At 50.2% G+C, this 57,671-nt stretch carries 46 protein-coding genes (1 of these 46 running past the window's edge); 23 read left to right on the top strand and 23 right to left on the bottom strand.

Features of this window, described 5'->3' with window-relative positions:
• Both ACYQ2M_RS16010 and ACYQ2M_RS16005 read left to right on the top strand, forming a co-directional pair.
• Positions 1-473: the 3' portion of an HAD-IIA family hydrolase gene (locus ACYQ2M_RS16010; RefSeq protein WP_459917370.1), read on the top strand. 394 nt of this gene lie to the left of the window's left edge; the window shows 473 of its 867 coding nt (coding positions 395-867); the start codon falls outside the window, past its left edge; the stop codon is at positions 471-473.
• 351 nt (positions 474-824) lie between these two features.
• Positions 825-1,517, top strand: coding sequence for a glycerophosphodiester phosphodiesterase (locus ACYQ2M_RS16005; RefSeq protein ID WP_459917369.1), 693 nt, complete (start codon positions 825-827; stop codon positions 1,515-1,517).
• A gap of 320 nt (positions 1,518-1,837) precedes the next feature.
• On the opposite strand, the gene ACYQ2M_RS16000 is transcribed toward ACYQ2M_RS16005, so the two are convergent.
• Entirely contained in the window at positions 1,838-3,409 is a 1,572-nt protein-coding gene (locus ACYQ2M_RS16000; RefSeq protein ID WP_459917368.1) for an SDR family NAD(P)-dependent oxidoreductase, read from the bottom strand.
• 194 nt (positions 3,410-3,603) lie between these two features.
• On the opposite strand from ACYQ2M_RS16000, the gene ACYQ2M_RS15995 reads away from it, so the two are divergent.
• From ACYQ2M_RS15995 to ACYQ2M_RS15915, 17 genes are all read left to right on the top strand, one after another.
• Positions 3,604-4,971 carry a sigma-54-dependent transcriptional regulator gene (locus ACYQ2M_RS15995; RefSeq protein WP_459917367.1) on the top strand — a complete coding sequence of 456 codons (1,368 nt, stop codon included), beginning with the start codon at positions 3,604-3,606 and terminating at the stop codon, positions 4,969-4,971.
• Positions 4,972-5,261: 290 nt separating this feature from the next.
• Positions 5,262-5,708, top strand: a complete 447-nt coding sequence (locus ACYQ2M_RS15990; protein WP_459917366.1) for an adenine nucleotide alpha hydrolase family protein — start codon at positions 5,262-5,264, stop codon at positions 5,706-5,708.
• Positions 5,709-5,793: 85 nt separating this feature from the next.
• Positions 5,794-7,614 carry an SLC13 family permease gene (locus tag ACYQ2M_RS15985; RefSeq protein ID WP_459917365.1) on the top strand — a complete coding sequence of 607 codons (1,821 nt, stop codon included), beginning with the start codon at positions 5,794-5,796 and terminating at the stop codon, positions 7,612-7,614.
• A gap of 18 nt (positions 7,615-7,632) precedes the next feature.
• Complete coding sequence (locus ACYQ2M_RS15980; protein ID WP_459917364.1) at positions 7,633-8,445, top strand: cytidylate kinase-like family protein; 813 nt, start codon at positions 7,633-7,635, stop codon at positions 8,443-8,445.
• Positions 8,446-8,497: 52 nt separating this feature from the next.
• A complete protein-coding gene (locus ACYQ2M_RS15975; protein ID WP_459917363.1) occupies positions 8,498-9,280 on the top strand; it encodes a cytidylate kinase-like family protein in 783 nt (260 codons plus the stop codon).
• Between the two features lie 75 nt (positions 9,281-9,355).
• The gene (locus ACYQ2M_RS15970; protein WP_459917362.1) at positions 9,356-9,760 is read left to right on the top strand and encodes a response regulator; all 405 of its coding nucleotides are present in this window, start codon (positions 9,356-9,358) and stop codon (positions 9,758-9,760) included.
• A 16-nt stretch (positions 9,761-9,776) separates the two neighbouring features.
• The gene (locus ACYQ2M_RS15965) at positions 9,777-11,354 is read left to right on the top strand and encodes a sensor histidine kinase (protein WP_459917361.1); all 1,578 of its coding nucleotides are present in this window, start codon (positions 9,777-9,779) and stop codon (positions 11,352-11,354) included.
• Between the two features lie 369 nt (positions 11,355-11,723).
• The gene (locus ACYQ2M_RS15960) at positions 11,724-13,433 is read left to right on the top strand and encodes a TrkH family potassium uptake protein (RefSeq protein WP_459917360.1); all 1,710 of its coding nucleotides are present in this window, start codon (positions 11,724-11,726) and stop codon (positions 13,431-13,433) included.
• 12 nt (positions 13,434-13,445) lie between these two features.
• The gene (locus ACYQ2M_RS15955) at positions 13,446-14,105 is read left to right on the top strand and encodes a potassium channel family protein (protein ID WP_459917359.1); all 660 of its coding nucleotides are present in this window, start codon (positions 13,446-13,448) and stop codon (positions 14,103-14,105) included.
• 2 nt (positions 14,106-14,107) lie between these two features.
• A complete protein-coding gene (locus tag ACYQ2M_RS15950) occupies positions 14,108-14,800 on the top strand; it encodes a hypothetical protein (protein WP_459917358.1) in 693 nt (230 codons plus the stop codon).
• A gap of 427 nt (positions 14,801-15,227) precedes the next feature.
• Complete coding sequence (locus tag ACYQ2M_RS15945; protein ID WP_459917357.1) at positions 15,228-15,671, top strand: CGGC domain-containing protein; 444 nt, start codon at positions 15,228-15,230, stop codon at positions 15,669-15,671.
• A 196-nt stretch (positions 15,672-15,867) separates the two neighbouring features.
• The gene (locus ACYQ2M_RS15940) at positions 15,868-16,644 is read left to right on the top strand and encodes a Rossmann-like domain-containing protein (RefSeq protein WP_459917356.1); all 777 of its coding nucleotides are present in this window, start codon (positions 15,868-15,870) and stop codon (positions 16,642-16,644) included.
• Between the two features lie 555 nt (positions 16,645-17,199).
• Positions 17,200-18,072, top strand: a complete 873-nt coding sequence (locus ACYQ2M_RS15935) for an STAS domain-containing protein (RefSeq protein ID WP_459917355.1) — start codon at positions 17,200-17,202, stop codon at positions 18,070-18,072.
• A gap of 302 nt (positions 18,073-18,374) precedes the next feature.
• On the top strand, positions 18,375-18,734 hold the full coding sequence (locus tag ACYQ2M_RS15930; protein WP_459917354.1) for an STAS domain-containing protein: 360 nt from the start codon (positions 18,375-18,377) through the stop codon (positions 18,732-18,734).
• Between the two features lie 16 nt (positions 18,735-18,750).
• Positions 18,751-19,158, top strand: coding sequence for an anti-sigma regulatory factor (locus tag ACYQ2M_RS15925; RefSeq protein ID WP_459917353.1), 408 nt, complete (start codon positions 18,751-18,753; stop codon positions 19,156-19,158).
• Complete coding sequence (locus tag ACYQ2M_RS15920) at positions 19,155-20,174, top strand: ATP-binding SpoIIE family protein phosphatase (RefSeq protein ID WP_459917352.1); 1,020 nt, start codon at positions 19,155-19,157, stop codon at positions 20,172-20,174. The genes ACYQ2M_RS15925 and ACYQ2M_RS15920 overlap by 4 nt, the downstream gene beginning before the upstream one ends.
• A gap of 13 nt (positions 20,175-20,187) precedes the next feature.
• Positions 20,188-22,206, top strand: a complete 2,019-nt coding sequence (locus ACYQ2M_RS15915; RefSeq protein WP_459917351.1) for a hybrid sensor histidine kinase/response regulator — start codon at positions 20,188-20,190, stop codon at positions 22,204-22,206.
• 13 nt (positions 22,207-22,219) lie between these two features.
• Here ACYQ2M_RS15915 and ACYQ2M_RS15910 read toward each other — a convergent pair whose 3' ends face one another.
• From ACYQ2M_RS15910 to ACYQ2M_RS15885, 6 genes are read right to left on the bottom strand one after another with little or no spacing between them, the layout of a single operon-like run.
• On the bottom strand, positions 22,220-23,785 hold the full coding sequence (locus tag ACYQ2M_RS15910) for a WecB/TagA/CpsF family glycosyltransferase (protein WP_459917350.1): 1,566 nt from the start codon (positions 23,783-23,785) through the stop codon (positions 22,220-22,222).
• Positions 23,786-23,791: 6 nt separating this feature from the next.
• Complete coding sequence (locus ACYQ2M_RS15905; protein WP_459917349.1) at positions 23,792-24,673, bottom strand: sulfotransferase family protein; 882 nt, start codon at positions 24,671-24,673, stop codon at positions 23,792-23,794.
• Positions 24,674-24,721: 48 nt separating this feature from the next.
• On the bottom strand, positions 24,722-25,720 hold the full coding sequence (locus ACYQ2M_RS15900; protein WP_459917348.1) for a glycosyltransferase family 2 protein: 999 nt from the start codon (positions 25,718-25,720) through the stop codon (positions 24,722-24,724).
• A 13-nt stretch (positions 25,721-25,733) separates the two neighbouring features.
• On the bottom strand, positions 25,734-26,696 hold the full coding sequence (locus ACYQ2M_RS15895; RefSeq protein WP_459917347.1) for a protein kinase family protein: 963 nt from the start codon (positions 26,694-26,696) through the stop codon (positions 25,734-25,736).
• Positions 26,671-28,392, bottom strand: a complete 1,722-nt coding sequence (locus tag ACYQ2M_RS15890) for a bifunctional sulfate adenylyltransferase/adenylylsulfate kinase (RefSeq protein WP_459917346.1) — start codon at positions 28,390-28,392, stop codon at positions 26,671-26,673. The genes ACYQ2M_RS15895 and ACYQ2M_RS15890 overlap by 26 nt, the downstream gene beginning before the upstream one ends.
• Before the next feature lie 55 nt (positions 28,393-28,447).
• Positions 28,448-29,386, bottom strand: a complete 939-nt coding sequence (locus ACYQ2M_RS15885; protein WP_459917345.1) for a sulfotransferase family protein — start codon at positions 29,384-29,386, stop codon at positions 28,448-28,450.
• A gap of 299 nt (positions 29,387-29,685) precedes the next feature.
• Here ACYQ2M_RS15885 and ACYQ2M_RS15880 point away from each other — a divergent pair, with 299 nt between their 5' ends.
• Complete coding sequence (locus ACYQ2M_RS15880; protein ID WP_459917344.1) at positions 29,686-31,089, top strand: MBL fold metallo-hydrolase; 1,404 nt, start codon at positions 29,686-29,688, stop codon at positions 31,087-31,089.
• Positions 31,090-31,448: 359 nt separating this feature from the next.
• Here the strand turns inward: ACYQ2M_RS15880 and ACYQ2M_RS15875 are convergent, their stop codons facing one another.
• Positions 31,449-32,357 (bottom strand): MBL fold metallo-hydrolase, encoded by a 909-nt coding sequence (locus tag ACYQ2M_RS15875; protein ID WP_459917343.1) that lies wholly within the window; start codon positions 32,355-32,357, stop codon positions 31,449-31,451.
• Between the two features lie 138 nt (positions 32,358-32,495).
• On the opposite strand from ACYQ2M_RS15875, the gene ACYQ2M_RS15870 reads away from it, so the two are divergent.
• Both ACYQ2M_RS15870 and ACYQ2M_RS15865 read left to right on the top strand, forming a co-directional pair.
• Positions 32,496-33,344, top strand: a complete 849-nt coding sequence (locus tag ACYQ2M_RS15870) for an ion transporter (protein ID WP_459917342.1) — start codon at positions 32,496-32,498, stop codon at positions 33,342-33,344.
• A gap of 13 nt (positions 33,345-33,357) precedes the next feature.
• Positions 33,358-34,260 (top strand): 4Fe-4S binding protein, encoded by a 903-nt coding sequence (locus ACYQ2M_RS15865; protein WP_459917341.1) that lies wholly within the window; start codon positions 33,358-33,360, stop codon positions 34,258-34,260.
• Positions 34,261-34,348: 88 nt separating this feature from the next.
• On the opposite strand, the gene ACYQ2M_RS15860 is transcribed toward ACYQ2M_RS15865, so the two are convergent.
• From ACYQ2M_RS15860 to ACYQ2M_RS15845, 4 genes are read right to left on the bottom strand one after another with little or no spacing between them, the layout of a single operon-like run.
• On the bottom strand, positions 34,349-35,704 hold the full coding sequence (locus ACYQ2M_RS15860) for a TolC family protein (protein WP_459917340.1): 1,356 nt from the start codon (positions 35,702-35,704) through the stop codon (positions 34,349-34,351).
• 14 nt (positions 35,705-35,718) lie between these two features.
• Positions 35,719-38,754: an efflux RND transporter permease subunit gene (locus ACYQ2M_RS15855; protein WP_459917339.1), complete on the bottom strand. Its 3,036-nt coding sequence runs from the start codon at positions 38,752-38,754 to the stop codon at positions 35,719-35,721.
• Entirely contained in the window at positions 38,751-39,944 is a 1,194-nt protein-coding gene (locus tag ACYQ2M_RS15850) for an efflux RND transporter periplasmic adaptor subunit (RefSeq protein ID WP_459917338.1), read from the bottom strand. The genes ACYQ2M_RS15855 and ACYQ2M_RS15850 overlap by 4 nt, the downstream gene beginning before the upstream one ends.
• A gap of 26 nt (positions 39,945-39,970) precedes the next feature.
• Positions 39,971-40,645, bottom strand: a complete 675-nt coding sequence (locus ACYQ2M_RS15845) for a TetR/AcrR family transcriptional regulator (RefSeq protein WP_459917337.1) — start codon at positions 40,643-40,645, stop codon at positions 39,971-39,973.
• Between the two features lie 433 nt (positions 40,646-41,078).
• On the opposite strand from ACYQ2M_RS15845, the gene ACYQ2M_RS15840 reads away from it, so the two are divergent.
• On the top strand, positions 41,079-41,837 hold the full coding sequence (locus ACYQ2M_RS15840) for a Rossmann-like domain-containing protein (RefSeq protein WP_459917336.1): 759 nt from the start codon (positions 41,079-41,081) through the stop codon (positions 41,835-41,837).
• A 73-nt stretch (positions 41,838-41,910) separates the two neighbouring features.
• Here the strand turns inward: ACYQ2M_RS15840 and mprF are convergent, their stop codons facing one another.
• The 11 genes from mprF to ACYQ2M_RS15785 form a co-directional block, all read right to left on the bottom strand.
• A complete protein-coding gene (mprF, locus tag ACYQ2M_RS15835; protein WP_459917335.1) occupies positions 41,911-44,460 on the bottom strand; it encodes a bifunctional lysylphosphatidylglycerol flippase/synthetase MprF in 2,550 nt (849 codons plus the stop codon).
• 15 nt (positions 44,461-44,475) lie between these two features.
• Positions 44,476-45,348 carry an alpha/beta fold hydrolase gene (locus ACYQ2M_RS15830; protein WP_459917334.1) on the bottom strand — a complete coding sequence of 291 codons (873 nt, stop codon included), beginning with the start codon at positions 45,346-45,348 and terminating at the stop codon, positions 44,476-44,478.
• 136 nt (positions 45,349-45,484) lie between these two features.
• Positions 45,485-46,285, bottom strand: a complete 801-nt coding sequence (gene cysQ / locus ACYQ2M_RS15825) for a 3'(2'),5'-bisphosphate nucleotidase CysQ (RefSeq protein ID WP_459917333.1) — start codon at positions 46,283-46,285, stop codon at positions 45,485-45,487.
• A 127-nt stretch (positions 46,286-46,412) separates the two neighbouring features.
• Positions 46,413-47,753, bottom strand: a complete 1,341-nt coding sequence (locus tag ACYQ2M_RS15820; protein WP_459917332.1) for a glycosyltransferase family 4 protein — start codon at positions 47,751-47,753, stop codon at positions 46,413-46,415.
• Positions 47,743-48,258, bottom strand: coding sequence for a VanZ family protein (locus ACYQ2M_RS15815; protein WP_459917331.1), 516 nt, complete (start codon positions 48,256-48,258; stop codon positions 47,743-47,745). Before ACYQ2M_RS15815 ends, ACYQ2M_RS15820 begins: the two co-directional genes overlap by 11 nt.
• Positions 48,233-49,837, bottom strand: a complete 1,605-nt coding sequence (locus ACYQ2M_RS15810; protein ID WP_459917330.1) for a hypothetical protein — start codon at positions 49,835-49,837, stop codon at positions 48,233-48,235. The genes ACYQ2M_RS15815 and ACYQ2M_RS15810 overlap by 26 nt, the downstream gene beginning before the upstream one ends.
• A gap of 8 nt (positions 49,838-49,845) precedes the next feature.
• Positions 49,846-52,011 (bottom strand): GumC family protein, encoded by a 2,166-nt coding sequence (locus tag ACYQ2M_RS15805; RefSeq protein WP_459917329.1) that lies wholly within the window; start codon positions 52,009-52,011, stop codon positions 49,846-49,848.
• Positions 52,012-52,020: 9 nt separating this feature from the next.
• Positions 52,021-53,811 (bottom strand): lipopolysaccharide biosynthesis protein, encoded by a 1,791-nt coding sequence (locus ACYQ2M_RS15800; RefSeq protein ID WP_459917328.1) that lies wholly within the window; start codon positions 53,809-53,811, stop codon positions 52,021-52,023.
• Between the two features lie 3 nt (positions 53,812-53,814).
• Positions 53,815-54,939: an SLBB domain-containing protein gene (locus ACYQ2M_RS15795; RefSeq protein WP_459917327.1), complete on the bottom strand. Its 1,125-nt coding sequence runs from the start codon at positions 54,937-54,939 to the stop codon at positions 53,815-53,817.
• Positions 54,940-55,025: 86 nt separating this feature from the next.
• The gene (locus ACYQ2M_RS15790; RefSeq protein WP_459917326.1) at positions 55,026-56,231 is read right to left on the bottom strand and encodes a glycosyltransferase family 2 protein; all 1,206 of its coding nucleotides are present in this window, start codon (positions 56,229-56,231) and stop codon (positions 55,026-55,028) included.
• A complete protein-coding gene (locus tag ACYQ2M_RS15785; protein WP_459917325.1) occupies positions 56,228-57,436 on the bottom strand; it encodes a glycosyltransferase in 1,209 nt (402 codons plus the stop codon). The genes ACYQ2M_RS15790 and ACYQ2M_RS15785 overlap by 4 nt, the downstream gene beginning before the upstream one ends.
• Between the last annotated feature and the right edge of the window lie 235 nt (positions 57,437-57,671).

Below are 57,671 nucleotides of genomic sequence, written 5' to 3'. Positions count from 1 at the left end.
ATCAGATTGACCAGTGTCAGGGCATTATTGTGGGGGAAAAGGGCTATGACTGGGAACCCGCCATCAATGCCGCAGTGAATTTTTTTGTGAAAAAACCCCAAGCCCCCCTGATTGTACCCAACCCCGATGAGTATTACCCGGGCAATGCCGGGCAGCTGTGCATCGGTGCCGGCGGGGTGGGGCGGTTTATCTCCCATGTGCTGGAAAGCTATGGGATAAAGGTGGCCCCTTTTTATCTTGGGAAACCCTTTGCCCCCATATTCAAGAAAACCCATGCGCTGCTTGAACAGCGATATGGCAGACAGATTGTCCGAAATCGGGTGTTGATGACCGGTGATTTCATCAAATCCGATGTCCAGGGAGCTTTGAATTTCGGCTATCGCTCGGCCCTGGTTCTCACCGGAGTGACCACTGCTGAAATGGTGGAAAAATCCCATGTCCGGCCGGATTTGGTTTTTCAGGCTCTGGGGTGATTCAGGGGATCAAGCCTCACACCGGTTGCTCCAGCTGCAGGAAAACCGGATCATCACGTCTTACCGAGGGAGATGAATGGCTGGGACTTGGCCGCTGAGTTCCAGGCCATGAACGCGGATTTTAAAATACTGTTCATGTCCGGCTATACCGCCAATGTCATCGGGCACTGAGGGTATTGGATGAAGGCGTTAAATTTATTGCAAAACCCTTTTCCCAGAAAGAGCTGGCCATTAAAGTGCGGGAAATTCTGGACAATTAATCCGGCTGCCGTTAAGACTGACCCCAGCCCAGAGTGGCCAATGTTATGGCCAACCCCGGAAAATTTAATTCATGAGAGAAAGGGATATTAGATGTTGATAATCGGTCATAGAGGGTCCGCCGGGACATCCCCGGAAAATACCCTTAAATCATTTGAAGAAGCCGTTCAGGCCGGGGCCGATGCCCTGGAGCTGGATGTACAGGTCTGCCGCACAGGGGAGCTTGTGGTCATCCATGACATGCGGGTGGATCGCACCACCGATGGTAAGGGCCTGGTTTCGACGCTGAGCTTTGATGAGCTTCGTTGCCTTGACGCCGGAGAAAAAGAAAAAATTCCCACCCTCCAGGAGGTTCTGGACCTGGTGGACAACCGCATTGAAATTCATGTGGAGTTGAAAAGTGCCGGAACCAGCGAAAAAACCGCCTGTCTTTTAAACCGGTATGTCAAGGAGGGCAGGTACACCTTTGACCGGTTTGTGGTCAGTTCGTTCAATCACCATGAACTGGTGAATTTCAGGAAATTTAACAAAGTGTGCCGCATGGCGGCCCTGATGGCCCACACTCCTTTGAATTACGCAGATATTATTGCACCCCTTTCCCTGGATCTCTGGTCTTTAAATTTGGATATAGACAACACCAGCCCTGAATTTGTCCGGTCGGCACATGAAAAAGGATATCGGTTCCTGGTGTACACAGTCAATGACCTGGAAGATAAAAATCGTTTGAAAGCGATGGGGGTGGACGGTGTGTTTACCAATTTCCCGGCCCGATTTATGGCCATATAGCGGGCATCTTCCCACAGACACAACAAAGAATGAAAATAGCCTTTTGATCATCGTAAATGTTATAGTCTGGGTAATGCTTTCTGGCGCATTTATGCTGAAAACTTCACACAGGGTGTGAAACAGCAGGTAGTTTACAAAGGTTGCAGCGTAAAGACAGGTAAGCAGTAGTGCCATTAAAAAAATAAAGCCAGTTGTTTTGAATCCGTGGAAAACGCATTGGTTATATCTCCGTTAACGGCTTAATCATAACCGCAGGCCTGACCCCACCCCCAAGGTGGTGGCCAGGGTTGCTATCAATTCTCCCAAAAGGTGATCATTGATTACCAGTCAATGGGAAAATAATCCTTTAAAAACTTGCCGCACCAGTGTTTGCCGGTGAGGATGCCGTTAAAAAAAGGATCACAGATCCGGGCGGCACCATCCACTATATCAAGGGGGGGCTGAAAATCATGGTGTTCTTCTTTTAATCGGGCCAGGACTACTGGGTCTTCGTCTGTCACCCACCCTGTGTCCACGGCATTCATGAAAATCCCATACCGGGCCAGATCACTGGCTGCCGTGTGGGTGAGCATGTTCAGGGCAGCTTTGGCCATATTGGTGTGGGGATGACGGCTTCCCTTTTTAAATCTTAAAAATTTGCCCTCCATGGCAGACACGTTAACAATGTGCTTCTGACCGGTATTGTCCTTCTTCATCAGCTCTGCCAGCCGGTTGCACAGCACAAAGGGGGCCACGGCATTGACCAGCTGTATTTCAAGCATTTCAGCGGTGGGAACCTCTCCCAGTCGCAGTCGCCAGGAATTTGTTTTTCTCAGATCCACCTGCTGGAGATCTGCATCCAGTTTGCCCGCCGGAAATACTTCTGGTACATCCAGGGAGTGATCATAGGCGTATGGGATCTGGGAGAGCTGGGCAGACAGGCGCAGCCCCACCCCGGGGGCAGCACCGTTCCATGTGACGGGCAGGGCCTTTTCTTTGGCCACATTGTCGGTGTTTCCGTATTCCAGCTGGGAAATGCAGGTCTGGTGCTGCTGTAGAAGGGACTGGGCCTCCCGGGGCAGCAGTGTCATCTCCTTTGCTTCATTTTCCATGAGGTGGGCATAAAACCCCGGGGGACGGCGCACGGTCTGGGCGGCATTGTTAATTAATATGTCCAGGCGCTGGTAGGTCTCTTTGATGTGGTCGGTGAACAATTCCACACTGGGGGTGTGGCGCAGATCCAGGCCATAGACCTGGAGCCGGTGGCCCCATTGGGAGAAATCCGTTTCCCGGGAAAAACGCAGGGCCGAATCTTTGGGAAAACGCGTGGTGGCAATGACCCTGGCACCGGCCCGGAGCATCATCAAGGTGGCCTGGTAGCCGATTTTAAGCCGGGAACCGGTGATCAAGGCCACCTGACCCTTTAAAGAGGCTGTCTGGAAGCGTTTTTGGTAATTAAATTCTGCACAGTCCGGGCACATGGCATCATAAAAATGGTGGAGTCTGGTGAACTCTGCCTTGCACACATAACAGTTTCGAGGCGTTTCCAGGCTTTGGTTTGAATTTTCCCATTCCGGGGGATTCCCCGTAAAGGTAATCTGTTCCGGGGCTATAAAAACGTCGGTTTCCCGTGCCTTTCGGATGCCTGTGGCGGCCCTCAGGTGGCGTTCCGTCTTAACGATGGCCTGTCTCTGCTGTCGTTTTTTTTCTTTATTGCGTTTTTTTATTTCCTTTCGATCGGGGCGGGAGATTTTGCCCGCCGCCGTGACCAGAGCGATACGCTCGGTTTCGGAAAGATGGGCCAGAAGTTCGGATCGTTCCACAATCTGTTCAAGTATGGGAATACAGGCGCGAATGGCTGCCAGGGTATCTTTGGGGGTATCGGTGTTGGGATTAGTACTGATAATGCTCACCTTTTTTATTCATGTTTCTGCCAGGTAATTTGCATGGCCATTAAAAACATGAAATTATTATATATTTGATGGGTATTTGTCAACCTGCTTGTATGGTGAACCCGAATTATGATATTGAAATGGGGCAGGAAAAGCCAGGGCGTCAATACTTCCTGAATTTTGAATCCCGACATGAGCCAAAGGATATTGTACACATGACCATACAAGCCAGAATTATGCTGGTGGACGATGAAACGATTACCCTCAAACGATTGAGACGGATTCTGGAGAAACAGGGGTATCTGGTCTCCTCCTATACCCATCCTTCAGGTGCCCTCAAGCGCATGGAAGAAACCCCCTATGACCTTGTTGTCACAGACATGAAAATGCCCGGCATGGATGGTATGGAGCTGATGATTGCCATCAAGGCCCGTTTTCCTGCCATGGAGGTCATTCTCATGAGCGGTTATGCCACCATTGACAATGCCATAGAAGCCACCCGGGAAGGGGCCTTTCACTACCTTCAGAAACCCTTTACCCCCGAACAGTTTCTGGAGATTGTGGAAAAGGCCCTGAATCGTCTGAGACTTAGAACCCAGGCCGCCCAGGTTGGCAACCTGCAAGAAGATAGTGAATGCAGCCTTGCGCCGCCTGTGATCATTGGAAACAGCCCGAAAATTAGAGAAATACAGACATTGATTCACCAGATTGCCCCCACAGATTGCAGTGTCCTGATCACCGGAGATTCGGGTACAGGAAAGGAACTGGTGGCCAGGAGTATTCATCTTGCAAGTACACGATCCCGGGGACCTTTTGTGGCGGTGAATTGTGGTGCCTTTACGGAAACCCTTCTGGCAAGTGAGCTTTTTGGACATGAGAAAGGGGCCTTTACCGGTGCCGTCAAAACCCGGGCCGGGCTCCTGGAAACCGCGCACATGGGCACCGTTTTTCTCGATGAGATCGGCGAAATGCCCCACTCCATGCAGGTGAAACTTTTGCGGGTGCTTCAGGAAGGAGAGTTGGTACGGGTGGGGGGTACCCAACCCATTCCCGTTGATATCCGGGTGCTGTCTGCCACGGCCAAGGATCTGAAGGCCGAGGTTGAGACCGGTGCGTTTCGTAAAGACATGTATTACCGTATTAACGTCGTTAACATAAACCTTCCGGCCCTGAACAGACGCAGTGAAGATATTCCCCTGCTGGCCTACCACATTCTGGATTGTTTGAACCGGAAAGGCTTAAAACAGATACGGGCCATCTCTTCCCGGGCCATGTCTCTGCTTAAAGGGTATGCCTTTCCGGGAAATGTCAGGGAGCTTGAAAATATCCTGGAACGGGCCGTTGCCATCAGCCGATCCAATGAAATCAGGGCCTGTGATCTTCCGGTGGATCTTGAAGAACTGGAACTTCAGACCTACCAGAGGCCTGAAAAGGATATGATGACTCTGGCAGAGCTGGAAAGGGATTATATTGCCCACCTTTTAACGATCAACCACAATGCCAAAACAAAGACTGCAGAGATTCTGGGTATTGACCGTGCCTCTTTGTGGCGTAAAATTAAAAAATTTGATTTGGAACGATAGAATTTTAAGATACGATTTCCTGGATGATCAAGTACGTTCTTTTTTTAAACACCCGCGTTCGTTTATGCAACACCTCTTTCCTTTCTCTTTGCCCGGGAGATACGGTGTGTCTTCCTGCTCCTTTCGTTGCATTCTGCAACCCATTGTTTCCAATATTTCTATAAAAAAAGTTTTCAATAACGCCGCTTTTTTTAAAATTTTTATCTAAATCAGATAGTTATCTTTTTATAGCCCTTCTGGATTTTTCTGGCACAGTATTTGTAATAGTCCATACCAGGAGGAATACCGGGATGAATTCTGATGTGTTGGTCATTTTTGAAAATGAGCAGGTGTTTCCTGATGCCTTGCACTATGCCAGGGCCTTTGCCCTTCGAATTAATGCCAGAGTCACCTTTCTCATGCTGGTTTACATGTCCTTTTCCGGCTCTAACCTTCTGCGGGTTAAACGCCATGATCTGAAAAAAACAGGTATCCGGGTTAACCGCCTGCTGGAGGAACACTCCCTCCCTTTTATTGCAAGTGGCCTTAAAATAAAGTCGGCTGTACGAATTGGTGATCCCGCCCACGAATTGCTGAAATTCCTGGCGGACAGGCCACCATTTAAGGTCATTATCTGGGGAAGCAGTCAGGAGTTACCCTTTTCATTGAAATCTTCGGGAAAACATTGGCTTGGGCGGATAACCAAGAGTCTGGAATGTCCGCTTGTGACGGTTAAAAAGCGAATATCCAAAACATAAAATACAGATGATATGGGTCGGGGCATCCCAACAATAAGCCCCAAAAACGAATAACAGGAAATTAACAGATGACAATGGAGAATTTATGGGACAATTGACGCCGGACATGATTTTGGTCTTGATTATGATAGCCTTGGCTATTTTTCTATTCATTGTGGAATGGGTCAGGGTGGATGTGGTGGCCATTCTGATGATGGTTGCCTTGCCACTTTTACACCTGGTAACACCCAAAGAGGCCTTTGTGGGCCTGAGCAGTAACGCAGTGGTGTCCATCATTGCCGTCATCATCATCGGTGCCGGTCTTGACAAAACCGGTATGATCAACAAACTGGTGAAACCTGTTTTAATGGTGGCAGGGACCAGCACCTCTCGGATTATTGTGGCCATTTCCGTCACCGTGGCCTTTATTTCAAGTTTCATGCAGAACATCGGGGCCGCAGCCCTGTTTCTGCCAGCCATTCAGCGTATCAGCAAAATGCAGAAGATTCCCTTAAGCCGTCTGCTCATGCCGGTGGGATTCAGTGCCATTCTGGGGGGGACCATCACCCTGGTGGGCTGCTCGCCGCTGATTCTGCTCAACGATCTTCTGCTTCCCTTTAAGCTGAAGCCTTTCGGGCTTTTTGATGTCACTCCCATCGGCCTTACCCTGATGGCCTCCGGTATTGCCTGTTTTATATTGCTGGGGCGGTTTATCCTTCCCCAGGGGGAATGCCAGGGTACAGAGGACAATGAAGCCTTCTGTACCATAGATGGTCTTGTGGCAAATGAGGAGGAGGTAAATTCCCATTATGAACTTACCACTGCCGATGATTTCATGGATTATCGTGATCCGGTGCATGTGGATGATTTGCGTCGTCGTTATCTTGTTAATGTCCTTGCATTAACAGAGCCTCCTGATTTTAAAACACTTTCTCCGTCTCCGGAATCGGAAATTCGTGCCGGTGTGGATCTTGTGGTCTGCGGCAGGAAAAAAGATGTGGAACGTATGGCCCTTGCTGAAGAGATGGTCCTTAAAGAGACCATTGATTGTTACAGCAGCGAGTTTGACACCTCAACCTCGGGAACGGTGGAGGCCGTTGTTTCTCCCCGATCACAATTTGCCGGGCTGACCCTGGCGGAAATCCGCGTCCAGGATCGCTTCCGTGTGACACCCTTGGAAATTCATCGCCAGGAGGAAACCTACCGGGCGGAAATTGATTCCATTGCACTTCAGACCGGAGATGTAATCCGTTTTTACGGCACCTGGAAACGTCTGGAATCCCTTCACCGGGAAGGGGGGCTTTTGTTCAGCATGCCTTCGGATCTGGAGGATATGCGGCCGGAAAAGGCCCTTTGGGCAGGCGGTTGGCTGGTGCTTTCCCTGGTGATGATCATGGGGTTTGATATTCAGCTGTCCGTGGCCTTGATGACCGGTGCCCTTGGCATGGTGATCACCCGGGTTATAAGCATTGATGAGGCGTATCAGTCCGTGGACTGGCGCACCATATTTCTGCTGGCCGGGCTGATTCCCCTTGGCATCGCTACCCAGAAAACAGGTACTGCCGAGTGGATTGCGGGCTCTATTCTCAGTATTATCGGGGATGTCTCTCCCATCGTTCTCCTGACAGTGATCGGCATTCTCTCCACCATGTTTACCCTGGTGATCTCCAATGTGGGGGCCACGGTGCTTCTTGTTCCCCTTGTGGTGAACATGGCCATTGCTGCCGGAACAGATCCGAGAATGGCGGCCCTGGTGGTGGGTCTTGCCACAAGTAATTCTTTTATGCTGCCCACCCATCAGGTCAACGCCCTTTACATGGGGCCGGGCCGGTATCGCACCGTGGATTTTATAAAAGCGGGCAGCCTTGTCAGTGTGGTTTTTCTGGTGGTGATGATTGCAATGATCAGTTTAATTTACGGCATCTAACAACAAGGAGTTTTATATATGTCAATCGTAACTATTTCCCGGGGATCCTCTTCCATGGGTAAAGCGGTGGCGGAAAAAGTGGCAGCAACCCTTGGATACAAAGTGCTCAGTCGAGATCTGCTGCTCAATGCCAGTGATAAATTTCATGTTTCCCAGCAGAGCCTGCTCCAGGCGCTCCATGATGCGCCCGGGTTGAAAGATCGGTATAAAAATACAAAGCAGATTTATCTTGCCTATGTACGGGCCACTTTATTGGAAATGGTGGCCGGGGACAATGTCGTTTACCATGGTCTGGCAGGTCATCTTCTTTTGAAGGGTCTTGATCATGTACTCAAGATCCGCATTATTGGAAACCTTGAGAATCGTGTGATGCGGAAAATGAGAGAAGACGGCATCGCCCGTCATGAGGCTCAATCACTTATTCTTGCGGATGATGCCCAGCGCAAAAAATGGACCCGTCAGATTTATGGTGTTGATCCTGCGGATAATACCCTTTATGACATGGTTATCTGTATTGACAAGCTTTCTGTGGACGATGCCGCACAATTTATATGTGGTGCCGCCAATTCAACGGCTTTTCAGTCAACGGAGGCTTGCCTTAGAAAAGCCCGGGACTTGAGCCTTGCCTGTAATGTTAAGGCCGCTCTGGTAACGGAATTTCCTGAGGTGGGGATTACCTGCGAATATGGAAATATGCTGCTTTATGCAACGGAAAAGATTGCCCATAATGGAAAATTTAAAAAAATTCTGGATTCTCTTAAGCAGGATACACCGGGAATTTTTAATCTTGAAGTTCATGCAGGGGTTCCCGCTCCTCTGGATGCTGTTTAAAAAAAGCCCCGAAACCCGCTAAGGACAACGATTAGACCATAAGGAGGAAGTCATGTCCGTTCTAATATTTACGTCGGATAATCAGGAACTTGAAGATAACATCGCCCGGGAAACCGCACAGCATCTGGGCTATAAAACCCTGAACCATACGTTTCTTGATGAAATTGCGCAACAATATTCACTGGATCCTTCCAAATTGAGGGAGGTCATGACAACAACCCCCTCCATATTAAAACGGATGCCTTCCAAGCTCTGGCATTATTCCCTATCCTGTGTGGAAACAGCGGTGTTGGATCGGTTGCTGGAAGATGATATTGTCTGCTGGGGACTGGGGGCACATTTGTATGTGCTGGTGGTGTCCCATGTCCTGAAAGTACGTCTGGTCGGTGGGGATGGATCTGCCGCAGAGACGGACACAAAAAAGGAACGTCTGCGGGAAAAATGGTCCATGATGGCATGGCAGAGAAAGGAAGCGGATCCCAGACTCTATGATCTGGTGATAAATCTGGATCAGATCAAACCCGATGAGGCGGTGACCACTGTTGCCGCCACCGTGGGGTATCCGCGGTTTAAACCCATGACCTATTCCATCAATAATCTGGCGGATCGCGCCCTGGCAGCAAAAGTTAAAAATGTTCTGCTGAAAACATTGACCGATATTCAGGTTCATGCCCAGAACGGCACGGTTGTGGTGACAACCACATGCCTGAAGCGGGACAAAACAAAGAAAATTGCCGCCATCAAAGAAATTGCCGGTCAGGTGGAGGGGTTGGGATACCTGGAGGTGCACTGGAATGTGGACCGGGTCAATGAGGCCGCCGTAGGTAACCGTTGATGTCGGTCACGATTGTCTGTGACTTACTCACCCCTGAATTGTTTTGCAAAAACATTTGTAACCAAGGAGACACTGATGTCAAAGCAACTTGAAATTTTGCTGTTGGATGATGAACTGATCGTGGGAAAACGTCTGAAACCGGCTCTGGAGAAAATCGGATGCCGTGTGGAGGTCTTCCAGGACCCCCGGGAAGCCATGAAACGTATCGGGGAAAAAGAGTTTGATATTGTGGTTACGGACATCTACATGGAAGAGATGGATGGCATGCAGGTGCTTGAAATGGTTCATGATCAATGGCCCCGGACAAAAATTATCATGATCACCGGATATGCCATGATTTCCCTTGCAAGGGATGCCATGGAAAAGGGTGCCTTTGATTTCATTGCCAAACCTTTTAAGCCAGATGATTTGAGAAAGGTCATCGCCAAAGCGGCTGAAGCCCTGGGATCTCCCCTGAATTTCAATGCTCCTGTGAACTGATTTAAATGGATAAAACATGGAAACACTACAACAGGTTCCGGAAACTCATGGCAAAGAAGGGGAGGCCGATAATACCGTGAAACATCTGTATGGTCACATAGCCGATATTCGTGAGGCCCAGCAGACCTTAATGTCACGGCGACATTTCAGTGTGAGAAAACAGATTTATCTGGGTAATGTTCTGGTGTTTCTGTTTGTGCTGGTCATTGCCGTGGTGCTGATTCTCAACAACGAAAAGGTTCAGACCCGGCTTAAATTTCTTGAATTTGTCAATGAATTTTCAGCCGAGGTTCAACAGGCCCGCCGATATGAAAAAAATTATTTTCTCTATGGAACCAATTTAGGCGATGCCATTGAAAATATTCACCTTGCAAGGTTAATATTTACCGGGGAGCTAGATACCTTTTCCGAACTGCAGGATCAAATGACCCGGCAGGCCATCCTCAGCAAGATAGAATCCTACGAGTCGCTTCTGGGGCAGTTGCTCCAGAAGCAGCAACAGAATGTGATGGATCTGCATAAAACGGCTTTTTCCAAGGAGATAGAAACCCGTCTTCGGGAGTATGGCCAGGAGATTCTTGCATCGGCCCAGGGTATGATGACCATTGAAAAGCGTGCCCTTGAAAATTCTCTTGATCAATCCCGGGATTTTCATATCTATTCCATTCTGGTCTTGCTGGTGCTCCTTGCCATGAACGCCTGGTTGCTGGTGGGGAGAATTTATTCCACTCTCAGTCGATTTTCCTCCTATGCCCAGCGCATTGCCTCCGGGGATTTCAGGCCCATCCTGCCCAAACGAAAATTTCGGGATGAGTTTACGGATCTGGCCGTGGCCATTAATGAAATGATAAAAGAGATCGATACCAGAGAGGCTGTCCTTATCCAGAGTCATAAGATGAGAGCGGTGGGTACACTGACCTCAGGGGTGGCCCATGAGCTGAACAACCCGTTGAACAATATCATGCTCACAGCCCACATGATTCTGGAGGACTATCAAGACCTGTCCGATGACGAACGTAAGGAAATGCTCAAGGATGTGACTGAAGAGACAGACCGTGCCCGAAAAATCATTCGCAATCTACTGGACTTTGCCCGGGAAAGTTCTTCAGCCATGGAATCAGTGGATCTTTACAAGCTGTTGAAGGAGACCATTACCCTGCTGGAAAATCAGATCCGGCTGTCAGGCATTACCGTGGATATTAAGTTCACCGATGATCTTCCCCGGATACATGGGGATGCTCAGAAGCTCCAGCAGGTGTTTGTCAACCTGTTGCTCAACGCCATGGACGCCTCGAAAAAGGGCGGGAAAATACAGGTCATGGGATGTCTGGGGGAAAAGGCCGACGCCGTGAATGTCACCGTCATTGATTTTGGTGAGGGCATTCCCCATCACATTGTTTCATCGGTGTTTGACCCGTTTTTTACCACCAAGCCCAAGGGCAAGGGAACGGGCCTGGGCCTTAGTGTATCCCAGGGGATCGTGGCCAAGCATGGCGGCACCATCAAGGTTAAGAGCAAAGAGGGCAGTGGATCAAGCTTTATGGTGACCCTGCCGGTGGTGACCTTTCCGGATCATTTCTCCTTTCATCTGTGAGACATGCCCTGAATATTTTCATATTGATTAATTCGCCTTTATGATTTATCAATCAAGGGTGGCTGTTACGTGATAATCCCGTTTTTTCAGATGGATGTCTGAGAGAACGGGATTATCGCGTACTGCAGATAAAGATCCATGGGAACTTGCTGGTTTTTTTTATATGAAAAGGCAGCCTCCAGGGCAACTTCAGCAGAGCCGTCCCCCCGATGGGCAATAGGAACCGGACAATCGAGCTGTCTACAGTTCCGGTCCGGGCCCATTGCCCGTCGGGGGGACGGCGGCATAATGCCATTTTCATGCTTCGTTGTGTCCGACAGGACATGTGGATTTATATGAAAAATAGATTGTGATGGTGAAAATTTCAGGATGAAACGTGCGCACATATCAAATCCATGGCTGGCAAAGCGGGCTGTTCAATGGGGAGGTGTTATAGTCTCTCCCCTGCCGTTGCTGTTGCTTATGGGAACCCAGGATCCCTTTCCACCGGTGTGGCGCCTGGTCATTGCCTGTCTGGCATCCATCACCGCTTTTGGTTGTGCGCTTACCCTGTTCCGATGGCCCGGGCCCGGCAAATTTTTTGGTGTGGTATCAGGTGCTGCGGCCTTTGTGGCGGCCCTGCCTTGTCTTGTGCAAAATCCCTTCATGGCCTTGCTGGGGGCGGTGGCATTGATCACCGGAGGATTTGCCTTGCTGGATTTCACCCCCGACATTGGTCATGACAGGGAAACTATTGCCGGGGTTCATCCAGTTTACAGGGGCGGGTGGGAGGAGCTTTTTAACCGTCCCGCCGCCATTGTATTTTTTACCTTTCTGGGGTTGTGCCTTGTGGGTACCCTGATGCTTCTCTTGCCAGGTATCATGAGTCATGATCCCATTGTCCTTGTGGATGCGGTCTTTACCTCGGTGAGTGCGGTGTGCGTCACGGGCCTGGTGGTGCTGGATACCCCCGCGGATTTTTCCCTGGCAGGGCAGGGGGTCATCCTTATTCTTATTCAGTTCGGGGGGCTTGGTATCATGAGCATTACCACGGTTGCCATGCATGCCATGGGGCGACGATTAAGCCTACGCCAGGAACGCCTCATGACCTCTTTGATGGACGCCGATCGCAAGGACCTGCTGGCATCCCTTGTGCTGATTCTTAAATTCACCTTTCTGGTGGAGACTGTGGGTGCACTTTTTCTTGGGGGTGTGTTTTATGCCATGGGTGACAGCCCCGGCCAGGCCGCCTGGCAGGGCGTTTTTACGGCCATATCCGCCTTTTGCAACGCCGGTTTTTCTCTGCAGACACAAAGTCTTGTTCCCTATCAGAATGCCCCTCTGGTTCTGCACATGGTTGCTGCATTAATTATCTGCGGGGGGATGGCTCCTGCCACCAGTCTACTGATTCCTCGGTGGTTGCAGGGCAAAACGGTTCCGGTGACGGTGCGCATAGACCTCGTAACCACAGCGGTGTTATTGATTTCCGGAAGCTTTTTCATGCTGGCCTTTGAGTGGAACGGCGTATTGTCGGGCCTGTCTTTTTTCAATAAGATCCACAATGCCTGGTTTCAATCGGCAACCCTGCGTACCGCCGGATTTAATTCCGTGGACCTTGCCGGAGTCATGAGTCCCACTTTTCTTGTCATGCTTTGTCTGATGTTCATCGGGGGGTGCCCCGGTGGCACAGCCGGTGGGATAAAAGCCACCACCATGGGTATTCTGGCAATGACCTTCTGGGCCAACATCACCCATCGTAACGGGGTGAGACTCCAGAACAGAAATATTCGTCCGGTGACGATTTTTCGCGCCATCACCATTGTGGTTTCAGGGGGGGTGATCTGGTTTGTGGTGGTATTGATGTTGGAAGTCACCCAGCAGATTCCCGCCCGGAGCATCATTTTTGAAGCCACTTCCGCCATTGCCACGGTGGGGCTTTCCATCGGTGCCACGGCCCAGTTTGATCAGATTGGAAAACTTATTATAATACTTGCCATGTTCATTGGGCGTATTGGCCCTGTGACGCTTTTCATGCTGTTAAGTGATGCGTCACTTCCCCCGGTTTCCCGTTGTCCTGATGCAAAAATAACCCTTACATAAAGGCTTTTTCATATGATTCAACAGATATTAATCATTGGCCTGGGGCAGTTTGGCATGTCCCTTGCCCGGACCTTGTCCCAGAAGGGCGCTGAAGTAATGGCCGTTGATCCCCAGAAGCCTCTGGTACAGGAGGCCTCTGTGTTTGTAACAGAAGCCCTGGCCATGGATGCCACCGACGAGGTGGAGCTTGCCCGGCTTCATCCGGAAAAACGAGATGCAGTGGTGTGCGCCATCGGTGATGATTCCAAGGAGCAGTCCATCATCTGTACCGCTTTGCTCCGACAAATGGGGGCCCCCTTTATTGTTGCCCGGGCCAATGATAAAATGCACCAGCGGATTCTGCACCTGGTGGGGGCCCATAAGATTGTGAACCCCGAGCAGGAATTCGGGATGCGGTTTGCCAATCGCCTGCTGTATCGTCATGTCATTGCAGACACAGCCATTGGAGAAGATCTTAACCTCACCGAAATTCGTATACAACCCTCCATGGTGGGGAAAAATCTCATCGAACTGGCACTGCCCAGACGCTTTGGTATTCTGGTGGCGGCCATCCGCCGGGGATCCCCCGATCGAATCATACAGCCCTCCCCCCATGAACCCCTGCAGGCCGAGGACAATCTCATGATTGTCTGCAATGAAACGGCTATTTCAAAATTCATAAAGGGGGTCTGACCATGAAAAACTCACATGCGGTGCGCATAGGGCTGTGGCTGATGATGGGGTTCAACCTGCTGATGGCGTTGGGATCCATCTGGATTTTCATGCGTATGGCCCCGGCCATTGAGGTGATCATTGACAGAAATGAACGCTCCCTTGAGGCATGTGAAGAAATGTTGACCTCACTTGCGTTGATAGGGCCGGACAGCAGGGCCAACCAGGCATTGGAATCCTTGTTTGTCTCTTCACTCAAACGGGCTGAGAACAACATCACAGAAGCGGAAGAACCCGTGCCACTGAAGTCTATTAATGTCCGGTTTCACAGGGCTTTTCTGGGAAATATGGATGCCCGCCGGGAAATCGTTTCCGCCATAGCACTGCTGGCAAAAACCAATAGAGAAGCCATGATAAAAGCTGATATCCATGCCAGGCAGTTTGGATATGCCGGGGCCTGGGCAATTGTTTTTATGGCGGTTATTGTTTTTATGGCGGGGATGCTGTTCAAGCGAACTCTTGAAACCCATCTGGTGAACCCTCTGGGGGAAATAGAGGCGGTGATCGCTGCCCATCAGAATGGAGATATCATGCGGCGCTGCACCGGAACAGATGTGTCAAGGGATGTGCAGGGGCTGTTTAACGGATTAAATGAATTGCTTGATAAAATGCAGTTTCAGACCGTTGCCGCCAGTAATTTCCGGGCCTGGTTTTAGGGTGTGTTCTTTCCTAAGGCTCCGGTAAAAAATTAACCATCTTTAATGCAGGATCTATTGCCCCACCGGGGTGTCTCTGTCAGAGACTATTTGCATAGTTTGTTTTCTAACAGTTCCTGAGATGGCAGATCTTATGACAAAGTCAGCATTCGTATGCTGCGCAGCTCCAAATATAGGCGAGTATGCTCACGGGCCAAATATTTATATTTTCAACCCGAATATTAACAATTCAACCATGATGTTCTGCCTCACATAGCTATCGAGACCCATCTTGTATGGATTGAAATAAATTGCTTGCCCCACATAAGTGGTTATGCAATATTGCTCATTATGTTTAAGTGGGTGGTTCAGGGGATTGCCTTATTTGAAATCTCACGGCTTTGTCCCTGAAAATAATCGTTGGGTGATGATCAAGGGAGACCATCAAATGGATTCAAAAACCAAAGTCGGGATTATTATTTGTCATCGTTATCGTCGCTGTGCCGGTGGAAAGTGTTTCCGTTCCATGCGTAATATGGAGGGGGCTTTCAGTATCTATAGTACCCCACCGGAGCTGGTGGGGTTTACCACCTGTGATGGCTGCCCCGGGGGAAATATAGAATATGCCGGGGCTGAGATGGTGAAAAACGGAGCCCAGGTGATTCATCTGGCTACAGGTCTGGTGGTGGGCTATCCGCCTTGCCCTTATATTGATACATTTAAACCTTTTCTTGAAAAAAGGTTTGGGGTAAAAGTGGTGGTGGGTACCCATCCCATTCCCACCAGCTATCTTGATATGCACACCCATCTGGGTACCTGGAAAGATGCTTCCTGGAAGCCGCTGATTGCGACTACCATGACCGATGAAAAAATGCGTGCAGCGTATAATTGATTTTGTGTGGAACGTTGGCGTTTACGGCCGGTTTGGATTTTACGAGCGAAAATGAATGAGCTTGTTGATTTAAAGGCGATTTCAGTCTGATTCAATTTTGTCGTCACAAGATATGGTTGATTAGTTGAGCTAAAATAGACCATGTAGACGATGGTAGTGCCTGAAATATGAAGATCGCAACAGGATCAACAGCACCATGAATGAATGGAAAGAAGGGAAAGAAGGGAAAAATATGACGGATATTTATGATGAATTAAAAATAAAAGCCCGAGCCTTGTGGCAGCAACATGGGCTGCTGGATGAACCCATACAGGTAACGGCCCGGGCGCTTTCCACCCATGAAGCCATTGGAAACCCCGAAGCAGACGATTATCCCATTCAAAAGGGGAAAGAAAAACTCATGCAGGCCGATTTCAAGGGTGCCCTTGGACAGGCATTCACCGATCATTATGCCGATTTCAATGGTACCCTTGGGGAAATTTTGGAGATGACGCTTCACAATAACTATCGGCGGTCCATCTTTGTTGCAGCCTTTAATGCGGTGTATTGTTATCTGGGCTTGGTGGGGGGAACCATTCATTGTAAAGACGAGGAACCCGTGGTCTGTGCGAATAAGCTATTGGCTTATATCCAGGAAAACCATCCCGGGCCGGAGAGAAGACGATTGCGCATCACCCAGATCGGATTGCAGCCCCGGATGACGGAAAAACTGTCCTCCTTTTTTGACATGCGTCTCATTGATCTGGACCCGGAGAACATCGGGCAGACCAAGTATGATGTGAAAATCGAGGGGCCCCAGGCCACCGATGATGCCGTCAGCTGGTGTGATCTGCTCCTGGTGACAGGCTCCACCATTGTCAATGGCACGGCCGGACGATTCATTGGAGACACACCGGTCATTTTTTATGGAACCTCCATTGCAGGACCTGCAAAGGCCCTGGGGCTGACTCGATTTTGTTCGGAATCAAGGTAGTCAGAGCTCATATGAAAATGTGGTGAAGGTATTGGGCTTGGCCATAAAATGGGCCATGTTGTGGTTAAGCCCTTTTTTTGCAATTTTCTATGCAACGTTAAGGTTATGTAATTCAACCAAGATTTTTGCCTGACCCAATCTGCAAAGTCCATTGAAAAGATTTGGCATCCTTGTATATTAAAAATAATAAAAAATAGGCTTACCGAATTTTCAAAGAGCAGGTCAAAAAAGGGCCTATTTCAGCTTGGCTTTGAACCGATTAACTTCATTATCAAATCAAAAGTAGTTTACATTTTTTTAAAGAGGATCGTCGCCAAATGGGGCATTCAGCTCGTGAATCTGTAGAGCAAAAATGAAGAATGACAAAAAATCCTGTGTTTTATGTTCAATTGTGTTTTTTTTGTTTAAAGAATGTGAAAAAAATAGTAATTTGAGTTTTGCATCAACAAAATGACGATGTGTCTGCCCGTACGAATTGAGAACTTATAACCCGCAATTCAATTTTATCTGATTGATTTGTGATTGAGCTGATCGCAATCATTCAATGGGGGAAATATGGCTGAAAAAAAAGCGGAGAAACAATCAGTAAAACAATCAGTAAAAAAAGCAGTAAAACCAACAAAACAAGATTCACCCGCTTTAAATCGAAAATTCAATGAACAGCAGGCCATTTTAGATGGAATCAGCGAAGTGATATATGTCTCTGATCCGGCAACCTATGAATTGCTTTATATAAACGAGGCTTTTGTCAAAAATTGGGGAGACTGTACCGGGCAGCAGTGTTACAAGGTGCTCCAAAACCTTGAAATGCCCTGTCCGTTTTGTACCAACGACAAAATTTTTGATCCTGACAATACTTCCGGTGAATATGTCTGGGAGTTTCAAAACCAGGTGACAAAAAAATGGTACCGGTGCATTGACAAGGCCATTTACTGGCCCGATGGACGTCGGGTTCGGTATGAAATGGCCATTGATATTACCCGCCAAAAAGAGATGGAAGATGCGTTGAGGGCCCAGTCCCAGGAGATTCTTGAGCTTTCAACCCCGGTGATACAGATCTGGAAAGGAATTGTGATGGCACCGCTTATCGGTTCACTGGACAGCCAGCGAACCCAGCACTTCATGGACCGATTTCTCAACAGTATCGTTGAGAGCCAATCCCAGGTTGCCCTGGTGGATATTACCGGGGTACCAACCATTGATACCCAGACGGCCCAGCATCTCATTGAGGCCATTACGGCCTCCCGCCTTCTGGGAACCAAGGCGATTCTCACCGGTGTCAGTCCTTCCATTGCCCAGACCCTGGTGCACCTGGGAATTGATTTGTCCAGCATAGAGACACACACCTCCCTGGCCAAGGGACTTGCCATGGGATTGAAAATCCTCGGATTCAAGCTGGAAAGCCTTGATTCTAACCGGAAAAAATAACCCTGAAATTCATTAAATTTTCGGTCAGCATCCCATTTTCACCTATGTTGGCCTGCTCACACAGCATTCGTGTGCGATGTAGTCCCAAATAAAAGAAGATGGCGTGCGCAGGTCAAACATTTACAGATCAATTCCAATATTCACGAAATTCAAGGCATCCTTAAAAATCAGGTTACATTTTTAGAACATTCCCCATTTGTAAGGACGTCTTTCCAAAAGAGTGTAAGGTACTTTTGGGCCCATATGAAAGATGTCAAATCCAAGTATTTATTTTATTATTTTCAAAAGTTTGGGAGATCACTATGGGTGCAGACAGCATCGCAGTAAATAGAATTCGCAATATTTTGCTGGTTACCGTTCCGCCGGATCCTGAGGATGAAACCATCACCGTTCTCCAGGAGAAGGTTTTGAAGGCCATGAGCTGGCATGATGCAAAAGGTGTTATCCTGGATATTTCCGTGGTGGAGACCCTGGATTCTTTCTTTGCCCGCACAATTTCCGAGACATCTCAAATGGTGGAGCTTATGGGAGGGCGTACCATTGTCAGTGGCATGCAGGCAAATGTTGCCATCACCGCCACCCAGCTGGGCTTGACCCTGGACAATATCCAGACAGCCCTGGATGTGGATATTGCATTGAATCTGCTGGAGAACATGGATTAATAAAGGGGAGCAGGATATGCTCAATGACGCTGCTGTTGAAATTAGAATCCGCGTGGAAGGAGATATTGTTCTTGTTCGAAAAAAAATTCGTGAGGCTGCTGGATCCGCCGGATTTGGAGGAACGGATATTACCAGAATCGTTACGGCCGCCTCAGAACTGGCCCGAAATATTTTTAAATACGCGGGAAAGGGAACCGTGCGTTGCACCAGAGTGGAAAATGGAAGCCAGCAGGGATTGACCATTGTTTTTAAAGATCAAGGGCCGGGAATCAGCGATGTCACCCGGGCACTGCAATCAGGGTATACCACCTCCAATGGGCTGGGCATGGGGCTGCCAGGTTCCCGGCGGTTGATGGATGAAATGCACATTGAGTCAGCTCCGGGTGAAGGTACAATTGTTGTTGTATCCAAATGGTTGAAATGATGGAACTGAATCAAAAAAGGATTGTTGTCACCAATGCCGGGGATGTCAGCCTTGCCCGGAAAATTGTCCGGGAGATGGGTGAATCCGTTGGGTTTGAGAGTCTCCTTGTACAGGAACTTGTCCTTGTGGCAAGTGAATTGGCATTTAATATCATCAATCATGCAGGTCAGGGAGAGATGTTTTTCATTCCTCTGGAAGGCAAGAAGAGAGGCATACAGATGGAAACCCTTGACCAGGGACCTGGCATTCCGGATATTGAAATCGCCATGACGGATGGTGTCTCCTCGGCCAACTCCCTTGGTTACGGCCTGGGTTCCATTAATAGAATAATGGATGTACTGGACATTTGTTCGCCAGTTACCAACGGAAGGGGTACCCGGATCTGCTGTAAAAAATATCTTCCCATGGAATATATATCTCATGGCCACAGTCCATTGTCTGTGGGGGTGGGGTCGCGTCCCTATCCCGGAATGCGTGACAATGGGGATAGTTTTATTGTCAAGCGTTTTGGATGCCGGTTGCTGGTGGGGGTCATTGATGGGTTGGGACATGGAACTTTTGCCCATGAAGCGGCCCAGCGAGCAAGGCAATATGTGGAAAAACATTATGATCAGCCATTTGAAAAAATTTTCCAGGGCACGGGCAGGGCCTGCAGATCCACCAGGGGAGTGGTAATGGCACTTGTGAAATTTGAATGGGATACCGTTCCCATAAAAATGACATTTGCCAGTATCGGTAATATTGAGGTCCGTCTTCAGAATGGAAATACCGGTGCATTACCCGTTCGCCGGGGAATTATCGGTAAAAATGCACTTACCCCCATAATTCATGAACAATCTTTTGATCCTGGAGAGACCCTTTTCCTTTTTTCCGATGGCATCACCTCCCATTGGCCCAGGGATGAATTCCTCGATCTGAAGGAAAAATCGGCGGATGAAACTGCTCGAATCATGTTGACCACCCTTGCAAAGGAAAATGATGATGCCACACTGCTCATCGTAAAATCAAACTTGTAGGAGATTTTACTGCATGGATGAGAAAGAACAGATTAGGCAATTAGATCATGAAAAAACGATTTCAACCGGTCTCAGGTTAGAACTTGAACAGGTTCACCATGAACTGCACAAAACAAATTCCGAGTTAATGCAGTTGACCCTTGAACTTGATGACCGGGTTGAAGAACGAACCCGTGAATTACAGAAATCAGAGCAGGCGCTTCGGGAACACCGGGATCATCTCCAGGAGATGGTCCAGGCACGCACGGCATCTCTGGAGAAGGTCAATGCCACCCTGGCCCGGAATATGAAAGCTCTGGAAGCCTCTGAAGAACAATTTAGAAGTCTTGTGGCCACCATTCCGGATATTGTTTATCGAATTGATTCCAGAGGAAGATTCACTTTTATTAATGATGCAGTGGAAAAACTTGGCTATACACCTGATGAGCTCATTGGGGAACATTTTCGAAAAATAATTATTCCTCACTACGAAAAAAAAATATCCCTGGAAAATGTTTTAAAAAATATCGAAACCATAAATACAGAAAAAAAACCGATAAAGTTATTTGACGAAAGACGTACCGGAAAAAGGAAAACCACAGGCCTGGAGATTAAATTGCTGTGCAGGGACAGTTCCCGGCTCTATTATGGCAATCTTCAAAAATTGGGAAAACGCAGTGTGATTGTGGAAGTCAACTGTACAGGGCTTTACCGGGAAAATTCCACCAAGGGAGAAAATGTGTACATCGGTACAGTGGGAGTTATCCGGGATATATCGGAGCGAAAGTGCCTGGAAGATGATTTAAGAAAGGCCAGGGACGAGCTGGAAATTAAAGTTCAGCAGAGAACCCAAGCCCTTGTCCAGAAAAATAAGGCATATACCGAAGAGCTTATCAAAAGTCAGCTCCTGGAAAAGGAGCTGATCCAGGCCCAGAAAATGGAGGCCGTGGGTACCCTTGCAGGGGGTATAGCCCATGATTTTAACAATATCCTTTCCATTATTCTTGGCTTTGCGGAATTGTCCAGTGATCATGCCGGGGAAAATGACGAGCTTGCTGAAAATCTAAATGAAATTAAAGTGGCGGGAAACCGCGCAAAAGATCTCATCCGCCAGATTCTAACCTTTGCCAGAAGATCCGATGAAAAAGTTCAGCCCATTAAGGTCAGTCTCATCGCAAGGGAAATTCTCAAGTTGTTGCGTTCAACCATTCCCACCTCCATTGTCATTGTTGACGATGTGAAAAGTGATGGACAGATCATGGCCAATCCCACCCAGCTGCACCAGATTTTCATGAATCTTGCCACCAATGCGGCCCAGGCCATGGATAAAATGGATCAAGGGACTCTGACATTTTTCATTCGGGACATCGACATTGACCATCGTATGAATTTTAACAGGCCCCATCTTGCCCCGGGTAGATACGTCATGATAAAAATTACGGATACCGGCAAAGGCATTCCCAAAGCTCATCTTGATTTGATATTTGAACCTTATTTTACCACAAAATCCTCTGGGGAAGGGACGGGACTGGGGCTTTCTGTGGTTCATGGAATTGTGAAAAATTGCAATGGGGATATCTCGGTGAAAAGCGGTCCGGATACGGGAACGGTATTCACTATTTTCTTTCCTTTGGTGACGCATGGGATGAAATCCGTTGTAGACGACAAAAAGCATCTGCCCATGGGTGCGGAGCGTATTTTTGTGGTGGATGATGAAATGATGATTGTCAAGCTCACCTCCCGGATTCTGGAGCAGTTGGGCTACACGGTGGTCAGCTCAAACAATAGTCTTAAAGCCCTTGAAATAATTCGAAAAAGCCCTGATGACTTTGATTTGGTGATCACGGATATGACCATGCCCCATTTAACCGGGGACAGACTGACCCTTGAAATATTAAAAATTCGACCGGATCTGCCTGTTATTATCTGTACAGGTTACAGCGCACGGATCAATGATGACACCGTTGCAAACACAGGAGCCAGTGCCCTGCTCATGAAACCGGTGAATAAAGAAAAATTATCCGAAATCGTAAGATCTGTGCTTGATGGGTAGTGATTTATACTATTTATTTTTTCCCCAGTTCAATCGCCTCCAGGGCCGATGCCAGATCCTTGTGAATGTCAAATAATTTGTCCACCCGGGTGATCTTCAGCATTTGCCTTACATTGTCCGGGGGCTCGCACAAAAAGCAGGATTTCCCCGCCTGGAAGGTCAATTTCCGCACTTTTAGAAACAGCATGATGGCCGAACTGTCTGCAAAGGACATTCCCCTTAAGTTCAGCAGGCAGTGTTTTCCCTCAATGCCCCTGGTAAACTCGGGAATATCCATTTTAGAAATTTTATCTGCATCCAGCTGCCCGAACAGGTGGAGAATCACCATGCGGGCCGTATCGTCCTTAAAGTAGGAAAATTCTTTGTGTCCCACATTTTCCAGCAGTGAAGTGACGGCACTTTCCCGGGTGTTAAACACGACGTCTTTAAAAAGATCATATATCCGGCTTACCTTCAGGGAACGCATCACTGGCGCCTGGATGCCGCAGAAAGCCAGCTGGAATTTTTCCCTCTGGGACCTTGTGTACAGTTTCACCAGAAATCCGATACCCGACGAATCCATGAAGGTGACCGGGGACAGGTCCATGAGGACCGTGTTTTTGCCGTTGATTCCCTGCAGGATGGTCTCTCCATGGTTGATGATCCTGTTGGCATCCAAGGGATTTTCAAGGACAACGACATCCATGGCTAGAGGACTGTCCTGGTTTATCTCCCCCGTGGCAGGGGTTGACACCTCTGCCGTTTGTTTTGCCTTGAGCGTGAAAAACAGTTTTCGATATTTCATGTAAAGAATGGGGGGAAGGATCAGGATGCCGAACTTGAAGAAGCCGATGAAATAACGCTTGAACAGTCGCATGGGGTCCTGGGTGATGCGGTATATCCACTCCAGGCCGTTTTTTTGTATCCACACCGGGGCCCTTTTCACCCGGCCGGTGATGAATTCAAAGGTACCGCCGATGCCGATGGTCACCGCGGCTTTGAGTTTGGAGCGATTGCGTTCAAACCACATCTCCTGTTTGGGATTGCCGAACCCCACAAAGAGGATGTCCGGCCGGGCCTCATTGATCGCTTCCAGAATCTGCTTGTCCACGGTTTCTTCATCCAGGATTTGTTCCCCTTCCACATGGACAAAGGGAGAACTGATACCGGCAATGCGCAGATCCGGATGCTTTTTCTGGAAGATTTCTGCGGTTTTCCAGGCCACGTCTCCGGCCCCCCCCAGAAGGTAGATGGATTTCCCCCGCTGGGCACAGGCCGCCGCCAAGGCCGGAACCAGATCCGCACCGGTGACCCGTTCCTTGAGCCGGGTGCCCAGAAGCCGGGCAGCCCACACCACGGGCATGCCGTCCGCCGTCACCAGATCGGCTTTTCTAAGGATGGTGACAAGCTCCGGATGCCGGAAACGGTTGGGCAGCCAGGAGACCGTATTTACAATAAAATCCACATTCACCGTGGCCACATATTTGGCCTGGTGGTCCCTGCCGAATCGTTCAACCAGTTTAAAAATGGCCTCAATGGCCTGGTCAAAATTTAAGTTGTCAACGGGGATGCCCAGGATCAAGCCGGTTTCCTGTTTCATAATGGTTTACTCCCCTGCAGGGTTGATACGGGGATCGGGAAGGGTACGGCCGATCTCCTTGAAATTATCACAGTTCAGCTCTATGCCCATCCAGTCACCCAGGGTTCTTAGTTCTTTATTAAACTGCTTTTTAAGCCGGGCCGTGGTTTCCGGTGTGAGCTCCGGACGTTTTTCCATCTGCCAAGGTTTTTTGATGAGGTCTCGTATGCTTTGGGGAATAAATTTTCTCCGGATGAAGGTGACCAGCGGATTGTCCACAATGGCATCCCGCAGTGGATTTACCTGCAGGCGCTGTTTTGACACATTGGATGCCTGGAGGTCAAAGTCCCATTGGGGCGTCTGGCTGTAGCCCAGGAATTTACAGACCCTTTCAAGCTCGTACTGGGGCCGGGAAACCAGGGAATCAAAAAATACAGGCAGAATGTTTTCCTTCCCATAGCTCTTTATAAAGGGGGGCAACTGCTTTGTGTACATGCTGTAGGCAATGAGCATGGGAAGGGTGGTAACCGCACGATTGATGTCCACAAATACCTCTTTTTCCGTCCAGTGATGGATGTACTGGGAGACCAGTCGATCTATGGGATGTCGCATGACATAGATCAGTTTCAGACAGGGCATTGCAGCCTTCATCCGGGAAATGGTGTCTGGATAGGTGGGCAGTTTGGTGTAGTGGGTGCTGGATTCTCCGCACAGGGTGGTGTCATCTGCCTCTTTGAACAGATCTTTGTACCAGTCAAGGCCCTGGGCGTAGATTTCATCGTTGCTGAAAAAATTGGGTTCCTTGGGGTTGCTCATTAAAATGCCCGGTTGAACGGCCAGTTGATCGTGGAGGGTGCTGGTGGCGCATTTCATGGCACCGATGATGATAAAATCCGGTGTGGTTTTCATATGTTTTCCCCTGTAATGTCTGGGTGGTGGCTGATGTTGTGCCCCCTGTCAATTTTGGGGTTTGACAGCTTCTGGTTGGGTGCGGGCTGTATCTTTTCTGGCATTGTTTTCCAAGGGGTTGCGGAACTGTATCCAGGTATCCCTTACACTGTATTGGCAGTTGTGGGGCTGTTTGTTGCCTGCGGCTTCCCGGAGCCGTGCAATCAGCCAGCCTGCGGCCCACATTAAATTGGCCGCCATTAATCCCGGGGTGCCGTAAAATTTGGCAAAGTACCGGGTTCTGGATGCATAAAAGTAACGGGGCAGGCGACGACGCCGGGCCAGGGAGGATTTAACAGAAGAGCTGCCCCCCCGCAGATGTACCACCCGGGCCCGGGGCCAGTAAAGGATCTGCCAGCCCTTGTCCCACACCCGGCGGCAATAATCATTGTCTTCAAAATACATGAAATAATCGTCATCCATGGGCCCCACTTCCTGTATGACCGTGTGCCGGATTATCACGCAGGCAAAGCTGGTCCAGCAAGGGTAAATGGGGATATCAGAGGCGTTAACGGGGATATCATAGGCCTTTAAAAGCCGGGTGACAGGGCCGGTGCCTGCGGCATCAATGGTCTGGCTTAACGGCGTGTGGTTGTTAAAGCAGCTGATCTGTGGCGTGCCATCGGGCCACTCCAGGCGGGGGCTTATCAGCCCTGCCTCGGGGTGTTCTTCCACAGTTTTGAGCAAATGGGCCAATGCCCCTGGCCGGACAATGGTATCACTGTTTAACAATAGGTAAAAATTGGCCTCTGCAGCTTGAATGCCGAGGTTGTTGCCCCAGGAGAATCCGCCGTTCACCGGGGAATGGACCATGGTGATCCATGATTCCCACTGATTTTCAAGAATGGCTTTTTCAATGACCTTTCCTGAACCATCGGGGGAGTTATTGTCCACCAGTACCACAATATCCCTGGCAGGATTTATCTCATTCACCAGTGAGTTGAGACACTGCATGGTTAGATCAAAGGAGCAGTAATTGATAATCACAACGGATAAACGGTGGCCCATGGGGTTTCCTTGGTTAATATTTGTGATGTAATGTATAAAGTCCCATGGCCAGATTTACATAGGCGTGGTGGGGGAACTGATTCAAATTCTGGCCCAGCACCCCCAGGGCGGTCAGAAGATATCCGGTGGTATCCATGGGGCTGCATTTCAGGATATGGCAATGGGTCTGGATGAGTTTTTTTCCAGGTCCCTGGGGCACCGTGAAACTCTGGAGAAATTTAAAAAGATCAAAAAATGGAATGGCGCAGACGTCTGAACCGGCCCAGTCAATGACCCTGAATTGTCTTGTAAAAACAGAGGTGTGGGGAGGCCGCATGATGTTGCCCCGCCACAGATCATTGTGGGCCAGGGCTGTACAGGGCTTCCAGGCACCGGATTCAATGCGCTTTAACGCATCTGCGGCAGCTTTTGTCATCTCACCTGCAAAGGCCTTTTCACGGCATAAGGCCTCCAGGGGAGACACGATCATGGAAGGGAGATCCGTGGGGGAGACGGGTTTATTAGTGGTTTCAAGCACATCTGTAAGCCATCTGCTTACCATGGGGGTTAAGAGACGTTTTTGCACCTGCCATACCCACCGGTTTTGACTTAAGGCAATATTGAGATCATAGAGCGCCCAGGAAATCCCCTGGACATCCCCGGAGAGAAACGGCAGATCAATGATCCGGTCATGGGGGGAGGAGAGCAGGGCCTTTGCGGCCCGGGCTTTTTCCACGTTGTCCCGGACCAGGGTCTTTCCCACAGGGTTGGCGCAGAGGATAAAGGCCGCAGGGCTACCGGCCATGTCCCGGATCAGTCCCTTGTAAGTGACATCAACGGGGTAATAGTTGTTTTTCATGGGGCCCGGGTCCAGGGTCATCTTTTCAATGTCCAGGTCCCGTTTGCGGATTTCATCTACCCCGGAAAGCGATTGCTTTAATGCCGCCAGAACCGGGGGAAACAGCAATGGATCAAAAGATGTCGGGGTGTATGTCATGTTTTATATAGCCCTGTTTTTCCAGGAACAGCATCACCATCTGGGCGGCCTCTGCCTGGGTGGTGTTGGAGGTGTCTATGGTCAGTTCGGCGCTGGTGGGTGTAATATACGGGTCGTCCACGCCGGTGACCCCTTTGATTTTACCCTGTTTGGCCTTGGCATAAAGTCCTTTTCTGTCCCGGAGTTCACACACATCAAGGGGGGCGTTCATGTGGATTTCAACATATCCGCCATACTGGCTGATGAGATCTCTGTTGAATCGTCGGGACTCTTCATAGGGGGCGATGGGGGCGCAGATGGCAATGCCCCTGTTTTTTGTGATTTCACTTGCCACAAAACCGATGCGTCGTACATTGATCTCCCGGTGCTCCTTGGAAAAATTGAGTTCCCTGGAGAGATTGCTTCGCACAATGTCACCGTCAAGCAGGGTTACGGGCCGATCCCGCATTTCCATGAATTTTACGTACAATACCTTTGCCAGGGTGGATTTTCCGGCCCCGGACAGGCCCGTCATGAAAAGGGTAAAGCCCTGTTTGTGCCGGGGGGGATGGGTTTTTTTAAGTTCAGCCACCACTTCGGGAAAGGCAAACCATTCCGGGATCTCCTCGTCAAACTCCAGGCATCGCCGCAGTTCCGAAGAGCCGATCTCCCGGGTTTCCACATCGGGTTCAATTTCGTTGCGGAACAGATAGCGTTTTTGGGCCGGGACATAGGCCATGGGGGTCAGGGGCACCATTTCAATGCCGATGGCTGGGCCATAGGCTTTTACCTCTTCCTGGGCCTTTCCCGGGGGATAGAATAGTTTGTTACCAGTTTCGTGCATGAAGGGATCTGCCTGGTCCGGGGCCACCATGAAGTGGGTACAGCCGAAATTTTTCTTGATAATGGCCTGGAGTACCGCCTCTTTGGGTCCGGCCTTTCTGGAGGCAAAGGGCAGAAGCCCCAGCATGATCATGGTTTTGGGAAACTGGTGCACAAAGGCCTTGTAGCAGTACACCGTGGTGAAATGATCCAGGTCCCCCGGGGCCGGAAGGCCAGCCACGGGCTGGAGAAAAATATGGGCACGGGCGTCCCTGGCCGCCTGCATGACCATCTCTTTGTGGGCACAGTGCAGCAATTTCTCCGTGTGAAATCCGATGACGTTGCGCCATCCGTTCTGGGTAAAAAGGCGATGGGTTTCAGAAGGGGGGGTTCTAAGGTCCATGAAATCAAAATGAAGCGGGTGGTGAAGTCCTTCAATGGTGCCGCCGATGTACCAATTTTCTGTTTTGTTGAACAGATTGAACACCGATGGATGGAGATGTTCATCCTCTGTGCCGTAGACGGCCTGGGCTTCCAGGCGTTTGTCTGGTTTCCAGATGTCTTTGATATGTAAAATGGCCAGGAGAAATCCTTCGGAATCACATAAACCCAGATCTCTACCGGGTTCCAGGGAGGTGGCCAGAGATTCAGAAATGTCAAGGCAGATGGGAAGGGGCCACACCGTTCCGTTGGCAAGGCGGTTGTTGGCCAGCACCGATTCATAATCTTCCCGGACCATGAACCCGTTCAGGGGATAGAACGCACGGTTGCACAGAAGTTCCAGGTCGTAGAGCTGGCCTTCGTTAAGATTGAATTTTGTCAGGCTCAGTGCCTCTTGTTTCAGACGTTCCACTCTTCTGAAGTGGACCATCAGGCTTTCGGAAAAATCATTCATGGGGGTTCATGTCCCTTCTCTTAATGACTCGTTTTTTGGGATGCCCAGCTTGTTTTTAATAGTTTTTTTCTAATTCTTCCCGGTGTTTCTGTTTTATTTCCTGTAATTTTTTTTTGTGCACTTTATTTAGGCTGTTTATGCCAAGCTTGCGGCCCAGGAACCCTGTTAAATAAAGCAAAAATCCTTCATCCTTAATCCCCCTTGCTTTGATGCCTGTAAAGTTTCTAAATTTAAGGGTCAATGCTTTTGTGCTGCTGATGGTCAGCAGGGGATAACCTGATGGCTGATAATTTCTTTGATCAAGAAGGTTGCCAACTCTGGATTCAATGAGTTGTACCTCGTATTTAGTCAGCTTTTTTTTCCAGCGAAAGGCAAGGGACTCCATGGGGCAGCTGTATTTGGTTGGGCTGATGCAGTCAATAAATACGTCGGTGTTATTAACGCCTATAAAATTGCAGATTTTACGGAGTTCGATTTTCGGCTGGGTAACGAAATTTTCATACCTCAGTTCCATCCATGAATTTTCATCAATGATTGATTTCAGCGTCTCCCATTCTTTTTCTGCTGTTATCCATATGTCCGGTGCATGATAATACGATGCGCTCCATCCCAGCTTAACGCTGGAAATGGCGATGTCCCGGGGGTCCCGGATGATGTGGATATATTTTGCGTTTTTGTACAGATGGGGGATTTTTTTAAATCCCACATGGACGGTGACACCCAGTATCTTTTCTTTACCCAGTGCCATGCGGGCTTCCTCATTTAAATATGCACGTACCTCTTCCATGGAAGATGGGGTGGTATCTTCAGGCTTTTCGGTATGAATATTTTTCAGTACCCGGCCCTGGCTGTCGATGAAGTTCACTGCGAATTCCCAGCCCCTTTTCCATGCAACATGGGGGTGTCTGTTTAACATTACCCGAAACAGGGTGGTTCCCGATCGTCTTGCTCCAATGAGGAACAGGGGGGTAATACTCTCTTTTTCTGTTTCCATTGTAAAGCCTTTTTATTATGATGTGAAGATGGGAGTCAGTCCTTTTTTAGCTCTTCTGGATAGTAGATTAGGACGACGCTTTTTGTCAATAGACGTATGGGTAAAACCGTAATTCTCTTTGGAGCCTGACCCCATAGCTACAAAGCTTGCGATCGCGAAAATGGGAATGCATCCGTTGTCAAACCCATGCTTTTTTTGCCGTGCAAAGGTGTCGTTTGGTTGACATTTATCTTTTTAAGCATTAACTATTTACCATTCAACCTTCGGAGTTAAACCCAACAAAAACAAAGGAACCTGCCATGTATTTTAATCAGATTTCAGTGCCCGGCATGGGATGTCTCTCCTATGTCATCGGCTGCCCGGCATCCCGTGCCATGGCCGTGGTTGACCCCAAGCGGGACATCCAGGATTACCTTGATATTGCCCGTGAAGAGGGCATGCAGATCACCCATGTATTCAACACCCATCTCCATGCCGACCATGTCAGCGGTGACCAGGAGCTGCGTCTGGCCACCGGGGCGGATATCTACATCCACGAAAGCGCCCCGGTGGAGTATCCCCACATCCCGCTTAAGGAAGGAGACAGCTTTGACATCGGTGCCGCACGCCTGGAAATCCTCCATACACCGGGCCACACCCCCAATTCCGTGTCCATTCTGGTGACGGACAAACTACGTTCCAAAGATCCCCAGATGATCCTGACCGGAGACCTTCTTTTTGTCGGAGACATTGGCAGACCCGATCTTCCCGGGGCTGAAATTCTGGACGAACAGGTGGACAACCTCTACCGCAGCCTCTACGGTAAACTGTCCAAGTATCCCGATCACCTGGAAGTTTTCCCAGCCCATGGCCAGGGATCTTTGTGCGGTAGGGGGATGAGCTCCAAGAAAAGCTCCACCCTTGGGTATGAACGCCGGGCCAATCCCATGCTTCAGTTCCCGGATTTAATGTCATTCAAAAAAGAGGTGTTGTCCGCATTTCCGGCCCGGCCCAAGAGTTTCACCCACATCATCAACACCAATTTAAAGGGGGCCGTTACCCTGGACACCTGTCCCATGGACAAGCGGTTGACCCCGCGCCAGTTCCAGGAGCATATAGATGACGGTGCCGTGGTGATCGATGCCCGGGATTCCGCAGCATTCGGCGGATTTCATATCCCCGGCAGTATCAACATCGGTTTTGAAAAACAGCTGGCCAATTGGGTGGGAATGGTGGTGGAACCCGAATCGGAGATCGTCCTGGTGGTGGATGACCAGGAAGACTACGATCGCATGGTCACTGAACTGCACCGCATCGGGTATGATCTGATCTTTGGTTACCTGTCCGGCGGCATCATGGCCTGGCTCATGGGCGGACATCCGGTGGAGCAGCTGGAACAGATCTCACCCCACCAGCTTTTCGAAAAAATGAAAGATAATGATATTCGGCTTATTGACGTGCGTACCCCGGCGGAGTGGGAAGGTGGCAGAATTGAGAATGCCCGGCATATCCCCCTGACCGACATTCTGGACAAGAAATTTTCGGATCTTGATAATGAAGATAATATTGTCCTGCAGTGTGGAACCGGCTATAGATCCAACATTGCGGCCAGCCTTCTCCAGCAGGCGGGTTTCAATAAGGTCAAATCCCTGGCTGGCGGCATATTTGCCTGGACCAATGCGGGAAATCCTGTGGAGACGACCCGGCGGGCAGCTGCCGGATAAAAATCTCAATCTTTCATGAATTTTGCATTTCAAACCATGGTCAAAAAAAATTTTATCATGAAAAACAAAAGTGACTTTGTCAAAAATTTAATTATACCGCTTCAGCATACTCTGTTTATTAGAAAATAAAATTTCCGAATATCCTTAGTAGAGCCGCCCCTCCCCCGATGGGCAATAGGAACCGGCCAATTGGGCCGTCTACGGTTCCGAGCCGGGCCCATTGCCCCTCGGGGGGGGGGCGGCATGATAGCATTTTTAATATTCGTTGTGTCCGTCAGGACATGCCCGTTATATAAATTCGGAGACACCATACCTAATTTTTTTCTTTGAAGAAAAAGTAGAACCGACCAGGTTAAATTTTAAAGTATCGGTCTGTCCCCCTTTTTACTGCCTTCGGCATAATCCCGGTGCCAACCCGGGGGAACTGGAAATTCTTCGTACAGCCTTTCTCTTTCAGCTTCAAGAAGGCAACGGGGTGATTTCATGAAATCAGCCGCACAAATAACACGCCCACCGGATTCGGCAGAAAGCCTATCAAGCCATTGCAGCCCTTCATGGCTCCGCATTAGGTGATGGTCAAGGATCAGGGTGTCCACAGCACCCGCCAACCGCAGGGCATTTTCCCAGGCCCGGTTTCGTAACTCGATACTCAGCTGCTCAAGGTAGAGCGGCGGACCGTCGGCCAAAATTATATTCGGCTGCCACTTGAGCACACCATCAACGGTGTCGTCATCCAGAAGTTGAATGTCCGAGGTGTGAACAAATGCCATGTCATGGGCGATGCGAGTCATTATCACTCTGTCGTTGTGCTCTGTTTTTTCACCATGGGGAACGGGCAGGGAAAAGCAGAGCGCTTCGGTACCGGGCGTTCCCTCCTCCCATCGAGCATCCAGCCTTTCTTTGAGGGCCGCAGCTCTTTTTTGCTCCTTGGTGGATAAAAATTCAGGTGATTTTGTCCAGATCCGGACCCCGGGATTCAGATTCGCCACCCGGGCAACATCCAGTTGATAGGGGTTTGCATCCGTCAGTGGAACATGGTCGCCATGGAAATGGCTGAAGACAATATCCGTGGCAAGCTCCCAAGCGTGTATGATCTTTTCTCGTATTTTTTCAGCCATGGCCACCTGAACCGGGTGGGGAGCCAGACCTTTACGAAGAAACCCCAGAGCGATGCCCGGATCAATGAGAATTTTTTGTTCGGCAACGGTGATAAAACAACACAATCCCCGGACCCCAAGTGATTCAGCGCCGATTATGTCTATGTTCATGGGAAAATACGTCTGCCTGCCTTGTTGTAATGTTGACATGATCCTGTCCCCACAAAGATTAAAAGTTTTTCCAGATCTGCCGAAATTTTGCTATAACTGCTATGTTCTTATAAAAAGTGATTAATCACAAAGGAAAAAATGAGCCCGGATACACCATACCCCCATTGGCAGCATCGACTCCACGAAATTATTTTTGAGGCAGACACCCGGGCGGGAAAATTGTTTGATATTTTCCTGATTCTGGCGATTTTATTCAGCGTGCTGGTGGTGATGCTGGACAGTGTGGCAGCTATAAGTCATGCCCATGGTACCGGGCTGTTGATTCTGGAGTGGGGGTTTACCCTTTTGTTTACCCTGGAATATCTGTTGCGATTGATCTGCGTGAAAAAACCCCTCAGATATGCGACCAGTCCCTTGGGTGTGGTGGATCTTTTGGCCATCCTGCCCACCTATATCTCTTTGCTGGTGCCGGGCAGTCAATATCTGGTTGTCATCCGGGTGCTTCGGGTATTAAGGGTTTTCAGGGTGCTGAAGCTGGTCTCATATCTGGGGGAGGCCAGTGTGTTGACCCGGGCGTTGAAAGCCAGCCGCCACAAGATTATTGTTTTTTTAGTTACGGTCATGACCCTGGTGGTTATTTTCGGCTCCCTCATGTATTTGATTGAAGGGGGGAACAACGGATTTACCAGCATACCCAAAAGCATTTACTGGGCCATTGTCACCATGACCACTGTGGGGTATGGTGATATTTCCCCCAAAACCCCAGTGGGACAATTCATTGCCGCCATGATCATGATCCTGGGCTATGGGATCATTGCCGTACCCACGGGCATTGTGACCTCGGAAATCACCCGGGCCTCAAAAAAACCTGTCACCACCCAGAGCTGTCCTGTCTGCATGGCAGAAGGGCACGATTCAGATGCCCTTTTTTGTAAAATGTGTTCGGCTCGCCTCAATCCCCTTCCCGAAATAAAAAAGGGAACTTGATTTCAAGATTAATATGAAAACGATAAGAATCCATATTTGGCGAAGGGCTGTTCAGACAGGGATTGCGCTTCTTTTTATTATACTTCCCACACTGAATCAGACCGGGTTTAACTTTATCTGGGGAAACTTTTTAAACATTCATGTGGGCTGTTTAACCTTTTCAGATCCCCTGGCCGTTTTTCAGGTAGCCCTTAAGAATCATTATCTGCCCATTGGGCTTTTGATTGGTGCCGGAATGGTTTTGGCCATTGCATTGTTCCTGGGTACGGTTTTTTGCTCCTGGATTTGTCCCTTTGGATTGTTGTCAGAACTGGTGAACTCTTTTTCTTCCAGGGTCTGGCCCAAAAAATTCAGAAATAGAAAGATTCAAACAAGCGGATTTGCTGTAAAGGCCACCGTTTTTTGCACAGGTTTTCTGGTGTTTTGGTTCTTTTTCAACTCACCCGTTTTAAATCAGGTGTCAATGCCATTTCAATATTCCAATCTTTTTCAATATCTCGCTATGCAAAAATACATCGCCCCTGCCCTTTGGTTTATGGGAGCCGTTCTATTGGCAGAATTTTTGCTTCAAAGCCGTTTGTGGTGTCGTTGGATTTGTCCGCAATCGGTTCCATTGGGCGTTGTTAAGAGACTCAATCCCTTTGGGCTTAAAATTGTTTTTAAATCAAAGGATTGTATTTCGCACACGGCGCCATTCCCCTGCCAACAGGCCTGTTCTTTGAACCTGGACCCAAAGTGCATGGATGGCTGGAGCCTGACCCAGTGCACCAATTGTGGAGATTGCGTGGATGCCTGTGCCAAAACCGGTAAGGCCCTTGTTTACAAATTTTCTTATCCTGTATCCATTCCGAAAAACCGGTTGCTAATCCCGTTTGACCATGCAAAGGTACGCCCTTCAAAGGGGGCTAAACACTAATATGAACAGTGAAACACCCCACAAATTGAATCTGCGGAATCTGACAATGGAGGATTAAGATGCGGTGCGGTAGATCCGCTCTAAGATCTTACCTTGCCAGGGGGGGTGTCATCCCCATGGCAGCATCCAAATTGCTCAGGGCAATGCGATACTGAATACGGCTGGCCGCAGCAGCCCCGGAGGCCCGCACCAGATCCGTCTGGGCCTCATTGAGCCGGGTGAGGGTGGCCACGCCGGCCCGGTAGGCCTTTTCCACATGGTTTCTTACCCTGGCAGTCAATGCACGGGTCTTTTCCTGGTTTTCCCAGGTGGCCCAGGCCGTGTCCGCAATATCCATGGCCTCCTGGATTTCAGCGCCCATGGCAATAAGGGTTTCTCTCCGCCGCTCCTCCAGTGCCCTGAGATCGGCAGCCAGGGCCTCTATCTTGCCTTTTCGCCGTCCTCCGGTGTAAAGATCCCAACTTACATTCACCCCGGCATAGGTGTTGTGTTCCTCTTCATTGACCTTTACCTTGTCCTCCTGATAGAGATATTCCATGCCGGAAACAAAATAAACCTTGGGAAAATAACTTCCCTTTTCCCCCCGCAGTTTTTCCCTTAACGCCAGGATGCCCTGATTTATGACCTTCAGATCTGGCCGGGAATTCATTGCCTTTTCCATGGCTTTTTCATAGGTGTGGGCCTGTTTTGACATGGTGCGGTTTTTTGATTGGGGAAACATTTCCGGGGTCAGGCGCGTGTGGGGAAGGGCCATGAGTTTTGTCAGTGCCGTGCCGGTGAGTTTGAAATCCCGCTGGGCCACCAGATAGTCACTTTCTGCCTGGAGTGCCCGCACGGAAAAATTCATCACCTCCGCCTCCGGGACCGTTCCCACCCGCCATTTGACCTTTGCATCCTTTTCCAGGGTCTGGTTGAACTGTTGATTCTGCCGGGCAATGGTCATTTTTTCCAGGGCCAATTGGGCCTGGTGGAAGGTGGCGGAAACCGCCTGCACCAGAAGTCTCTGAACCTCGTGGCGTGCCTGTTCCTGCTGTTCAATGGCATGGGTGGATGCCAGGATATTGGCCTCCCGGCTGAACCCGTCAAACAGCAGCCATGCCATTTGAAGCTTGGCTGAATATTCGTTGAAGGCCTCATCCGTGCGTATGGTCTGGGCCCAGTCCGGCTGGATGGTGGCCTGGATGGCCGTGGCCCCGGCCTCGGCCGTGATGGTGGGCTTCCAGGCGGATTGAGCCTGGACAAGTACAGCCTTTGCCCCTTCAATGCGTTCCTTTGCCTGGCCCATGCCCGGGTTGTTTTTCAGGGTTATGTCACAGGCCCGTTCCAGGGTCAGTTCCCCGGGTGATAGTTCTAAAGGGGTTGGTGCAGCCCCTTGAGTTTCCCCGGCATGGACCAGGGTGGCCTGGAAAATAAGAAAGAGTATGGTTATTATTTTATATTTCATTTTACCAATATCCTTTATCGTTCCCACTTGATATTATAGGCAATGCTGTAAAACACAGGTACAATAATCAATGTCAGTACGGTGGAGACCAGGAGCCCCCCCATGATAGTCACGGCCATGCCGGCGAACATGGGATCTGTTACCAAGGGGGCCATGCCCAGTACCGTGGTGCCCGAGGCCATGAACACCGGCCGCAGACGGGTAACCGCCGCATCCACAATGGCCTTGAAGGGGGCAATCCCGCCCTTGAGGAAGAGCTCCACCTGTTCCACCAGCACAATGGCGTTTTTGATGAGCATGCCTGATAGTCCTAAAAATCCCAATATGGACATGAATCCAAAGGGAAGTCCCACCAGCAGGAGACCCGCCACCACGCCGATGATGGCCAGGGGGACGGTGAGAAAAATGATCAGGGGTCGCCGGACGGAGTTGAACAGCCATACCACCGAGATGAACATGCCCAGAAGACACAGGGGAAAGATCTGCTTCAACGGTGCCCGGGCCTCATTGGATTCGCTGAACTCCCCCTCCCAGGACATGGTGTATCCCGGAGGCAGCTCAATGGCTTCCATGGGATCTTTCATGGCAAGACGCAGGATATCGGCATTGTCCTGCACCGGATTGCACTGCACGGTGATGGCCCGCTGCTGGTTCCGGCGTTTGATGATGGGGTACTCCCACACCTGATTAAGCCCTGTGGTGATCTGACCGATGGGCACATACCGCTGGGGCAGGGCGCCCCACACCTGTACGTTCTGCAGGTGGTCCACCGACTGACGTTCGGTTTCCGGAGGGCGGGTGATGATGGGAATCAGTTCGTCTCCTTCCCGGTAAACACCGGCCACGAGCCCGTCAAAGTTCCATTGCAGGGCCTGGGCCAGGTCGCTGCGGCTTACCCCGATGCGCCGGGCCTGGACTTCGGAGAACACCGGCCGCAGCACCTGCACCGGCTGGCGCCAGTCGGTGCGGATATCACGGCTTCCGGGGGTGTCGCGCATGACCTGAAGGCCCTGGTCAGCCAGGTGTTGAAGCACGGCGATGTCCGGCCCACGGAAGCGAGCCTCCACCTTATATGTAACCGCCGGACCTGAGATGATGCGTTGACAAAAGGGTTCTGCATCGGGATAGTTGGCCTTTAAAAAGGTTTCCACCTTGTCAATGAGGCCCGAGATGTGATGTTTGTCTGTTACTTCCACCAGAAGTTGTCCGTAACTTGAGTTGGGGGTCTGGTAGTCGTAGGAGAGGATAAATCGCATGGCCCCCTCACCGGTGAAAGTGGTGACATTAACCACCCCGTCAAGACCCCGGACAAAGGCTTCGATGTGACGTAGGTCCTGGTCGGTGTGCTGGATGTGGGTGCCTTCGGGTTTCCAATAATTTACATAAAAATATTTCTGGGTGGAATCGGGAAAAAAGGCCTGGGGAACCCGAGAGAAACCCATCATGGCTCCGACAAGGACAACCAGGGTGAGCAGCACCGTGAGAAACCGGAATCGGATGCTTGCCCGGAGAAGCCCTCTGTACATGCGGTAAAAAAAATTCTGGTAGGGTTTTACATGCGCTTCGAATTCGCCGGGTACCTTCAGGAACCAGACACAGAAGAGCGGAGTGATGGTCACGGCAATGATCCAGCTCAAAGAGAGGGATAGTGCCATGACATTAAACAGGGAACGGCAGAATTCCCCCACATTCCCGGGGGCAAAGCCGATGGCGGCAAAGGCCAGGATGGCCACCAGCGTGGCACCCAGCAGGGGCCATCCGTTCTGGGTTACTACTTCCACAGCCGCCGGCCGCCGCCTGCCGCCACTCTGAACCCGTACAAGGATGCCGTCGGCCACCACGATGGCGTTGTCCACCAGCATGCCCAGGGCCAGAATCAAAGCCCCCAGGGAAATTTTCTGGAGATTTATGTCCATGATGAACATGCCGATGAAGGTGGCAAGGATGGTTAGCAGCAAGGTGATGCCGATGAGAAAACCGGTCTGCCATCCCATGAAGATCATTAAAAGACCGACAACGATGACCACTGCCTCGGCCAGGTTCAGCAGAAAAGCGTTTACCGATGCTGTCACCACACGGCTCTGGTAGTAGATGGTCTCAAGGGAGATACCCGGCGGCTGCTGGGCCTTTAGACGTTCAAGGGTGCTGGCCACGGATCTGCCCATGGTGATGACGTTGCCCCCGGTCACGGTGGAGATACCGATGCCCACGGCTGGCTGTCCGTTGAAACGCATGAGGTTCCGGGGCGGGTCCACATAATCCCGGTACACCGTGGCGATGTCCCCCAATCGGATGAGGCCCGTGGGTCCGCCGATGAAAAGATCGGCAATGGCCTGTTCACTGGTGAACTCTCCTGTGGGAGTGATGCGCATGTATTCGGTGTCCACATCCACATGCCCGCTCTGCTGCACCAGGTTCTGGGTCTGGAGGGTATTGTAGATCATGTTCCGGGAGATGCCCAGTTCTGCAAGTTTTGCCCGTTGAAATTCGATGAAAATTGCCTCCTGACGGATGCCCCAGAAATCGATCTTGGCCACGTCGTCACACAGCAGGAGTTCTTTTTTCAGAAATTGGGCATAATCCCGGAGCTGGGCCGGGCGGTATCCCGGTCCATGGAGGGCAAAAAATACCCCGTACACGTCACCGAAGTCGTCCCGGACAACGGAAGGACCTGCCCCGGGGGGCAGGGAGCCCTGGACATCTCTTATTTTTTTGCGCAGCTCATCCCAGATCTGGGGCAGCTGTGTGGCGGTATAGGTATCTTTCATGTCCACATATACAAACGAGAGACCGGCCCGGGAGGTGGAGTAAATTTCCTTGACCTGCCCCATGGCCTTGACTGCCGCTTCAATGGTCTCGCTCACCTCCTCTTCCACTTCCAGGGGGGATGCACCGGGATAAGCAGTGACGATCAATGCGGTTTTAATGGTAAATGTGGGATCTTCCAGACGTCCCATCTTTTCAAAGGCCACCACGCCCAGCCCCATCAAAATAAGGGTGAGCACCACCATGAGGGTCTGTTTTCTGAGGGCGAATGCCGCAGGATTCATTGCAGGGCCTCCCCATCAGAACTGTTGGCGGAGACGGCCGCCGGAGTGGGGGTCAGTTTCATGCCCTCGGTGATGAAATCCATGCCGTCGGTGACGATGAGATCACCTTGGGTCAGGCCCGATTTAACCACGATACGGGAGGCCCCGTACAGGTTTCCCAGGGTAACGGGTACCCGGGATGCCGTGGCCGTGCCAGGATTAAATCGCCAGACATGGGACTCGCCTTTGCCGGCGACTACAACGGCTTTGGCCGGCATGGTCAGGCGTTGCCGGCCAGCCCCGGCGGTGGGCCAGTTTATTTCCGCAGTCATGCCGGGAAGTACCTGCGCCCCCGGTGGGTGGGGCATGGTGAATGTGACTGCGTAGGTGCGGGTGGCCCGGTCGGCGCTGGTACTCCACTCTTTCAGACCTGCCTTGAACTCCTGGTCTCCCACGGCGGGAAAACGCACCAGAGCCGGGGTGTCCGCCACCAGGGGGTGGGCAGCGATTTCGTTTTCCGGAATATTGATCTTGATCTCCAAACGGGAAATATCATGGAGCTCCGCCACCGTCTGGCCCGGTGCCGCCATTTCAAAGTTTTCAATGTGGGTGCTGGTGACAATGGCATTATAGGGGGCTTTCAGGGTGGTGTAGGAAAGCTGGTGCCGGGCCGTGATGAGCTGGGCCTGGAGGGCGCTTACCTGGGCATGGGCCGTGTTTTTCATGGTGCTTGCCCGGTCAAAATCGGCCTGGGGAATCACCTTTTCATTAAAAAGCTGATCCATGCGGCCAAAGTCCCGGCGGGCGTTGTTCAGCTGGGCACGGGCACCGGAGAGCTGGGCTTCGAGTATGCGGATTCTATCCCTGTAATCCTGGGGATCAATCTGCATGAGCACGTCCCCTTTTTTCACCTGATCTCCGGGGGCGATGTTCATCTCTGTAAGGGGGCCCCCCACCCGGAAGGCCAGCCGGGTTTCCCGGCAGGCCTGGACAGTTCCGGGAAAGCGGGTAGCGGTCTCTCCGTTGGACAGGGTGAGTTTCTCCACCACCACGGTTCGGGGGGCAGACGACATTGCAGCCTTGGAAGGAGGCGTATTACCGCTTCCCAGGAAGGCGGTCTTGTCACGGTTGTCGTTTTTCTGGGTAAAGGCAGGTGCCGAGACCAGCAAGAGACCGACCAGAAGGCACAGGATAAAGATGTTTTTTTTCATTTGATTCCTCTGAGTTCTCATCGTTTTTAGTGTTCATGGCTGGGCTTTTCCGGTTTGTCCGGGGGCAGGCCCAGAAGAAGCTGGGTTGCCAGCACGATTTTATCTTCGAGTTTCTGAATATAGTGGTCGGGATAGGCAGATTTCCCCATCAGGGTCAGGATGGTTTCTGAGCTTTCCACATGGTAAATGATGGGGGCCATGGTCAGAAGGGTCTGCATGAATGCATCCTCCTGATCCAGGGAGGGATCAATGCGCTGGAAAAATTCTATAAAGGCATCGACTTCCGGCTGCATCACTTCATCCCGTAGGATTTTAAGCAGGTTTTCTTCGGCCCGGATCACCTGATAGATGATCTTGTGATGCCACCAGGGCCGGTCCGGATCAAACAGCTCCTGCAGTTTTCGCTGGATGATGCGGCGCACCATGGATGCCTGCCCCAGGGGAGAGTCAAGGCTGTCTGAATGGGCCTTGATAAAGGGCCCCAGGGGGTTGTTGCGCACTGTCCGGGTGGCATGGCGGATCATGGCCTGAAAAAGATTTTCCTTGGATTTGAAGTGGTAATGGATGGAGCCGATGTTCTGGCCAGCCTTGTCTGCAACGGCTCGGGTGGAGACGTTGCTGAAACCCAGCTCCGCCACCAGCTCTCCTGCGGCATTGATTAAAAGATCCTGAGTCTGCTTACTGCTGGCATAGGTGGCCATATTTACGCTCCGTCAATGAATTGCTCCTGACTGTTTTTTTTATGTGATAATGCAGTATCAAAGTATCCTTACCAGAGTCCCTGGGCTTCCAGTTTCAGACAAACCATCCGTCGGGGGCGGCATAATACTATTTTATGGGTGCAATCTATTCATTTGAATAAATTTAGTCAAGTGAATAAATATTTTTTGATTGCGCTGGTGAGAGGGGGGCTTTTGTGCGGCTGTCTCTACCTTTTGGGGCCTGTGATAATCGGACTATTTGTTATGAAGGGCCACCATCCAGACAAAAAAAGGATAATAGCCATCATCATAGAGTTACTGGGTCTGTTCCCATACAATTATGAAAAAGCTTGATTTATAGCTTTCAGGGGCATACAAAAAAGTTGAAATTTTCCCATGGAAAGAACCGTTCATCCAATGAGAACTTCTTTCCATGAATGAATCCATTCAACAGGAGGTGCCCATGCCCTTTGACAAAGAACCCCTGGCGCTGCTCATGGATACGTACGGCTATGACGGCCAGGCCATTGAACGTATTATTTCCGGTAACAGATATACCGCTGTCCTTCTTACCAACGGTCACATCGGGGTTTGTGCCAACCTCACCAACAAGGTTTCTCCGGCTATTCCCACTCTTAAAAGTGCACCACCGGATCTTTCAAAAATTTCCCATCGCATCATTTACACAGCCTATCTCAATGCCTGTCATAACTACCATGGCTTTGATTCCAGTAAAGATGATATCTGGGATGTGCTGGACTTTACCCAGGATCAGCGCATTGTCATGGTGGGACTGTTCAAGCCCATTGTGCGTAAATTTGAAGAAGCCGGGGTACCTCTGGAAATCTTTGATATGATCAAGGCCGATAACCGTCTGACGGAGATGAATCGCCAGAAAGAGACCTTAAAACAGGCAGATGCGGTGATCTTAACCTCCACTTCTGTGTTTAACGGCACCTTCCTTGACACCGTCAATGCCACCCCGGAAGCATGCCATGTCTATCTGCTGGGACCTTCCTCCATCATGGTGCCGGAACTGCTGCAGTATAAAAATGTTAAAATGATTTTTGGTGCCACATTTGAAAAGAATGATATACGGGTGCTGGATGTCATAGAAAACCATGGCGGCACACGACAGTTCCTGAAATTTGGTGGTAAGAACTGTTTGAAGGCAGAACAGAGACTGCTATGAATTGTGCCTGACCCCTCTTCATTAAACCCCAAACCTGTTGAGCCAGCCGAATATTGACAAAATTGAGGAATCTTTATTTAATAAAGATTCCCTTCCAGCTGCCAGCTATCATACTGGTGACGCTTAATAAAACAGCAGGTGTCGCCAGGGCTGGTGCTGCCAGATATCGGGGCTCCCATACGGGATGGAATTTTTTTTTGTAGTTGTGAAGACCTTCAAAATTATAGAAATTATCTCCATATTTAAACACAGCATTGCCAACCTTATGCCACATGGGTGCCAGGGGATGATTTTCAAGGCCGGAAAGAGGTGACATGCCAAGGTCAAACCATTGATATCCCTGGGCGTGGCCCCATATCATCAGTTGGATAAAAAGGTACTCCATTATGCCGGATGGTGCCTCCGGTGTATACCGCATCAGGTCAATGGAGAGTTCTTCTCTGTTTTCCGTTTCCCATAGATTGGCAAACGCAAGAATGGTTTCGCCCTGGGAAATGATGCCGCATCTGCCCCGGCAAAGATAGTCTTCAGAGAAAAAACCAAGGGAGAATCCTTTCTCTTCGGCCTTTCTGGTTGTTAGCCAGGCCTCGGAGACCTGATGCAGGGCGTTCATATGCAATTTTACCTTGTCGCGTTCCAGTACCTCAAATTTTAGGCCCAGTTTAGAGAATTTGTTGTTTGTGGCACGCAATCCAGATCTTTTGCCCCCTTTGAGATCGAAATTTTGAAGAGATACACGGGCGGCCTCCCCCAGCTTGATGAGCACCAGGCCAAGATCTAGATACAGCGGCAGATTTTCTTTGGAAATCTGATAAAACGCCACCCTGGCCCCTTTTTTGTCTGCCATCTCCCGGAATTGCCAGACCAGGGATTCATGATCCTCTACTTTTCCCACAGGATCTCCCATGGCAATCCAGTATTTTCTTGTTGTGCCATACATGAGAAAGGAGGTTCGGTCCGGATTCCACAAAATGCTTTTGTCCCCGATGAGGGCAAGATGACTCTGCGTTTCCCGGGCATTATGAACAAGGAGGTCGAGTTCATCAATTTCTTTAGGGGTGGGTAGATGGGCCTTTTCCGGCCGTACCCGAAACAGGCGGTAGATGCAAAAGGATAATATCATCACGGTGAGGGTCAGCAATGACCTTAAAAATCTGGGGGCATCACCGTTATAGGCAAAACGCCACCAGAGATCCTGGGAGTATTCAATGTGTTTGTAAGAAAAAAATCCGATCCAGGCAGAGCCCATTAGAACCACAGCCACAAAGGCAAGCCATGACCAGGAAAAGGGCATGCTTAACAGGGATGACCTGCGATAAAAAAATCGTCGGGATGGGAGAAAAAGAATCATCATTATCCATAAAATTGATGCTTCCTGCCAGTCAAAGCCTTTAAGTAGGGAGGCAATGCCTCCAACGCCCAACAGAAGAATGATGCTGAAATAGGCAGCATCAATGCGCAGCCGAACAGCCCGGGCCATGAACAGCAGCAGTAGGCCGACAATACTGCCAATGAGGTGGGATGCCTCCACCACCGACAGTGGTAGTGTGTTATACACCCATTTTAAAACCCCGCGGTCCATGGGGGTTGATCCGGACACCAGCAGCAATCCGCCGGACAGAATCAGTAGGATGGAAAAGATATGAGGAATCCCACGGGAGAGATATCCAATTGTGGCCCGGGCTTTTTCCCCTGCCGGTTTTCGGTGTTGAAATAGTTCATAGAAAACCAGTCCCGTGCCGGAAAGCAGCAGTGGAACAAAATAATAGACAACCCGGAACATTAGCAGGGCTGCAAACACCGAAGATGCCGGAACTCTGCCTCCCAGCAGATAAAGAAATGTACCCTCAAACACCCCAAGGCCGCCCGGAATCTGGCTGAACAGCCCCAGGATCTGGGCAGCAATGTAAACGGTAAGAAAAGAATGAAAGGAGATGCTTACATGAACGTGCAGGAACAGATAAAGAATCAAGGAACTTAAAACCAGATCCAGTATGGCTATGGTTGTCTGGGCCAGGGAAATACCGGGGCTGGGCAGGAAAATTTCCATGCCCCTGATGATAAAAGGTTTTTTTCTCACCAAGATGATGGACCAGTAGGCCGCCAATAATGCCAAGATCGCCCAGGCCAGCCATTGCACGGTGTGGGCCAGGGGTAATGACGACGAGGCCAGCTGACTTGAAGTAAGTGCGGTGATGCCAAAAAGCGTTGTGGCACCCATCAGGTACATCAGGCTGATAAACAGAGAAAATTTGATGATGTCCATGCCGGAAAGGCCCCACATGTTGTAAAACCGATACCGCATGGAGGAACCGCTTATCAGTGCCTGGCCGGTGTTATTGCTGATGGAAAAACTGATCAGAGATGCCAGGATCACGTTCAGCGGTTTAATTTTCCTGTTAAGATACCGGAGGGCCATAAAGTCATATCCGGTGAGGCAAAGATAGTTAACGCACGTCAGCGCGATGGCCAGCAAAATGGTGGGCTTGGGCAGTTGTTCAAGACCTGTTATAATTTCGGCAATGGTGTGCAGTTTGAGTTCATGGTGTACAATTAAAATGGCTGCCAGGAAAAGAACAATGCCGATGTATGGTGTTATCCGGTGAAGCGTTTTCTCGATCATAAATTCTACTCTTTTCTAAAATTCGTTTGCAGGGGGAAGTTCAAGAAATGTTGCAATATCTGCATTGACCTCCCGGGAGTGGGTGACCGGCGTCGCATGGCCACCTGAAATTATTTTCAGGAGGCCGTGGGGTAAAAGGCTGGCCATCTGCCTTGCATGTTTCGTTGAGATCAGGTCCTTTTTACCCACAATCACCAGGACAGGCCGGGTTATTTTCTGGAGATCCACCGACTCAAGCAGGGGGAATTTGCGCCACATGCGCTTTATCCGTTTTTCTAGTTCCCGCAGCTGTTTTCCGGTACCGATCCACCAGCGCTTGAACCAGTATTGGAGTCCGGTGCTCCGGGTATGGGTTTCTTCCAGCGCTTCGGGGGTGAGCCCGGATGGATTAAAGTTTGCGCTGATGGAAACCAGGCGCTTTACCCGTTGGGGCCAGTAGCGTGCAAGAATCAGGGCGGTATTTCCCCCATCACTCCAGCCAATAACATCGGTCTTGTCAATATTGAGTGCATCCATGACATGGATGACATCGGAGGCAAGCAGGCGATAGGTCAATTCCTGGGAGCCAAGGCCCGAATTACCGTGTCCGCGAGTATCTGGCAGCACCACCTGCAGGCCCGTTGCCACCAGCCAGGGAATCTGGGAGAACCAGATCCGTCGGTTGCTTAGCCCCCCATGCAGAAGGAATATTGCCGGTCCCTTGCCGTAGCTCACATAATGGAGGGTGACGTCTGTATCAACACTTCCTTTCAATGCTGTGGCTCCAGGGGTAAATGTCCAGAGCGCATAGCGGACAAGAGAACCGGACATGGGCTGCAATAGGGTATAGACGTTCCAGCATAAAAGTCCCGACAGCATAATGGTCGGTGTGAGGATGTATCGTTTCATTCTTTTGCCCTTGTGGTAGGCGTTTTTGGCATGTGGTTTTTTTTATATGAAAATGCGACAGCAGACACCCGTTCCGGCACGATCGGAGCCAAAGGCAATTCAGCATCTGCGTTGATATCTATGTCTATTTTGTGAATCAGATTGAAAAAAGAGACAAGTTTTCCATGAAATTCCTGTCCGGCCCCACAAAAAAAGGCCCGTTGAGCAGATTGGGTTTGTTGTATGTAAAAGGTACCCCTTTGGTATCGGTGACAATGCCGCCGGCGGCGGTGACCACGGCCTGGCCAGCTCCGGTGTCCCATTCCCAGGTGGGACCAAGACGGGGATAGAGATCGGCTTTCCCGGCAGCCACCAGGCAGAATTTTAAAGAACTCCCCCGGCTCACCGCTTCGTGGGCGGGCAGGGCGTTCAGGCATTTTTTCAGGGCTTCCGACGGGTGGGACCGGCTCTGGACCACCCGGATCACATCCCCGTCAACGGGGGGGATGATTTCAAGTTTTCGCTGTTTGCCTTCGGCAATCTCCCAGCAACCGCTTTCCAGTTCTGCCAGGTACATCAGATCAAGGGCAGGGGCATATATGACGCCTGCCGCAGGGATGTGATTTTCAATCAGGGCAATGTTCACGGTGAACTCATCATTTTTTTTGACGAATTCCTTGGTGCCGTCCAGGGGGTCCACCAGCCAGAACCGATGCCATTTTTTTCTGTCTTTAAAAGAAATGGTTTTTCCTTCTTCCGACAAAATGGGAATATCAGGCGTGGCTTTCTGAAGGCCTGCGGAAATAATTTCATGGGATCGGGTGTCCGCCCGGGTGAGGGGGGAATCGTCGGATTTGATGTCCACCTTGAAATCCGTGGCATATATTTCCATGATGCCTTTTCCGGCCGCTTTGGCAAGATCGTTTAACATTTCAAGGTCTGTGGGGTGATGGTTCATATGCGTCTCCTTGTGTCACTCTTGGTTATGTGCGTTGAAAAACGGGGGTAAATTCGGATTTTTGGGCCTGGGCATAAAGCTGACCCCGTGGGTCCGCCAACGATGAGGAGTAAGTCCGGATATTTCATCAGGAAATCTGATTGCGGCTGTCAGGGGCAGAGCCTGTCCCACCCAGATGAATGGCGTTGTTATTCACACCCGAAAATTCAGCCATTATTTTTTTATAAAGAGCCACCATGGCATCCGCCTTTTCCCCCCATTCATAGCGCTTCACCCGATGGATGGCACTGGCCGACATTGCCTGTCTTATTTCCGGGTGTTCCAGGAGAAAGGTAATCTTTTCAGCAAACGCGTCCACAAGATATTCCCGGGACAGCGGCTTGATTTTAATGCCGGTGTCCTTTGTCACGTATTCCCCAAGGCCTGCATAATCAGGGACAATGCAGACAAGTCCGCATCCCATGGCTTCCAGGGCCACAGCCCCCCCAAACTCCCGCACCGATGGAAAGCAGAATACATCGCTTCTTTCATAGTGGATCAGGGTTTCCTTTTGGGGTATCCATCCGGTGAACTGCACCCGGTCTTCAACGCCGGTGGTGCGGGCAAGTTGTTCCAGTGCATTTTTTTCGGGGCCATCGCCCACGATGGTGAGGGTGATGCGTTGCCGCACCGTTTCCGGAAGTATGGAAATGGCCTTTATGGCCATATCCGCCCCTTTGTAGGCCACCAGGCGTCCCACAAAAAGTAGCTTCATGCTCTTTGAAGTGTGTGCTTTGGGTTTTCCGATAAAGGACTTCAGGATACCATTCTCATGGAAAAGATCAATGCGATTATCCAGTATATCAAACAAGTTCATCAACATACTTCGGGTGTACAGGGAGCCGGAAAGAACTTTATCTGCGGTCTGGTATGTTTTTCTGTACCCCGGGATGAGCCGGGTGAACATGCGCAGAAAATTAAACCGGGCAAATTCCTTTCGGGCCACGGTGTCAAACCCCGGGGGAAAGGGAACCCCGCCGTTCACCGGTCCCAGCAGAAAAGGGGTGTTTTTACAGTGATTGATGAGTTTTACCGGGTATCGTGGCAGAATGGGGGTCATGACATGTACCAGGTCATATGCCCCGGAACGGATGGCAGAGCCGTATTTCTGGCTTACCCGGTGGTTGAATTCGGCATATATGGGGTAGGAAAGGGCGTGCTGCAGCGGCCAGTTTACGGCACCCCGGTCGGTGATGTGTTTGATGAGGCGGTAATAGCGTTTAAGCAAAGTGGATTCCCGGATGTAATCAATGGTGTGGTCCTCGCGCACCTTTTCCAGGGCACTTTGATTGCGTTCATGGGTCACCAGGGTGACCTGTGCCCGTTTTCGGATCTCATGGTAAAAGTTATAGGACAGCAGGGGCACCGATGCCCATTCCGGATTACATTGCTCGATCACCATTAGAATTTTTATGGGTTCATTGTTCATGTGTATTTTCCTTGTCAGGGGTTTTGGGGCCCTGGGGCTGAACAGGGTCCTTCTGGTCAACTGAGGGTAGGGCAGGGGAAGGCTCTTTTTTTTTCTTTGTAAGGTTTCCCGTGTGAAAGATGGCCCGGATGGCCACCCCCATGAAAATACCCGCAATGGCACCCATATTATTGGCAATGATATCTTCGGGTGAAAAATGTCTCCCCGGCACATATTTCTGCATGAGTTCCAGTATGAATCCCAGGGCGGGCATGGAAGATGCCACACAGAATCCAAGCTTGATGGATGCAAAAAATGCAATGGGAAAAAAGGCCAGAAATCCAAAGGTTATGATGCGGGCAAGCTTATCAATGCCCATGCTGGAGTTGTCCGAAGTGAGGCTCGCCTGGGGGATCAGGGAGGATACCACCATAAACACAAGCCCTGCCGTCCATGCAACAATAAGGGGCCGGGAGATGAGATTCTGCCACAGCTTGTTTTTATTTGATTTCAGAGACAGATTCATGGCCGATCTTCCTTTCTGTTTGGTTTTTTCGGGGCTTTTGTTTGTGCCTGCCCGCAGTTGAGGCGGATTTTTCCAGTTGAAACCGGGGACCGTCATAGTCAGGCTTCAATACAAATCTTGTTTTTCCTGACCACAACCCCTCTTTTCTGACACGGGGAATGAGCCGGGGCAGGAAAGGGGGCGGGGCGGTCATTTTTTGTGTTCCCTTATCCGGTGTTTTTTCATCCGGGGGGATGGTTTCCACGGCATTTTCAGCGGCGACATCGGATTTTTCCCGGGAAAGCATGCCGGTGACCCCCCCGGCAAATATAATATACATCTGATTGACCATGGCATTGAGGGTGCAGTCAATGAGAAACAGCAGGGGAATAATGGCAATCACAGCGGTGGGAGCAATGTCTTTTTGATTCCAGGTTTTGGGGTGATGGCGAAGGGTGAACAACAGCATGGGCAAAAGTAAAACAAGGGACACCGAGGTAAGCCCCAGGAATCCCCGGCTGCCCAGAATAATCACCCAGAAGCCGTCGGTGGTACTTAAATCTTCCCCGGTGTCCGGATCATACACCCGGGATCGGCCCCAGCCCCCCCATCCAAACAGCTGTTTTTCCAGGGCCTTTTCCACAAGGATATTTTCATTGTCAAACCGGAAGGCCAGAGAGGCTGCCCGATCGGCACTGAACTTTTCCGTGATGAAATCCACGGCGTTTTGTCCGTCCCAGTAGCCCGTGGCCCGAGTGGAGATATAAGCCGGAGGAATCAGGAGCATCAGCCAGATGACCAGGCTGATTTTCAGCCGGGCAGAGATAAAAAGGGCCATCATGCCAAGCAGCATCAGACCAATGGCCCCCGAAGATTTGCAGATAATGGCGGAAAGTACCATGAGAAGGGCCAGCCCCCAGGACGGCGCATTCCAGCGTTTTTTGGGAAACACCCCGGTGGCTGTGCACCATACCCCCACCAGACCTGCCATGCACATGAAGGTACCAAGCATGATGCCGTGCTGCATGAACACCATGGGCCGGTATCCTCCCCCCCGGATCACCTGGGCAAAGGAGTGCTGCATGTAGCCATAGACGATGTTGTGGGCCTGGGGGCTCATCACAAGTTCAAACACCACAAAGGGAATATAGACAATCCCGCAGATAAAAAGGGCATTGCACAGCAGAATATGCCCGGCAGCGTTCGCAAAGTAAAGACGGCCTGCCAGGTAGGGCACCCCCCACAGGGTAAAGGTATTAAAACTTTCCTGGAGTCCGTCCTTTAAACCCAGTCCGTTGAGGATGGAGGACAATATCACGGAAGACAGCCAGATGATCATGGGGATATCCAGGGGATGCAGGGAAAACTGTTCCATGGTTTCGCCATCGGTTACTTTAATGGCAAGCATGACCCCGATGCCCGTTGCCGTCATTTTATTATATAAAATCAGGGGTACATGGAGTTGTTCCATGGGCAAAAACAGCACTGCACCAAAAAAACAGATGATGCTGCCCCTTGCCCCCCCGTATGTTTTAAATATATAGAGGCAGGCCGGAATGATCATCACAAGACTGATCAGGCAGAGAAAATTTCCTTTCATGGCCTTTTTTACCTCAGTGAACGTCTGATGCGGGTCAGTACCGGAGCTAAAAATGTATTTTGCAGTTTTTTCTCTATTTTACCGGTGTAAACGGCACCGCCCCAGTTGAGAACGGGAATGATGGCAGGCACTTCCTGTCTTATGAACAGTTCGGCCACCCGTCTCAGATCGGTGTAGAGGGATCTGTTTCCCTGGACCACCAGGAGCAGCACATCGGAAAAAACCGTGAGATATTCGGTGAAATCATTTTGCATCACCGGGCTGGAATCAATGAGAATGATATCGTAATTTTTTCTTGCCATGGTGATGACCATGGCGTGTATCAGGGTGGAATTTTTGAATTCCTGTTTTCCGCTGGCAGGCAGAACGTCCACGTTTCGTTCATTATCGGTGTAGATGCATTGGTTGAAATCCGCTGTGCCATTTAGAATTTCCGCCATACCCGGGTGGGAAGAGGCAATGTTTAACCGTTCTCTCATGGCCGGATTGGCCGTAACGGCTTCAATGATTAAAATATTGGGGTGGATCTGTCCCAGCAGATGGGCCACATTGAGAATGATACCCGATGTTCCGGACTTTTCATCCACACTGTTGAATAGAAAAATATGGGCGTCATTGGTCTGGTTTTCCTTGTATATCCTCAAGGCCAGACTTCTCAAGGCCTTGGATGTCACCGAATTGGGGGCCTCAAGGGTTTCCCTGGAAAAGGGGGTGACGGCCCTGGAGCGGGAGATGGGCCAGGTGGACGGGTGTCCCAGGGCATGGGTGATGTTCATGGGATTGGTGATGCGGTTGTCCAGGAACTCCAGCAGCAGACAGATAAAACCGATGAACCCGAAGGGCACCACCAGGCACACCATGATTAGTTTTTTGGCATTGTTTCCGGCAGGGGAAAGGGGGCGATGGGCACGCAGGGCAATGGAAATTCTGCTGGGGGCATTGGACTGAACCCCCAGTTCGTTGATTCGGGATTCGTATTTGAACAAGAGTTCGCGCATGTGTCGCAGTTCCGCCTGGATCTGTTCGCCGGTGATGAGGCGTTCTGAATTGACATTGGCTTCTGCCCTTGCCTCTTCCAGCTGGCTGGAAATGTTTTTGGCCGCTTCCCGCAGGGCATCATATTTGCTCTGTTCCTGGATCAGATTGGTGGTGAGTTCATAATCGCGTTTTCCATATACCGTCATCTGGGCCAGTTTGCGCACCTCTTCGGTCATTTTTTTTTCGTAGCGGCTCATGGCCCTCATGCGTTCTTCAATGTAGGATCTGTCAGAGCTTTTTTCACTTAGGCCATCGAGCTTGGTTCTCAGTTCCTGGAGCTGCTGATAGGTCCAGGACTGGGTGGAATCAAGGCCCCAGTCGTTGGCCACCACTTCTTCCACAAAGGGTTCCATGTCCAGTTTGGAAATTTTCTCTTTTTCCTGGAGTTTTTGCTTGTAGGCGGTTTCTACGTCCATGAGCATGAGATCAATTTTGACCTTTGCCTGCTGGAGCTGTTCCGCCCGTTTGTAGAAAAAATTATACATCTCACTGAATTCACTGGTGTGGGTTTTCTGGGCAATGTCTTTTAGAGTAATGATCTTGTCATCAATGTTTTTTCTCAGGGTGGCGTGTTCGGATGCCAGGTACTGGAGGCGGTTCTGGTTCTGCTGTTTCTGCTGGGCATCCGTGCTTTCCTTGTATGCGTCCATGACATGGTTCAGGGTTTCGGCAATGCCGTTGCGATGGTCTCCCTGGAGTTCAAGTTCAATGAGGTGGGTGTTGCGAATGGTTTTGACGGACAAGCGTTTGTAAAGTAGGTCAATACATCGTTCCAGGGGCATTCCGGGGGGGAACATGGCATCTTTGTCTTTCGGGGTCAGTCGTTTGATGGCATCTTCCAGGATATCATAGCCTCTCAGACGGGTGGCCTGGGTTCTGGAATAATCCGAGTACTGCTGAAGAATGGAGGTATCTTGACCGTTGCCGATGATGGTCTGGACCACAGGATCAATCTGTAGTTTGGCCGAGGCCATGTAATAGGGTTTAATGGCCATGAGGGCAAAGGGAATAAGCAGGGTGAAAATAAAATTTCCCAGCACGATGATCAGGACCGTGTATTTTTTCAGAAATCTGAAAATATCTAGGGGTTTGTTTTTTTTTGTACCCGGCAGCAGTTCTTTTAAAACAGTTTCCATAGATCTTTTTTATCCCCGACGTTTTTTGGGAAGGAATCGGTTCATCGCGCCTTTAAGGTGTTTTATTTCATCTGTGGTGAGAAAGAAGTTCCACAGCAGTAAAAGACTTAAGCACACATGGAAGGCCCCCAGTCCCATGACCCAGAGACCTGTGGTTATGCGTGATTCCAGGGGCAGCACCCGGGTGATGGCATACACCATTCCGGCAGCAGCCATGGGACCAAGAACGGGCAGGGCAGCGGTTTGAATAAAATTGCGGGTGCCGATGCCAAAGGCCTGGTTGGTTCTGAAGAATAAAAATATACTTCCCAGGGTGGAGCTTCCCAGAACACCCAGGGCGGCCCCGGTGATGCCCATGGCATGGGTTCCTACGGGTATCCAGAGCAATGCCGTGGTCAGCTGTATAATGAGGTATTCAAATTCCCGTCCCGCCCGGTTGATGCCCCGGAACACCAGGCTTGCAGGGCCGGTGCAAAGATGAATCATGTTGGACAGGCTGATGATCATCATCACTGCCACGGCACCGAGGTATTCCCGACCCACCCAGCAGAAAATCAGGGGGGAGGCAATGGCCATTAAAAAGCCGAATACTGTTGAGTTGAGCATGGCCAGGAATCTCAGACCTTTAAGGTAGAAGGTCTGCAGTTCGGTTTCAAGCAGTTTGTCTTCGTCTTTGAACATGCCGTGAAGTATCTTGATAAGGGGAGTGGCCATAGCTGTGGCAAGTGCCATGAGAGCGATTACGGCATCTGTGGTCAGGGACAGGTTCGGTAACGGCTTGACAATCGTTACCAAGAGCGCCGGTACCAGGCCAAGACAGACCGATACCAGGAACAAAAGGAGGTATTTTTTCACCCGCAGGGAAACGGGGGGCATCTCACCGCGTTTCCATTGCCCACCGATATAAGAAGCGGCGGGGAAAAACGGGGTAAAGGCGGCACTGGAAATGTTTCTGCCGGTGTAGGGAAATTTTCGTCCGATTTCAAAAAAACCAGCGTCGGCAAGACCCGTAAACGCGGCAATGACAAACCGGGCAAGGGAGGCATTGAATATGGACAGCCCACCCAGTACCTGTATTTTCCCCACATAGACGAACAGCTCTTTAAAGGCTGCCTTATTGATAAGTTTTAAATTAATGGCAAATCCCGGCAGTTTTTTAAACACATACACCGTGCAGATAAGCATTTCCGCCACGGTTTTAATACCATAGGCATAGAGAAGCCCCTTGATGCCCATGCCCAGGTGAAGAAAGAGCAGGATCAGCACCACCTCAAACACCGATGCCGCCACATTAACACTTTTGGTAAAGGCTATTTCCTGTAAACCGTTGAGGATGGATCGAAAGCCGCCCATGGTGAAATCAATGCAGAACACCAGGGTGGTTCCCATGACCATGAAGCCTGCAATGGCAAAGGATTCTTGTTTGACATGGAAAAGGGTTAACAGCCACGGATGAAGAAAATAAAGGCCGGTGTAAAAGAGGACGGCAAAAAGCAGCATGAACACCATACCCGTGGAAAAGATGGTGTTGATGCCGTTGATGTCATCGGCGGCCTGGAACTGGGCCGTGAATTTCACATAGGCGTTGTTGATGCCCACCGCCCCCACGGCGGCATAGGACAGTATCACAAAGCAGATGGACCACAGGCCAAATTCGTTCAGGGATATGTAGGTTAAAATAATGGGGGTCAGGGCAATTCGGCTTAGAAAATAAATGGCCGTGGCACCCATGCCTGCCAGGGCATTCTTCCCGGCTTTTTTTCCCACCTGTGCCAAGCTGTCCTGTTTTTTATCGGCCATTTTTTAGTTGCCCTTTCCCCAGATTTTATCCCGTACCCGTTGCATGGCTCCAAAATTTTCCATGACATTGGTGCCAAGCTCAATGATCTCCAGTGAGGGAAATATTTTCTGGAGCGCATAATTAAATCGACTGATACGTTTCTCTGATACATAGAGAATATCATTGTCCTTCATGATATAATTTTTACTGAAATCTGCAGATTCCAGCAGATGCTTCAGATCTATTTCTCGCACCTGTCCCTGGTTTTCTTTTGTTTTTCGGATGAGGTACAGCTTTGAATCCTTGGCATCATCCGTGGGGCCGCCTGCCATCATCAGACTGTCAAGCAAGGTGAGACGTCCGGTCATGTTATATGCGCCGGGGGTTTCCACTTCTCCCATGACATACACCAGTTCCGACTGACTTTCCGGAATGAAGATGACGTCATTGTTCATGATGCGGGCGTTCAATGCCATATTACCGTTTTGGAGCAGTTCGTTGAGGTCAATCCAAATAATGGTATCATTGCCCCGGATGATGGAGCATTTGGTCAGGTAGGTATTCTCGGCTTCGGTGGAGTAGCCGCCTGCAATGGAAAGGGCCTCAAGCAGGGTTCCCTCCCCGGGGAAGGTGACCACACCGGGATTTTCCACCCGGCCCAGCACAAAGGCCTTGTTATTGTGGTACTCATCAATGCCAAAACTGATTTCCGGGTTACTGTAGTACGCCAAAAATTTCGCTTTGATTTCCTCTGCAACACTTTCTCTGGTGCGGCCTTTGGTGTTGATGAATCCGATTCTGGGAACGGAAATGATGCCGTCGGGACCAACAATCATCCGGGGGGCTGATGCGTCCGGACGTCCCCACACCGTAAGGCTTAAAACGTCTCCAGGGCCGATGATGTACTGATTTTTTTTAATCATGGATACATGCAGCAGAGGACCGCAAAAGGGCGGATTTCCCGGGGCGGATAAAATCATGGCATCATCTGTATGATAAGTGGACTCATGGGAAAATTGCTTCACCTCATCGGGGGTGGCAAATTTTGTGCTTGCCTGGATATCATCCACTTCAAACACAGGATCAGGGGGTGACGGAGCCTGGACCTGGGGTTGAATGTCTGCGCATGCCGTGCATAAAAACACCATTGCCACCAGAAAAACAAGGCAACGGTGGTTATGGAATATGTGCCCAGGGGTGTACAACTTAAAATGGGGCAGATGATGGACAAGGCTCACTGTTTGTTTGTTTCCTCTTTTATTTCCGAGGCTCTTTGGGTTCTTTCCCACCCGGGTATCCCTTTTTTCCCCAGCAGTTTAACATATACGGGGATTTTCCATAAAATAAAAAAAGGCGCGCAAAAAAGGGAGCGCCATACATAAAAGGGGGCTTTTTTCAGTATAAGCCCGGAAAATACGTAGAACACGGTGGCATAAAGACAAAGTCCCCACACAAGTGTGGTGTGGGGATAAAACAGCCATGACAGCAAAAATAAAAGCACCTGGCCTGCCACCACAAGGGAGAGCGGCGGGGTGAAAAGCTCCATGAAGGCATCCAGAAACATGATTTTCGGGTGTTCTATAAATGCCCCCAGTAGGGGGGCTGAGTATTGTTTTAAAAGTTGCATGCGCCCCCCCTCCCATCGTTTACGCTGGGTCTGGGCCTGCTGGGATTTTGAGGCCATCTCCCCATAAACAATGGCATGGGGATTATAGTGTACAAGGATATTTTCAAGGAGCAAGTGCAGGGAAAACTCAATGTCCTCCACAATGGAAAAGGCAGGCCAGCCGAATTTCTCCATGACTTGTGTCTTAAAAGCCATGCCGTTGCCCTTTAATCCTGCGGTGGCATGGATGACGTTGCGACCGGCGGGTCGGATGTGGTGAAAAACAGATAAAGCCGCAGCGGAAAGGGCCGTTCGCCAGTTCACTTCTGGGTTTGATACCCCGTAAAATCCCTGAACCACCTGTACCGAAGGCTGGGAAAGGGAGTGACAGATTTCCAGGAAAAACCGGGGATGGACCAGGGTGTCGGCGTCGATGATGGCCACCGTATCCCTTTGGGCATACTGATCGGTGTGGGTTTTAAAAAACCAGTCCAGGGCCTGGCCCTTGCCCCTGTTATGTATATCGGATCTTTCCAGAACCGTGGCACCGGCTTGCCTTGCCACCGTTGCTGTGTCATCTTCGCAATTATCGGCAATGATCACCATGCGGTATTGATCGTCGGGGAAATCCGCCCTTTTTATGCTGTCAAGGGTCTGGGCGATGCCAAGGGCCTCGTTGTGGGCCGGAATCACCACGGTGACCGTTGAAAGGGTGTGGTCGGGCGCGGTTTTTTTGTTGAAGAACCAGGCGGCCACGGTGAGAAAAAATAGGTATCCCGTGGTCAGCACAATGTAAGCCCCAAGGGCGTAAAAAAATATGTTAATGAGTATCATAGAAATCCTTTGAAAAAGTCGGCCATGCGCACACAGTTTTCATTGAGATCGTAGTGTGCCAGCACCTGTTGACGTCCATTTTTGCCAAGGGTGGTTCTAAGGGCCGGGTCGTTGATCAGCAGCTGCAGTCGGTTTGCCAGATCAGTGGTGTCGGAGGGGGCCGTGAGCACTCCGTTTTTTCCATCCTCAATGAGTTCCGGAATGCCGGTGATGCGTGTGGACACCGATGGGATCTCTTTGGCCATAGCCTCCATGAGTACCACGGGAACTCCTTCGGCAAAGCTTGCAATGGCAAAAATATCGGCGCGGTCATAATAGCCCGGGACCTCATCCTGTCCGATGGCCCCGGTGAAGGTGACCTGGTCGGCGATGCCCAGGGTCTGGGACAGGGTTTCCAGGGTGTTTCGGTCTTCACCATCCCCCACAAAAGTGAGGGTAAAGTTTACACCCCTTTCCTTTAAAATGCCACAGGCGTCAAGCAGAACATGTTGCCCCTTGGCCGGGACCAGGCGTCCCACACACAGAATTTCCGGCACGGTGTTGCCGGGTTCCGGGCGGGGGGAAAATTTTTCTTTGTCAATACCGCATCGCACAATGGTAAATTTGGACCACAGCCCATGGGGAACAAGGCGCATGAGCTGGCTTGTGCAGTAGTGGCTGATGCAGCGGACGGCCTTTGCCCGGATGACTTTTTCCGTCAAAAGTCCCGTGTCCACATTGTAAAAAACATCGGGGCCATGGACACTCATGCTGAAGCTTATGGTGCCGTATACGGTGGCAATCATGGCCACGGTGGCCGCAGGATTGGCAAAGTGGACATGGACATGGTCGGTGTGGTTGTCTTGCATCCATTTTACCAGTAGGCCTGCCTCGGCAAAATAGGCAATTCCCTTGAACAGGCTGCGGGGACCTTTGCGTGAAAGGGAAACTGCCTGGCCCAGCATGGAAAGGTATCTGCCCGGGGACTGTTTCAACAGGGACAGGTGGGAGGCGGCAATGTGTTTTATTGAACTTGTTTTAATGTAAAAGGTGGCATCGGCGTCGGCTTTTTCCGGTGCCGTCATCTTGTCCAGGTGGGCAGGTCTTCGGATGGAGGCGGTGACAACCTTGATGCCCAGTTCCCGCAGGACAGCAATTTCCCGGAAGATGAAGGTGTGGGATATTCCGGGATATTCACTGGCCAGATAGGCAATTTTCAATGACATATTTATGGACTCCTCGGGCAATTTAATTAAAAATTTTCGGCATCCTTTAAAAGTACTTTACACTTTTTTAGTGCATTCCCCATTTGCAGGGGGGGTCCCCAAAAGACTGTAAGGTACTTTTGGGGCCATATGAAGGATGCCAAATTTTCATGGGGATAAAATCTCTGCTCCCTTGTAGTTTTGTATAACCCACATGTCCTGTCGGACACAACGAAGATAGGGTCGTAGACGCAGA

It is taken from the genome of Desulfocicer niacini (genome assembly GCF_054657595.1).
Note: the sequence above shows the minus strand (reverse complement) of the source record. Positions and strands in the feature narration are given on the sequence as shown.

Bases quoted from the DNA above. Each gene is read 5' to 3' on its own strand.
- ACYQ2M_RS16005 (WP_459917369.1), top strand. From the start codon at position 825: ATGTTGATAATCGGTCATAGAGGGTCCGCCGGGACATCCCCGGAAAAT.
- ACYQ2M_RS15995 (WP_459917367.1), top strand. From the start codon at position 3,604: ATGACCATACAAGCCAGAATTATGCTGGTGGACGATGAAACGATTACC.
- ACYQ2M_RS15990 (WP_459917366.1), top strand. From the start codon at position 5,262: ATGAATTCTGATGTGTTGGTCATTTTTGAAAATGAGCAGGTGTTTCCT.
- ACYQ2M_RS15985 (WP_459917365.1), top strand. From the start codon at position 5,794: ATGGGACAATTGACGCCGGACATGATTTTGGTCTTGATTATGATAGCC.
- ACYQ2M_RS15980 (WP_459917364.1), top strand. From the start codon at position 7,633: ATGTCAATCGTAACTATTTCCCGGGGATCCTCTTCCATGGGTAAAGCG.
- ACYQ2M_RS15975 (WP_459917363.1), top strand. From the start codon at position 8,498: ATGTCCGTTCTAATATTTACGTCGGATAATCAGGAACTTGAAGATAAC.
- ACYQ2M_RS15970 (WP_459917362.1), top strand. From the start codon at position 9,356: ATGTCAAAGCAACTTGAAATTTTGCTGTTGGATGATGAACTGATCGTG.
- ACYQ2M_RS15965 (WP_459917361.1), top strand. From the start codon at position 9,777: ATGGAAACACTACAACAGGTTCCGGAAACTCATGGCAAAGAAGGGGAG.
- ACYQ2M_RS15960 (WP_459917360.1), top strand. From the start codon at position 11,724: ATGAAACGTGCGCACATATCAAATCCATGGCTGGCAAAGCGGGCTGTT.
- ACYQ2M_RS15955 (WP_459917359.1), top strand. From the start codon at position 13,446: ATGATTCAACAGATATTAATCATTGGCCTGGGGCAGTTTGGCATGTCC.
- ACYQ2M_RS15950 (WP_459917358.1), top strand. From the start codon at position 14,108: ATGAAAAACTCACATGCGGTGCGCATAGGGCTGTGGCTGATGATGGGG.
- ACYQ2M_RS15945 (WP_459917357.1), top strand. From the start codon at position 15,228: ATGGATTCAAAAACCAAAGTCGGGATTATTATTTGTCATCGTTATCGT.
- ACYQ2M_RS15940 (WP_459917356.1), top strand. From the start codon at position 15,868: ATGAATGAATGGAAAGAAGGGAAAGAAGGGAAAAATATGACGGATATT.
- ACYQ2M_RS15935 (WP_459917355.1), top strand. From the start codon at position 17,200: ATGGCTGAAAAAAAAGCGGAGAAACAATCAGTAAAACAATCAGTAAAA.
- ACYQ2M_RS15930 (WP_459917354.1), top strand. From the start codon at position 18,375: ATGGGTGCAGACAGCATCGCAGTAAATAGAATTCGCAATATTTTGCTG.
- ACYQ2M_RS15925 (WP_459917353.1), top strand. From the start codon at position 18,751: ATGCTCAATGACGCTGCTGTTGAAATTAGAATCCGCGTGGAAGGAGAT.
- ACYQ2M_RS15920 (WP_459917352.1), top strand. From the start codon at position 19,155: ATGATGGAACTGAATCAAAAAAGGATTGTTGTCACCAATGCCGGGGAT.
- ACYQ2M_RS15915 (WP_459917351.1), top strand. From the start codon at position 20,188: ATGGATGAGAAAGAACAGATTAGGCAATTAGATCATGAAAAAACGATT.
- ACYQ2M_RS15910 (WP_459917350.1), bottom strand. From the start codon at position 23,785: ATGAAACAGGAAACCGGCTTGATCCTGGGCATCCCCGTTGACAACTTA.
- ACYQ2M_RS15905 (WP_459917349.1), bottom strand. From the start codon at position 24,673: ATGAAAACCACACCGGATTTTATCATCATCGGTGCCATGAAATGCGCC.
- ACYQ2M_RS15900 (WP_459917348.1), bottom strand. From the start codon at position 25,720: ATGGGCCACCGTTTATCCGTTGTGATTATCAATTACTGCTCCTTTGAT.
- ACYQ2M_RS15895 (WP_459917347.1), bottom strand. From the start codon at position 26,696: ATGACATACACCCCGACATCTTTTGATCCATTGCTGTTTCCCCCGGTT.
- ACYQ2M_RS15890 (WP_459917346.1), bottom strand. From the start codon at position 28,392: ATGAATGATTTTTCCGAAAGCCTGATGGTCCACTTCAGAAGAGTGGAA.
- ACYQ2M_RS15885 (WP_459917345.1), bottom strand. From the start codon at position 29,386: ATGGAAACAGAAAAAGAGAGTATTACCCCCCTGTTCCTCATTGGAGCA.
- ACYQ2M_RS15880 (WP_459917344.1), top strand. From the start codon at position 29,686: ATGTATTTTAATCAGATTTCAGTGCCCGGCATGGGATGTCTCTCCTAT.
- ACYQ2M_RS15875 (WP_459917343.1), bottom strand. From the start codon at position 32,357: ATGAACATAGACATAATCGGCGCTGAATCACTTGGGGTCCGGGGATTG.
- ACYQ2M_RS15870 (WP_459917342.1), top strand. From the start codon at position 32,496: ATGAGCCCGGATACACCATACCCCCATTGGCAGCATCGACTCCACGAA.
- ACYQ2M_RS15865 (WP_459917341.1), top strand. From the start codon at position 33,358: ATGAAAACGATAAGAATCCATATTTGGCGAAGGGCTGTTCAGACAGGG.
- ACYQ2M_RS15860 (WP_459917340.1), bottom strand. From the start codon at position 35,704: ATGAAATATAAAATAATAACCATACTCTTTCTTATTTTCCAGGCCACC.
- ACYQ2M_RS15855 (WP_459917339.1), bottom strand. From the start codon at position 38,754: ATGAATCCTGCGGCATTCGCCCTCAGAAAACAGACCCTCATGGTGGTG.
- ACYQ2M_RS15850 (WP_459917338.1), bottom strand. From the start codon at position 39,944: ATGAAAAAAAACATCTTTATCCTGTGCCTTCTGGTCGGTCTCTTGCTG.
- ACYQ2M_RS15845 (WP_459917337.1), bottom strand. From the start codon at position 40,645: ATGGCCACCTATGCCAGCAGTAAGCAGACTCAGGATCTTTTAATCAAT.
- ACYQ2M_RS15840 (WP_459917336.1), top strand. From the start codon at position 41,079: ATGAATGAATCCATTCAACAGGAGGTGCCCATGCCCTTTGACAAAGAA.
- mprF (WP_459917335.1), bottom strand. From the start codon at position 44,460: ATGATCGAGAAAACGCTTCACCGGATAACACCATACATCGGCATTGTT.
- ACYQ2M_RS15830 (WP_459917334.1), bottom strand. From the start codon at position 45,348: ATGAAACGATACATCCTCACACCGACCATTATGCTGTCGGGACTTTTA.
- cysQ (WP_459917333.1), bottom strand. From the start codon at position 46,285: ATGAACCATCACCCCACAGACCTTGAAATGTTAAACGATCTTGCCAAA.
- ACYQ2M_RS15820 (WP_459917332.1), bottom strand. From the start codon at position 47,753: ATGAACAATGAACCCATAAAAATTCTAATGGTGATCGAGCAATGTAAT.
- ACYQ2M_RS15815 (WP_459917331.1), bottom strand. From the start codon at position 48,258: ATGAATCTGTCTCTGAAATCAAATAAAAACAAGCTGTGGCAGAATCTC.
- ACYQ2M_RS15810 (WP_459917330.1), bottom strand. From the start codon at position 49,837: ATGAAAGGAAATTTTCTCTGCCTGATCAGTCTTGTGATGATCATTCCG.
- ACYQ2M_RS15805 (WP_459917329.1), bottom strand. From the start codon at position 52,011: ATGGAAACTGTTTTAAAAGAACTGCTGCCGGGTACAAAAAAAAACAAA.
- ACYQ2M_RS15800 (WP_459917328.1), bottom strand. From the start codon at position 53,811: ATGGCCGATAAAAAACAGGACAGCTTGGCACAGGTGGGAAAAAAAGCC.
- ACYQ2M_RS15795 (WP_459917327.1), bottom strand. From the start codon at position 54,939: ATGGTGTTTTTATGCACGGCATGCGCAGACATTCAACCCCAGGTCCAG.
- ACYQ2M_RS15790 (WP_459917326.1), bottom strand. From the start codon at position 56,231: ATGATACTCATTAACATATTTTTTTACGCCCTTGGGGCTTACATTGTG.
- ACYQ2M_RS15785 (WP_459917325.1), bottom strand. From the start codon at position 57,436: ATGTCATTGAAAATTGCCTATCTGGCCAGTGAATATCCCGGAATATCC.